43 protein-coding genes and 1 pseudogene are annotated in these 47738 nt (G+C 74.0%); 24 read left to right on the forward strand and 20 right to left on the reverse strand.

Features of this window, described 5'->3' with window-relative positions:
• Positions 1 to 318: pseudogene (locus NOCJ54_RS30040) on the forward strand (HNH endonuclease); the annotation flags it as partial.
• Positions 319 to 628: 310 nt separating this feature from the next.
• On the opposite strand, the gene NOCJ54_RS0117590 reads toward NOCJ54_RS30040, so the two are convergent.
• Positions 629 to 2569 (reverse strand): oxidoreductase, encoded by a 1941-nt coding sequence (locus tag NOCJ54_RS0117590; RefSeq protein WP_028656540.1) that lies wholly within the window; start codon positions 2567 to 2569, stop codon positions 629 to 631.
• A 47-nt stretch (positions 2570 to 2616) separates the two neighbouring features.
• Here NOCJ54_RS0117590 and NOCJ54_RS0117595 point away from each other — a divergent pair, with 47 nt between their 5' ends.
• Positions 2617 to 3498, forward strand: coding sequence for a TIGR03619 family F420-dependent LLM class oxidoreductase (locus NOCJ54_RS0117595; RefSeq protein ID WP_028656541.1), 882 nt, complete (start codon positions 2617 to 2619; stop codon positions 3496 to 3498).
• A gap of 13 nt (positions 3499 to 3511) precedes the next feature.
• Here the strand turns inward: NOCJ54_RS0117595 and NOCJ54_RS0117600 are convergent, their stop codons facing one another.
• Complete coding sequence (locus NOCJ54_RS0117600; RefSeq protein ID WP_028656542.1) at positions 3512 to 4138, reverse strand: TetR/AcrR family transcriptional regulator; 627 nt, start codon at positions 4136 to 4138, stop codon at positions 3512 to 3514.
• A 137-nt stretch (positions 4139 to 4275) separates the two neighbouring features.
• On the opposite strand from NOCJ54_RS0117600, the gene NOCJ54_RS0117605 reads away from it, so the two are divergent.
• Genes NOCJ54_RS0117605 through NOCJ54_RS26650 form a run of 3 tightly spaced genes read left to right on the forward strand, consistent with a single transcriptional unit; the run spans position 4276 to position 7345 of the window.
• Positions 4276 to 6498 (forward strand): HelD family protein, encoded by a 2223-nt coding sequence (locus tag NOCJ54_RS0117605; protein ID WP_028656543.1) that lies wholly within the window; start codon positions 4276 to 4278, stop codon positions 6496 to 6498.
• Between the two features lie 46 nt (positions 6499 to 6544).
• Positions 6545 to 7075: a hypothetical protein gene (locus tag NOCJ54_RS0117610; protein WP_028656544.1), complete on the forward strand. Its 531-nt coding sequence runs from the start codon at positions 6545 to 6547 to the stop codon at positions 7073 to 7075.
• Positions 7076 to 7093: 18 nt separating this feature from the next.
• A complete protein-coding gene (locus NOCJ54_RS26650; RefSeq protein WP_051486008.1) occupies positions 7094 to 7345 on the forward strand; it encodes a hypothetical protein in 252 nt (83 codons plus the stop codon).
• A gap of 21 nt (positions 7346 to 7366) precedes the next feature.
• Here NOCJ54_RS26650 and NOCJ54_RS26655 read toward each other — a convergent pair whose 3' ends face one another.
• Genes NOCJ54_RS26655 through NOCJ54_RS0117635 form a run of 4 tightly spaced genes read right to left on the reverse strand, consistent with a single transcriptional unit; the run spans position 7367 to position 10241 of the window.
• Entirely contained in the window at positions 7367 to 7951 is a 585-nt protein-coding gene (locus tag NOCJ54_RS26655; RefSeq protein ID WP_084255396.1) for a GNAT family N-acetyltransferase, read from the reverse strand.
• A 27-nt stretch (positions 7952 to 7978) separates the two neighbouring features.
• Complete coding sequence (locus NOCJ54_RS0117625; RefSeq protein WP_232221823.1) at positions 7979 to 8905, reverse strand: carbohydrate kinase family protein; 927 nt, start codon at positions 8903 to 8905, stop codon at positions 7979 to 7981.
• Positions 8902 to 9570: a class II aldolase/adducin family protein gene (locus NOCJ54_RS0117630; protein ID WP_028656546.1), complete on the reverse strand. Its 669-nt coding sequence runs from the start codon at positions 9568 to 9570 to the stop codon at positions 8902 to 8904. The genes NOCJ54_RS0117625 and NOCJ54_RS0117630 overlap by 4 nt, the downstream gene beginning before the upstream one ends.
• Entirely contained in the window at positions 9567 to 10241 is a 675-nt protein-coding gene (locus tag NOCJ54_RS0117635; RefSeq protein WP_028656547.1) for a TetR/AcrR family transcriptional regulator, read from the reverse strand. Before NOCJ54_RS0117635 ends, NOCJ54_RS0117630 begins: the two co-directional genes overlap by 4 nt.
• 69 nt (positions 10242 to 10310) lie before the next feature.
• On the opposite strand from NOCJ54_RS0117635, the gene NOCJ54_RS0117640 reads away from it, so the two are divergent.
• Both NOCJ54_RS0117640 and NOCJ54_RS0117645 read left to right on the forward strand, forming a co-directional pair.
• Positions 10311 to 11816: a flavin monoamine oxidase family protein gene (locus tag NOCJ54_RS0117640; protein WP_028656548.1), complete on the forward strand. Its 1506-nt coding sequence runs from the start codon at positions 10311 to 10313 to the stop codon at positions 11814 to 11816.
• Complete coding sequence (locus NOCJ54_RS0117645) at positions 11813 to 12865, forward strand: SMP-30/gluconolactonase/LRE family protein (RefSeq protein WP_028656549.1); 1053 nt, start codon at positions 11813 to 11815, stop codon at positions 12863 to 12865. The genes NOCJ54_RS0117640 and NOCJ54_RS0117645 overlap by 4 nt, the downstream gene beginning before the upstream one ends.
• A gap of 114 nt (positions 12866 to 12979) precedes the next feature.
• Here NOCJ54_RS0117645 and NOCJ54_RS26660 read toward each other — a convergent pair whose 3' ends face one another.
• Together NOCJ54_RS26660 and NOCJ54_RS28490 are read right to left on the reverse strand one after the other, a co-directional pair.
• On the reverse strand, positions 12980 to 13258 hold the full coding sequence (locus NOCJ54_RS26660) for a LuxR C-terminal-related transcriptional regulator (protein ID WP_051486018.1): 279 nt from the start codon (positions 13256 to 13258) through the stop codon (positions 12980 to 12982).
• An 11-nt stretch (positions 13259 to 13269) separates the two neighbouring features.
• Positions 13270 to 13656, reverse strand: coding sequence for a hypothetical protein (locus NOCJ54_RS28490; protein ID WP_028656550.1), 387 nt, complete (start codon positions 13654 to 13656; stop codon positions 13270 to 13272).
• Positions 13657 to 13818: 162 nt separating this feature from the next.
• On the opposite strand from NOCJ54_RS28490, the gene NOCJ54_RS26670 reads away from it, so the two are divergent.
• Both NOCJ54_RS26670 and NOCJ54_RS0117665 read left to right on the forward strand, forming a co-directional pair.
• Positions 13819 to 14409, forward strand: a complete 591-nt coding sequence (locus tag NOCJ54_RS26670; RefSeq protein ID WP_198020259.1) for an RNA polymerase sigma factor — start codon at positions 13819 to 13821, stop codon at positions 14407 to 14409.
• Entirely contained in the window at positions 14406 to 14900 is a 495-nt protein-coding gene (locus NOCJ54_RS0117665; RefSeq protein WP_036518491.1) for a hypothetical protein, read from the forward strand. The genes NOCJ54_RS26670 and NOCJ54_RS0117665 overlap by 4 nt, the downstream gene beginning before the upstream one ends.
• A gap of 21 nt (positions 14901 to 14921) precedes the next feature.
• Here the strand turns inward: NOCJ54_RS0117665 and NOCJ54_RS0117670 are convergent, their stop codons facing one another.
• Positions 14922 to 16325, reverse strand: a complete 1404-nt coding sequence (locus tag NOCJ54_RS0117670) for a S8 family peptidase (protein ID WP_028656552.1) — start codon at positions 16323 to 16325, stop codon at positions 14922 to 14924.
• An 88-nt stretch (positions 16326 to 16413) separates the two neighbouring features.
• Between NOCJ54_RS0117670 and NOCJ54_RS0117675 the strand changes: the two genes are divergently transcribed.
• The 8 genes from NOCJ54_RS0117675 (at position 16414) to NOCJ54_RS0117710 (ending at position 26516) form a co-directional block, all read left to right on the forward strand.
• Complete coding sequence (locus tag NOCJ54_RS0117675) at positions 16414 to 18924, forward strand: CHAT domain-containing protein (protein ID WP_028656553.1); 2511 nt, start codon at positions 16414 to 16416, stop codon at positions 18922 to 18924.
• A 202-nt stretch (positions 18925 to 19126) separates the two neighbouring features.
• A complete protein-coding gene (locus NOCJ54_RS29545) occupies positions 19127 to 19300 on the forward strand; it encodes a hypothetical protein (protein WP_157514948.1) in 174 nt (57 codons plus the stop codon).
• A 16-nt stretch (positions 19301 to 19316) separates the two neighbouring features.
• Positions 19317 to 20153: an SGNH/GDSL hydrolase family protein gene (locus NOCJ54_RS0117685; RefSeq protein ID WP_028656554.1), complete on the forward strand. Its 837-nt coding sequence runs from the start codon at positions 19317 to 19319 to the stop codon at positions 20151 to 20153.
• 160 nt (positions 20154 to 20313) lie between these two features.
• Positions 20314 to 21441, forward strand: coding sequence for an SGNH/GDSL hydrolase family protein (locus NOCJ54_RS0117690; RefSeq protein WP_028656555.1), 1128 nt, complete (start codon positions 20314 to 20316; stop codon positions 21439 to 21441).
• Positions 21442 to 21556: 115 nt separating this feature from the next.
• A complete protein-coding gene (locus tag NOCJ54_RS0117695; RefSeq protein WP_028656556.1) occupies positions 21557 to 22672 on the forward strand; it encodes an SGNH/GDSL hydrolase family protein in 1116 nt (371 codons plus the stop codon).
• Between the two features lie 59 nt (positions 22673 to 22731).
• The gene (locus NOCJ54_RS0117700) at positions 22732 to 24672 is read left to right on the forward strand and encodes an anthranilate synthase family protein (RefSeq protein ID WP_028656557.1); all 1941 of its coding nucleotides are present in this window, start codon (positions 22732 to 22734) and stop codon (positions 24670 to 24672) included.
• 4 nt (positions 24673 to 24676) lie between these two features.
• Positions 24677 to 25249 (forward strand): anthranilate synthase component II, encoded by a 573-nt coding sequence (locus tag NOCJ54_RS0117705; RefSeq protein ID WP_028656558.1) that lies wholly within the window; start codon positions 24677 to 24679, stop codon positions 25247 to 25249.
• A 7-nt stretch (positions 25250 to 25256) separates the two neighbouring features.
• Positions 25257 to 26516: an anthranilate synthase component I family protein gene (locus NOCJ54_RS0117710; RefSeq protein WP_028656559.1), complete on the forward strand. Its 1260-nt coding sequence runs from the start codon at positions 25257 to 25259 to the stop codon at positions 26514 to 26516.
• 19 nt (positions 26517 to 26535) lie between these two features.
• On the opposite strand, the gene NOCJ54_RS0117715 is transcribed toward NOCJ54_RS0117710, so the two are convergent.
• The 4 genes from NOCJ54_RS0117715 to NOCJ54_RS26675 are packed head-to-tail and all read right to left on the reverse strand — an operon-like array spanning position 26536 to position 30818.
• The gene (locus NOCJ54_RS0117715) at positions 26536 to 27150 is read right to left on the reverse strand and encodes a hypothetical protein (RefSeq protein ID WP_028656560.1); all 615 of its coding nucleotides are present in this window, start codon (positions 27148 to 27150) and stop codon (positions 26536 to 26538) included.
• Entirely contained in the window at positions 27150 to 28562 is a 1413-nt protein-coding gene (locus NOCJ54_RS0117720) for a sensor histidine kinase (protein ID WP_028656561.1), read from the reverse strand. The genes NOCJ54_RS0117715 and NOCJ54_RS0117720 overlap by 1 nt, the downstream gene beginning before the upstream one ends.
• Positions 28559 to 29269 (reverse strand): response regulator transcription factor, encoded by a 711-nt coding sequence (locus NOCJ54_RS0117725; RefSeq protein WP_028656562.1) that lies wholly within the window; start codon positions 29267 to 29269, stop codon positions 28559 to 28561. Before NOCJ54_RS0117725 ends, NOCJ54_RS0117720 begins: the two co-directional genes overlap by 4 nt.
• A gap of 7 nt (positions 29270 to 29276) precedes the next feature.
• Positions 29277 to 30818, reverse strand: a complete 1542-nt coding sequence (locus tag NOCJ54_RS26675; protein WP_051486009.1) for an MFS transporter — start codon at positions 30816 to 30818, stop codon at positions 29277 to 29279.
• 79 nt (positions 30819 to 30897) lie between these two features.
• On the opposite strand from NOCJ54_RS26675, the gene NOCJ54_RS0117735 reads away from it, so the two are divergent.
• Entirely contained in the window at positions 30898 to 31494 is a 597-nt protein-coding gene (locus NOCJ54_RS0117735; RefSeq protein WP_028656563.1) for a TetR/AcrR family transcriptional regulator, read from the forward strand.
• Between the two features lie 9 nt (positions 31495 to 31503).
• Here the strand turns inward: NOCJ54_RS0117735 and NOCJ54_RS0117740 are convergent, their stop codons facing one another.
• Positions 31504 to 32370 carry a fructosamine kinase family protein gene (locus tag NOCJ54_RS0117740; RefSeq protein ID WP_028656564.1) on the reverse strand — a complete coding sequence of 289 codons (867 nt, stop codon included), beginning with the start codon at positions 32368 to 32370 and terminating at the stop codon, positions 31504 to 31506.
• A 23-nt stretch (positions 32371 to 32393) separates the two neighbouring features.
• Positions 32394 to 32852: a phage holin family protein gene (locus NOCJ54_RS26680; RefSeq protein ID WP_051486010.1), complete on the reverse strand. Its 459-nt coding sequence runs from the start codon at positions 32850 to 32852 to the stop codon at positions 32394 to 32396.
• Between the two features lie 98 nt (positions 32853 to 32950).
• On the opposite strand from NOCJ54_RS26680, the gene nhaA reads away from it, so the two are divergent.
• A complete protein-coding gene (nhaA, locus tag NOCJ54_RS26685; protein WP_051486011.1) occupies positions 32951 to 34357 on the forward strand; it encodes a Na+/H+ antiporter NhaA in 1407 nt (468 codons plus the stop codon).
• Here nhaA and NOCJ54_RS0117755 read toward each other — a convergent pair.
• The 4 genes from NOCJ54_RS0117755 to NOCJ54_RS26690 all read right to left on the reverse strand — a co-directional run bounded on the left by NOCJ54_RS0117755 (position 34296) and on the right by NOCJ54_RS26690 (position 39014).
• Positions 34296 to 34733 (reverse strand): pyridoxamine 5'-phosphate oxidase family protein, encoded by a 438-nt coding sequence (locus tag NOCJ54_RS0117755; protein ID WP_051486012.1) that lies wholly within the window; start codon positions 34731 to 34733, stop codon positions 34296 to 34298. The two genes, nhaA and NOCJ54_RS0117755, sit on opposite strands and share 62 nt — an antisense overlap.
• Positions 34734 to 34856: 123 nt before the next feature.
• Complete coding sequence (acs, locus tag NOCJ54_RS0117760) at positions 34857 to 36857, reverse strand: acetate--CoA ligase (protein WP_028656566.1); 2001 nt, start codon at positions 36855 to 36857, stop codon at positions 34857 to 34859.
• Between the two features lie 148 nt (positions 36858 to 37005).
• Positions 37006 to 38646, reverse strand: a complete 1641-nt coding sequence (locus NOCJ54_RS0117765) for a solute symporter family protein (protein ID WP_028656567.1) — start codon at positions 38644 to 38646, stop codon at positions 37006 to 37008.
• Entirely contained in the window at positions 38646 to 39014 is a 369-nt protein-coding gene (locus NOCJ54_RS26690; protein WP_051486014.1) for a DUF485 domain-containing protein, read from the reverse strand. The genes NOCJ54_RS0117765 and NOCJ54_RS26690 overlap by 1 nt, the downstream gene beginning before the upstream one ends.
• A gap of 262 nt (positions 39015 to 39276) precedes the next feature.
• On the opposite strand from NOCJ54_RS26690, the gene NOCJ54_RS26695 reads away from it, so the two are divergent.
• Genes NOCJ54_RS26695 through NOCJ54_RS26705 form a run of 5 tightly spaced genes read left to right on the forward strand, consistent with a single transcriptional unit; the run spans position 39277 to position 46871 of the window.
• Complete coding sequence (locus tag NOCJ54_RS26695) at positions 39277 to 40755, forward strand: pyridoxal phosphate-dependent decarboxylase family protein (RefSeq protein ID WP_269634546.1); 1479 nt, start codon at positions 39277 to 39279, stop codon at positions 40753 to 40755.
• Complete coding sequence (locus NOCJ54_RS26700) at positions 40752 to 42068, forward strand: lysine N(6)-hydroxylase/L-ornithine N(5)-oxygenase family protein (protein ID WP_036518494.1); 1317 nt, start codon at positions 40752 to 40754, stop codon at positions 42066 to 42068. Before NOCJ54_RS26695 ends, NOCJ54_RS26700 begins: the two co-directional genes overlap by 4 nt.
• Positions 42065 to 44371, forward strand: coding sequence for a GNAT family N-acetyltransferase (locus tag NOCJ54_RS0117785; RefSeq protein ID WP_028656568.1), 2307 nt, complete (start codon positions 42065 to 42067; stop codon positions 44369 to 44371). Before NOCJ54_RS26700 ends, NOCJ54_RS0117785 begins: the two co-directional genes overlap by 4 nt.
• Complete coding sequence (locus tag NOCJ54_RS0117790; protein WP_028656569.1) at positions 44368 to 46341, forward strand: penicillin acylase family protein; 1974 nt, start codon at positions 44368 to 44370, stop codon at positions 46339 to 46341. Before NOCJ54_RS0117785 ends, NOCJ54_RS0117790 begins: the two co-directional genes overlap by 4 nt.
• On the forward strand, positions 46338 to 46871 hold the full coding sequence (locus tag NOCJ54_RS26705) for a GNAT family N-acetyltransferase (RefSeq protein ID WP_051486015.1): 534 nt from the start codon (positions 46338 to 46340) through the stop codon (positions 46869 to 46871). Before NOCJ54_RS0117790 ends, NOCJ54_RS26705 begins: the two co-directional genes overlap by 4 nt.
• Before the next feature lie 267 nt (positions 46872 to 47138).
• Here NOCJ54_RS26705 and NOCJ54_RS0117800 read toward each other — a convergent pair.
• Positions 47139 to 47738: HNH endonuclease signature motif containing protein (locus NOCJ54_RS0117800; RefSeq protein ID WP_028656570.1), on the reverse strand; the 600-nt coding region annotated here is incomplete at its 5' end.

Raw genomic sequence — 47738 nt, forward strand, 5'->3', positions numbered from 1 at the left:
GACTCCTACGAGATCCCCGACCGCCACCGGGTGCGCGTGCAGCTGCGCGACCACACCTGCCGCTTCCCCAGCTGCACCACCCCCGCCACCAGGTGCGACCTCGACCACGCGACCGAGCACAACAAGGGCGGCCCCACCTGCCCCTGCAACCTCGTCCCCCTCTGCCGCAGGCACCACCGCGCCAAGACCCACGGTGCGTGGTCGTACCGCGTCCTGCGACCCGGCCACTACCTGTGGACCAGCCCCAACGGCGCACGCTTCCTGGTCACCCCCGCAGGAACCGCCGCCGTCAGCACCCCCGAACCTGATCGACCTTGACCGTGCCCCGGACCCCGCCCACGGGCGGGGTCATCACCATGGCCGAGGCCCTTTCTCGCGGCCGTTGAGCCGCCAGGCGCCCAGCGCCCACCGCCCCGCCGGTGGTTGAGGTGCGAGGCGCCCCAGCGCCGAGCCTCGAAACCAGCGGCCCCGGTGCACCCGACTGTGCCCGACACAGTCCGCCGTCAAGGCCCGGAGGTTTCGAGGCTCGGCCGCGGGCGGCCTCGCACCTCAACCACCGGGAGACAGCCCCCCACGGCGTCGTACGGTGCGCGGCCGCCGACACCAGCCACGCCGGAGCACACCAGCCTCACCCCAGCGACGCGACCACCTCGGCGGCGTCGGCGGTGGCGCCGCGGATGAGGGCGAGGCCGCGGGCGTCGCCGACGACGCGGACGTCGAGGCCGGGGAGGGTGGTGGTGAGGGCGTCGGCGAGGGAGGTGTCGGGGAGGACGTCGCCGGCGAGGACGACGGCGTCGGCGGGGAGCTCGCGGGGCTTGCCGTGGGCGGGGGTCCAGGCGACGGCGGTGGGGGTGATGGCGGAGACGGTGCAGCCGACGTGGGCGGTGACGCCGAGGCGGTCGAGGCGGTCCATGTGCTCGGTGCGGCGCTTGGCGCCGAACTCCGGGGCGAGCTCGTCGCCGGTGTGCAGGAGGGAGACGAGGGCGCCCTCGGCGGCGAGGGTCTCGGCCAGCTCGACGGCGGCGAGCCGGCCGCCGACGACCGCGACCCGGCGGGCGCCGGTGAGGGGGGAGGCGGGCACGCCGTGGTGGACGTGGGGGAGGTCGGCGCCCGGGAGGTCGGGGAAGGAGGGGCGGCCGCCGGTGGCGACCACGACCAGGTCGGGGGAGAGGGAGCGGACGAGGCCGGGGTCGGCGGGGGTGCCGAGCCGGACGTCGACGTCGGCGACGGCGACCTCGTCGAGCAGCCAGTGCAGGTAGGGCCGGTTCTCCTCGTGAACGACGGACGCGTCGCGCAGGGTGCCGCCGAGCCGGTCCGACGCCTCGAGCAGGACGACGGCGTGGCCGGCGTCCGCGGCCCGCGCGGCGGTCTCGAGGCCGGCCGGGCCACCACCGACGACCACGACCCGGCGCCGGCGGGCGGGGCCGGCGACCAGCACGGCCCGGTCCAGCTCGTGGCCGGTCAGCGGGTTCACGGCGCACTCGGTGGCGAGCTTCTCCTCGAGGGTGTCGATGCAGCTCTCGCAGGAGATGCAGCGCCGCACCCGGGTCGCTCCGCCGCCCCAGCCGGCGAGCTTGCGGGGCAGGTCCGGGTCGGCGAGGAGCGGGCGCCCGAGGGCGACGAAGTCGGCGCGGCCGTCGGCGAGCACCTGCTCGGCCAGGGCGGGGTCGTGCAGCCGGCCGACGGCGATGACCGGGACGTCGACGGCCTCGCGCACGGCGGCGGCGCCGCCGACGTTGAGCCCGTCACCGTCATCGGCCGCGTTGACCATGCCGGTGACCAGGCGGTCGATGACACCACCGCTGACGTGGAAGGCGTCGACGCCGGCCTCGACGAGCAGGGGCGCCATCGCGGCGGTGTCCCAGACGGGCCGGCCGGCGGCGACCCGCTCGTAGCCGGAGACGCGCAGGGTGATCGGGAAGTCCTGGCCCACCTCGCTGCGGATCGCGGACAGCGCCTCGAGCACGACCCGGATCCGGCCCTCGAGCGAGGTGCCGCGGTAGCGGTCGCCCCGCCGGTTGCGCTGGGGCGCGAGGAAGGAGCCGAGGAACATGTAGCCGTGCGCGGCGTGCAGCTCCATGCCGTCGTACCCCGCCTCCCGCACGCGCGCGGCGGCCGCGCGGAACTGGTCGAGGACCCCCGCGACCTGCTCCTTCGTCGCCTCGGCAGACGGCCGTCCGGTGAGGTACGACGGGATGACGGACGGTCCGAGCGAGGTGGCGCCGAACATCTCCGGACCCAGCCCGTCCGGCCCGGCGTGCACGACCTGCGGCTGGATCCGTGCGCCCTGGGCGTGGACCGCCTCGACCAGCCGCCGGTGCGCGGCGACCGCGGCGTCCTCGCCGATCTGCAGGCCGCCCGGGGTCTCGGGGTGCTGGGGGTCGATGCCGGTCGCGCCGACCGTCACCAGCCCGACGCCACCCTCCGCCCGTCGCGCGAAGTGGGCGACGGTGCGCTCGGAGGGGTGTCCATCGGGCGTGCCGTACATCGTCTCCATCGGCGACATGACGATCCGGTTGCGCAGCTCCATCGCGCCGATCAGGCCGGGGGCGAGCAGGTGGGGGAACACGGGAGCGACCCTAGAACCTGTTCTAGTCCCTGACTAGGGTGAGCGTCGTGGACTTCGCGATGGTCACCGCCTACCAGCCGATCGACCAGCTGGTGCCGCTCGCCCGGGCCGCCGAGGAGGCCGGCTTCCGCGCGCTGAGCATCGCCGACCACGTCGTCGACCTCGAGACCGTGGCGACGCCCTACCCGTACACGTCGACGGGGGAGCGGCGCTGGGGCCCCGACGTCGACTGGCCGGACCCGTGGGTCACCGTCGGCGCGCTCGGCCAGGTGACCAGCCGGCTGCAGTTCTTCACCTCGATCTACGTCGCCGCGATGCGCAACCCGTTCGTCGTGGCCAAGGCGGTCGGCACGGCGGCCGCGCTGACCGGCGGGCGGGTCGCGCTCGGCGTCGGGGTCGGCTGGTGCCGCGAGGAGTTCGAGCTGCTCGAGCAGGAGTTCGGCACCCGCGGACGGCGCACCGACGAGGCGCTCGACCTGCTGAAGGAGCTGTGGGCGCCGGGCTGGACGGAGTTCGCCGGCGAGTTCTACAGCTGCGAGCGGCTGACCATGAAGCCGGAGCCGCCCGGTCCGGTGCCGGTGTGGGTCGGCGGGCTCAGCGACGTCGCGCTGCGCCGTGCCGCCCGGCACGACGGCTGGGTCGGTGACATGGCGACGACCGAGGACGCGGTCGCGACCGCGCAACGGCTGCGCACCTTCCGCGCCGAGGCCGGCCGCGACCTCGACGAGCCGTTCGACGTCGTACCGGCGCTGACCGACGCGATCACGCCCGAGGACTTCGTCCGGGCCGCCCGCGGCGGGGTGACCATGACGATGACCGTGCCGTGGATGTACTACGCCCCCGCCGACGCCCCGCTCGAGGACAAGGTCGCCGGCGTGCAGCGCTTCGGCGAGGAGGTCATCGCGCCGGTGCGCGAGCTCCTCGCCTGACCGACCGGTCGGGTCAGCCCTGGATGTACGTCGTCAGGGCGGCCACCAGGGTGGCCTGCGCCTTGTCGATGTCGACCGACGTGCCGAAGGCCTTGTCGAGGCGCAACCCGCGCATCGCGCTCGGCAGCACCGCCGCGACGTCGCGTGCCTTCTGCTCGTCCCAGTTGGGCGCGTCGAGGCCCTCGAAGAAACGGAGGAAGGCGACCTCGCCGAGCTGGTCGAGCTCGGTCAGCGACGCCGCCGTCTTCGGGTGGGTCTCCGCGAGCACCGCCCGCGGGCGCGGCAACCCGGCCTTGATCGTCTCGATGGCGACGCCGTGCGGCGACTCGAGCAGGCCGCGGTAGAGGTCGGCGACCTCCTTCAACCGGCCGGCGACGGTGTCGGAGGTCGGCTCGGCCCACAGGTCGGCGCCGGCGTCCTTCATCTGCTCGACGACCGCCGACCAGAACCCGTCGGAGTCCCCGAAGAGGTTCTGCACCGACCCCCAGCTCAGCCCCGCCTCCTTGGCGACGAGGTTGATCGAGACGGCCTCCGGCCGCCCGTCCCCGAGCAGGCGCAGCGCCGTGGCCAGCAGCTGCTCCCGTGCCGCGACCCCGCGGCGGTTCGGCTTGCGCGTGGATGCGCCTGGCGTCGATGTCATCTAACCCCCCCTGGCTGAGATGCCTGAGCACATTCAACCACCCCTCTCAGGGCCTGTAGAGTTGAATGCTTGCCGCCCCGGACTCGTGTCCTGGTGGCGGCTATCGAACTAGGTTGCGGACGGCAGGGGTCACGTCGGTGTCAGACGAGCTGGTGGAGCGCGAGGTCGCAGCAGAGCAGGCCTTCGTCGACCGGGTCTACCAGCAGCTGGGTGAGGCCGGGAAGGCCGCCCAGCAGCTGGCGAAGGAGGGTCACTCCCGCGGCCGCCTCGGCCACGAGGGCGGGCTGGTGGAGCGCGACGCGATGGTCTTCCAGGCCGCCAAGCGGATCGCGCAGCTCGACGCGGCGCAGGAGGGGCTGGTCTTCGGCCGGCTCGACCTCGATGCCGCGGTCGACCCCGCGCCGCGGTACGTCGGCCGGATCGGCCTGCGCGACGAGAACCGGGACTCTCTCCTCATCGACTGGCGCGCCCCCGCGGCCGCGGTGTTCTACCAGGCGACGGCGGCCGAGCCGCACTCCGTGATCCGGCGCCGCGTGCTGCGCAGCGCCGGCCAGAAGGTGGTCGGCGTCGAGGACGAGCTGCTCGACGCCGAGGCGCTCACCGCCGCCGAGGAGCAGGGCCGCGAGCTGCCGATCGTCGGGGAGGGGGCGCTGATGGCGCAGCTGTCCCGGGCCCGTGACCGGTCGATGCACTCCATCGTCGCGACCATCCAGGCCGAGCAGGACAAGGCGATCCGCGCCCCCTCGAAGGGCGTCGTCAGCATCAGCGGCGGACCCGGCACCGGCAAGACCGTGGTGGCGCTGCACCGCGCGGCGTACCTGCTCTACACCGACCGGCAGCGCTACGAGCGCGGCGGCGTGCTCGTCGTCGGCCCGTCCGGGGTCTTCATGCGCTACATCGAGCGGGTCCTGCCCAGCCTCGGCGAGACCGCCGTCGCGCTGCGCAGCCTCGGCGAGGTCGTCGACGACGTGCGGACCACCCGTCACGACGAGCCTGCGATCGCCGACATCAAGGGCTCGGCGCGGATGGCCGAGGTGATGCGTCGCACCGCCCGCCAGCAGGTCCCCGGGAGCCCGCGGGAGTACCGCGTGTTCTGGCGCGACGACCGGCTCGTGCTCGACCGCGGCAGGCTCGGCCAGATCCGCCGCCAGCTGATGTCGCAGGGCCTGCGCAACAAGCAGCTGCCGCGCGTGTCCAACGCGCTGCTCGACGCGCTCTGGCGCCAGGTCCGCGGCGAGCGCGGCCGCGAGCAGGGCCGGGAGAAGTTCAACGACGAGATGCTCTCGCGCCAGGACTTCCTCGACTTCGCCCACGCGTGGTGGCCGCCGCTCGACGCGCCGACGGTGCTGTGCTGGCTGCGCGACCCCGACTTCCTCGGCCGCGTCTCCGAGGGCGTGCTGACCGCCGAGGAGCAGCGTCTGCTCGCCAAGTCCTGGAGCCACCTCGACCCCGAGCGCCCGATCAGCGGCCAGATCTCCATCGAGGACGTGCCGCTGCTCGACGAGCTGCGCTACGCCCTCGGCGACGTCCCGCAGAAGGCCGACGACGAGCGCGACGACCCGCTGGCGATCATCGAGGGCGCGGTCAACGTGCAGGAGCTGATCACCGCCTCCGACCGCGAGTTCGCCAGCGGCCCGGCCTGGCGCCCGCCCACCAACAGCATCGAGGACGACGGCTACGCCCACGTCCTGGTCGACGAGGCCCAGGACCTCACGCCCATGCAGTGGCGGATGGTCGGCCGGCGCGGCCGTACGGCGTCGTGGACGATCGTCGGCGACCCCGCCCAGTCGTCGTGGCCGGAGCCGCGGGAGGCCGCCGCCGCGCGGGCCGAGGCGCTCGAGCGCAAGCAGGTGCACGAGTTCCACCTGTCGACGAACTACCGCAACTCCGCCGAGATCTACGCGCACGCCGCGGAGTACGCCCGGCGGGTCGGCCTCGACGCCGACCTCCCCGACGCGGTGCGCCGCACCGGCGAGGAGCCGAAGCGCGTCGACGTCCCCGAGGGCGGTGACCTCGAGGCGGCGACCCGCGAGGCGGTCCTCGAGGTCGCCGGGCGCGTGTCCGGCACGGTCGGCATCGTGGTGCCGGTCGCCCGCCGTTCCGAGGTCAACGCCTGGCTGGCGTCGTGGCCCGAGCTCGCCGACGACGCGCCGAGTGCCCGCGCCGCGGTCGACTCGGCGGTCGCGCCGTCGGGCGAGGACCGAGTGGTCGTGCTGACCGGCCTCGACACCAAGGGCCTGGAGTTCGACGGCATCGTCGTGGTCCGACCGCAGGAGATCGAGGACGAGTCCGCCACCGGGCGCGCGACGCTCTACGTCGTGCTCACCCGCGCGACGCAGCTGCTCACGACGGTCGGCTAGCAGCTCGGGGGTTTCGCCGGGTCGGTCGCGGGGGGACGATCCCCCCATGACCGACCAGGGCTCCGCGTACCCGCCCCCGCCGTACCAGTCCGCGCCTGCCGACCCCGGCGCGTCGGCGCGCCACCCGATGGTGGTGCGCCACCTGCTCGGCGCCGCGTTCGCGCTCGTCGCGACGCCGGTCGGCCTGTTCGTCCTCGACCACGGCGCGGGGGAGTACCTCCGCGAACGGGCGGTGCGCCTGGAGGACGCCACGGTGAGCGGCTACTCGCTGCTCATGCTCCTCGGCGCGGGCATCCTCGGCCTGGTCGCGGCGTCCGCACGGGTGTCCGGCCTCGGCCCGGTCCTGGCGGGCCTGCTGTGGGCCGCCGTGCCGCTGCTGTGGTTCATGGTCGACGTGAGCAGCTTCTACAGCGCGATGCGGGACCTGCCGGGCACGCACTACTGGTTCAGCGACCCGCCGATGCTCTTCGCGCCGACCGCCGCCCTCCTCGTGGGTGCCGGGCTCGCCGGCCGCTGGCGCGGCGCGCTGAGGGAAACCGGGACCCGCACCCCGGACGCCGCGTCCGGCTGGCAGTGAGCGACGTACGATCGTCGCGTGGACGAGCGCGAGGAGCAGGGCGTCGAGGAGGCTGCGCCGGGTGAGGTGCCCTGGCAGCACGACCCCGACCTGCCTGTCGACGCGCGCCGGATGGGCCTGAGCCCGCTGGTCCCCGACGGGGCGATGCTGCAGTTCGCCGGCTCGCTCAACAGCACGAAGACCTCGCACCGCGTGGTCGCGTGGGTGCTGCTCGCTGTCTTCCTCGTGCCGGTGCTGCTCACCGTGCTCCGGGTGCTCGGCGGGGCCTGACGCCCCGCGCCGGGCCTGCGGTCAGAGGCTCATCTCGACCTGGGCGAGCAGCGGGTCGCGCAGGCCGGTGGCGTCGTGCTCCCACCAGACGTCGCGGTAGACCACCCGACCCGTCATCCACGGCTCGTGCCCGGGCAGCGCGACCAGCTGGAACGCCGGCTCCGGGATCCGCGGCGAGGGCGCCTCGATGCCGTACGACGACGCGGGCTGCCAGCCGTGCCGCGAGTAGTAGCCGGGGTCGCCCTCGAGCACGACGACCGGGGCGCCCAACCGGCCGGCCTCCTTGACCGCCGCGGCGAGCAGGGCGGCACCGATGCCGGCCTTCTGCTGGTCGGGCGCGACCGACAGCGGGCTGAGCACGAGGATGTCGAGCAGCTCGGAGCGGGCGTCGAGCCAGGCGTGGCTCAGCCCGACGTGCCCGACGACCCGGTCGTCCTCGACGGCGACCAGCTCGGCCCGGACCAGGCCGCGCCCCACGACGTCCGACCACAACCGGGCGATCTTGCCACCCTCGTCGCCGAAGGCAGCGGTGATGACGGCGGCGACACCGTCCCGGTCGGCCTCGCTCGGGGGACGGACAGTCGCCGTGGTGGTCGCTGAGCTCATGGGCCCAGCATGCACGAGGCGGCCGGGTCAGCGGGAGGCGAGCCCGACGACCGTGGACAGGTCGTAGGTGCCGGCGTCGCTGCCGAGCCCGCCGGCGACCTGCGCCGCTGTCGCGCAGCCGAGCCGCGCCGCCTCGACCGGGCCGCGGCCCAGGGACAGCCCGCGCAGGTAGCCGGCCGAGAAGGCGTCTCCGCAGCCGGTCGTGTCGACGACGTCGACGGGGTAGGCCGGCACCTCGTCGACCCCGCCGGGAGTCGCGACCAGGGCGCCCCTGGCCCCCTGGGTCACCGCCACCGCCCCGACGCCGAGGCCGAGCAGCGCCGTCGCCCCCTCTGCCACCGTGCCCGCGCGGGTGAAGCCGAGCACCTGCTCGTCGTTGGGCAGCAGGTGGTCGACGTGCGGCAGCGCGGCGACGATCCAGTCCAGCATGTCCGGGTCGCCCGGGGCGAGCACGTCGACCGACGTGGTGACGCCGGCGGCACGGGCGCGCGCGAGCAGCTCGCCGGCGGCGTCGCCGCCGAGGAACTCCGGGCCGCCGAGGTGCAGGTGGCTGAGCCCGTCGAGCAGGTCGTCCGGCAGGTCGTCGAGGGTGAACGCCCCGTTGGCGCCGATGCAGTGCCACGCGGGCCGGTCGCCGTTCGGCCGCACCGGCAGGACCGAGGCCGAGGTCTGGGTCGCGTCCTTGCGCACCAGGCCGCTGGTGTCGACGCCCTCGCGACCGAGCAGCGCGAGCAGGGTGTCGCCGACCGCGTCGGTGCCGACGGCACCGTAGGAGCGCACGGTCGCGCCCAGCCGGGCGAGCACGACGGCGGTGCCTCCGGCGGTGCCGGCGGCCGACATCCGGATCGTCTCGACGAGCTGGCCGTCGGAGCGCTCCGGGATCGACTCGACGCCGAGCACGTGGGTGTCGAGGACGTGGACGCCGACGGCCGCGACCGTCATCGGAACGGTCATCGGACCTCCCTGGTGGTGCCGTAGTCGCGCTCGATCGCGACCCGGACGACGTCGGCCTGCTGCTCCACGGTGAGCACCCGCGGGGTGCCCAGGGCGCTGGCGCGATGGTGGAGCTGGCACAGCCACTCGAGCAGCAGCGCGTTCTCGACCGCCTTCTCGAGCGTCGCGCCCACGGTGACCGAGCCGTGGTTGGCGAGCAGGGCAGCGCTGCGGCCGGCGAGCGCCGCGCGGACGTGCCCGGCCAGGTCGTCCGTCCCGAAGGTCGCGTACGGCGCCACGCGGACCGCCCCGCCGAGCGCGAGCTGCTGGTAGTGGAGCACCGGCAGCTCGTCCAGCACGCAGGCGACGGCGGTCGCGAACGGGGCGTGGGTGTGCACGACCGCCCCGACCTGCGCGGCCGGGTGGTCGTCGTACACGCCGAGGTGGAGGGCGAGCTCGGACGTCGGCGCGAGCCGGCCCTCGACGACGTCGCCGGTCGTGGAGACGACCGTGACGTCCTCGGCCGTGCAGCCGGCGAGCACCACGCCGGTGCCGGTCACCGCGACCAGGTCGCCCGAACGGGCGCTGACGTTGCCGGCAGTGCCGACGAGCAGCCCGGCGTCGGCCAGCTGCCGGCAGGCGGCGGCGACACCGGCGCGCAGGGCGCCGGCCTCCTCGTGGGTCACCTGGTGATCCGGGCGAGGTAGGCGATGGCGAGCTCGATGGCCTGGTCGATGAGGAAGGCGTCGCCCCGCGGGTCGCGCTCGAAGGCGAGCTGGAACGCACGGTCGCCCACCTCGACGGCGAGCTCGGCGATCGCGGCGAGCTGCTCGGGCGTGAACCCGGCGGGGTCGACCAGCCCGGCGTCGGTCGCGAAGGCGAGCAGGTTCTCGGCGATCCGCTTGTTGTGGTGCCGGCCGTAGTCGTAGACCGCGGTGTTGGTCCGCCCGCGCATCCAGATCTGCATGAACGCCGGACGGCGCTCGTAGACCTTCACGAACGCGCGCATCGAGGTCTCGACGAGCGAGGCGACGGTGACCTCGGGGAGCGCCGCGAGGTCGGTGGCGACCTGGTCGTCCATCTCGGCCATGTCCCGCTCGCACAGTGCGAGCAGCACGGCCTCCTTGTCGGAGAAGTACTGGTAGAGCGAGGCGACGGGGAGGCCGGCGCGCTCCGCGATGGACCGCGTGGTCAGTCCCTCGACGCCGTCGGCGACCACGAGCTCGGCGGCGGCGTCGAGGATGCGCTCGACGCGCTCGCGTGAACGCGCCTGGGTGGGGAGCCGGCGGCGGCTCGGCCCGACCGCGGCACCGCTCGGCTCGCCGCTCGTTGGGCCGTCGACGGTGGCGGAGGACATGGCGGAAGTGTAGCCTCTGAACCGGAATCTGACACATATTCACTTTCGTTGCCGGGTGAAAGGCCTTCGATGCTCCTCACGGACGACCTGATGACCATGGGCCGGCGCGGCCTCGTCGTGGGCGGGGCCGCCACGCTCGGCGCGCTGGCGACCGAGGCGCTCGAGGCGGAGGTGAACGCCGCGACCCTGCGCGGGAGGCTGCCGCGCCGGGTCGACGTCGTGGTCGTCGGTGCCGGCATCGCCGGGCTGGTCGCCGCGGAGCGGGTCGCCCGCCGGGGCCGGTCGGTCCTCGTCGTCGAGGCCCGCACGCGGGTCGGCGGACGGGTGCTCCACCACGACCTGCGCACCGGCGGCCGGATCGAGGCCGGCGGGGCCTTCATCGGCCCGACCCAGGACCACATCCGCAAGCTGGCCGACGACCTCGGCGTGCGCACCTTCAAGGAGCACGTCGCCGGCAAGAACGTCTACGTCTCCTCGAACCCGCTGCTCGGACGCCAGGAGTTCACCGGCACCGTCCCGCCGGACCCGACGATCCTGCTCGACGCCGCGCTCGCGCTCATGCGGCTCAACGCGATGGCCGCCGAGGTGCCGGTCGACGCGCCCTGGGCGCACCCGAAGGCCGCGGAGTGGGACCGCACCACCCTCGGCGCGTGGTTCCGCAGCAACACCCTCAACAGCCGCGGCATCGACAACCTCATCAAGTCGTGGACCCACCCGGGCTTCGGCGCCGACCCCGACCAGCTCTCGCTGCTCTACGTCCTGCACTACATCGCCTGCTCCGGCAACGAGCGCACCACCGGCACCTTCGAGCGCAACTCCGACACCGTCGGCGGCGCGCAGGAGAGTCGCTTCGTCGGCGGCTCGCAGCGCATCCCGCTCGGCCTCGCCCGCCGCCTCGGCGACCGGGTCGCCCTCGGCGCCGCCGTCCGTCGCATCGAGCACCGCGGCGGCCGCGTCGTCGTGCACACCCGCCGCGGGCCCGTCTCCGCCCGCCGGGTGATCGTCGCCGCCGCGCCGAAGCAGGTGCTCGACATCAACTTCCACGGAGCCCTGCCCGCCGGCCGCCGCGCGCTGCTCGCGGGGATGCAGATGGGCCGGCTGATGAAGTGCGACGCCGTCTACGAGAAGCCCTTCTGGCGTGACGCCGGGCTCTCCGGCTTCGGCATCGCCGACACCGGGGCGGTCCGCGTCGCCTTCGACAACCACGTGACCAGCACGGGCCACGGCATCCTGCTCGCCTTCGTCGGCGGCTCCACCTGGCGCCAGTACGGCACGTTGTCGCGGGCCGAGCGCCGCCGCGCCGTCCTGGAGGGCTTCGCCAGCATGTTCGGGGATCAGGCACTGAGGCCGATCGAGTACACCGAGCACGACTGGACCCACGAGCGCTGGACCCGCGGGGGGCCGGTCGCGTTCTGCCCGCCCGGCGTCCTCGCCACCCACGGCCGCCACCTCCGGCGCCCGTCGGGCCGGATCCACTGGGCCGGCACCGAGACGTCGACGTACTGGACGGGCTACATGGACGGCGCGGTCCGCTCGGGCAAGCGTGCCGCCCTCGAGGTGCTGGAGAAGCTGTGACCAGCCAGGCCGTCCGCAGGTCCACCGTCCTGCTGCTCCTCGCCGTGCTGGCCACCGCCGGGCTGGTGCCCGCCGACGCGGCAGGCGGGCGCACCCCCGGCACCGCCCGGGTGTTCGCGAAGGTGCCGGCGCCGGGCTTCCCGGCGTACGTGCACGTCCACCCCAACGGGCGCGTGTACGCCGGCACCTACACCAACCCGACCGGCGACAAGATGCGCTCGCGAGTCATCGAGTACTCCGCCTCCGGCACGCTGCTGCGCTCGTGGACCGTGCCCGGCCAGGACCTGGCGAAGCCGCGCGGCGTCCAGGTCGCCGCGACCGACGCCCGGGGGAGGCTGGTGCTCCTGGAGAAGTCCCGCGCACGGGTGCTGACCCTCGACGTGCGCACCGGCAGGTTCACGGTGCAGGCGACGATCCCGGACCTGCCCGGTGGCGGGCACCCGATCCCCAACTACGCCACGTGGGGCCCGGGTGGCGCGCTCTACCTCACCGACTACGGCCAGGACGTGGTGTGGCGGATCCCCGCTCGCGGCGGCAAGCCGAGGGTGTGGTTCCGCTCCGCACGGCTGGCCGGCATCGCCGGCTTCGGCACCACCGGCATCGTCTACGAGCCGCGCACCCGGTCGTTCCTGATTAGCCAGCAGACCACCGGCGACGCGCTCGACCTGTTCCGCGGCCACCTCTACCGGCTGGGGGTGCGCGCGGACGGGCGACCCGGCGCGCTCACCGCGCTCTGGTCGGCGGGCGGCCCGCTCGACCTGCCCGACGGCTTCGGCGTCGCCCGCTCCGGCAACATCTACCTCGCCCTGCTCGGGGCCAACCGGGTGCTCAAGCTGAGCCCCACCGGCACGGTGCTCGCCCGCTGGTCGGCAACCGGCTCGGCGGTGCCCTTCGACAGCCCCTCCAACGCCACCTTCCACGGCACCCGCGTCCTGGTCGCCAACCAGTCCGCGGTCCTCGGCGACGCCAGCCACCACGTGATCCTCGACCTCGAGGTCGGCGAGCGCGGCGCGCCGGTGGTCGTGCCGAAGCGGTCGCGGCTGCGCTGACCCCGCCCGGGCAGGCAGGGCGAGGGGTGGCCCGCCCCGGAACGGACCACCCCTCGCGGGAGTGCGTCGACGGACCCCCCACAAGGCCCGAGGACGCCGGCCGGTGCGGCGGCCTCAGCCCGCCTCGGCCCGGGCCACGTCGCGCGCGACGTCGCGGGCCTGGCGCAGGGTGAGGACGGCCAGCACCCGACGACCGAGGTGCACCGAGGGGACCAGGCCGAGCTTGTCGAAGACCCGCCGGGTGACGGCCTCCGCCTCCTCGGGCGTGAGGCCGAGCTGGCGTGCGATCGCGGAGCCGGACTGGCCGTGCGCGACCAGCTGCAGCACCTGGCGCTCCCGGGGGCCGAGCCGGTCCAGCCGGCTGGTGGCCGCCACGTAGGTGAGCTCGAGCATCGTCGTACCCATCACGCGGGCAGCACCGGGCGGCCGTGGAGGTGGAACCGCCGACGGGCCCGCCGGGGGGAGGGAGCGGGGCGCGGGCCCGTCAGCGGGAGGACCGCCGGGTCCCCGGCGGTGGCGTCGGTGCGCTGCAGGATCGCCAGCACCGCGGCCTGCGTGCGGCGCAGCCGGATGCAGGCGTCGTCGAACTGGTCCTCGCCGTCCTGCACGTCCAGCTGTGCCTCGCACATGTGCTGCCAGCGCGACCGGAGCGCGGCGACCAGGCCTCGCGGGCCGTGGAAGTACTGGTTCCACTCGTCCCGCCAGGGCAGCGCCCCGGTCATGTCCGTGGCGGCTGCGGCCTCGACCTCGCGGATGATGCGGGTCCGGGCGTGGGTCTCGTTCCAGGTCATCTCGTCGTTCCTTCCGGGAGCTCGCGGCGGGGGAGCCACCGCTGAGGGCTTCTGGAGGGAGGAGCGCCGGGTGACCGGACCTGATACGACGAACTTCGTCCGCGTTTCCGAGGTGTATCAGCGGCACTGGCTCGCGGGTCCGAGATGCGGGACGATCAACCCGTGACGCAACCGCTGTCCACGCTCGTCCCCGCGGCGCGGGAAGGAGACCAGCATGCGTGGGACACGATCGTCGATCGTTTCCTGCCCCTGGTGGGCGCGATCGTGCGCGGCCACCGGCTCTCGGAGGCGGACGGGGACGACGTCAGCCAGACGGTGTGGCTGCGGCTCGTGGAGCACCTGGGCGACCTGCGGGAGCCGGACGCGCTCCCCGGGTGGATCCGGACGACGACCCGGAACGAGTGCCTGCGGCTGCTCGCCGCGCGCGGCCGGACCCGGCCCGTCGACCCGCAGGACGACGTCGCCGGCGGTGGCCTCGACGCGGTCGAGGACGACCGGGCCGAGGTCGACCTGCTCGCCGCGGAGCGCCGGCAGCTGCTGCGCGAGGCCCTCGAGGAGCTGCCCGCCGCTCGCCGCGAGCTGCTCCTGCTGCTGCTGGAGGACCCGCCGGTCGGCTACGAGGAGATCAGCCGGCGGCTCGGGATACCCATCGGCAGCATCGGCCCCACGCGGGCCCGGGCACTGGACCAGCTGCGACGCACCCGGGCCCTGCGCGGCCTGGGTCCCGACCTCGTGGGAGGGGAGAGGTCATGACTGACGCATTCCAGGGGTGGGACGACCTCACGGACGACGAGCTGATGGCGGCACTCGACGAGGCGGTCGCCGAGGCGGACGCGGTGCCGGACCGGCGCCGCGAGGCCGCCCGCGCCGCCTTCACCTGGCGCTCCGTCGACGCGGAGCTCGCCGAGCTGCTGCACGACTCCGCCCTCGACGCCGGCGCCGCCGTGCGCTCCGCCGGGGCCGCCGCGACCGGGCCGCGCTCGCTCGCCTTCGGCCGCAGCGGGCTCACCCTGGAGGTCGAGGTGGACGGTGACCAGCTGCTCGGCGAGGTGGTCGCCACCGGCGACGCCGCCACCGCCGAGGGCCCGGTGACCGTCGCCCTCCAGCGCCCCGACACCCCCGACCTCGCCACCACGGTGGACGCGGCCGGCTTCTTCCGGTTCGCCGGCGTCGGGACGGGAGCCGTACGCTTCGTCGTCACCCGGGGCGGCTGGTCGCTGACCACACCGTGGGTGACCCTCTGACAGGGCGTCGCCCGGGAAGCCTCAGGTCAGCGGACCGACGACCTTGATCTGCCCGCCGCGGGGGTCGATGGCGTCGGTCGCGCCGGACAGGACGCTCGCCCACGCCTGGTGCGCGGTCTCGCCCGTCTCCCGCATCCGGGCGGCGACCAGGCCGGCGACGATCGGGGTCGAGAACGACGTCCCGCTCCACTGGGCCAGGCCGTCGAAGGTGCGCACCTGCCCGACGTTCGGTGGCTCGTAGCAGCGGTAGGTGCCCCGGGGGAAGGCGTTGACCACGTCGCGACCGCGGGCGTAGACGTCGACCCACGTCTCGCCGACGTTGGAGAAGTCGGACACCGATCCGTCCGGGTCGACCGAGCCGACGCCGACGACCCAGTCGAACGCGGCCGGCCAGAACGGCCGGTCGCTGGCGTCGTTTCCGGCCGCGGCGACGATCAGCACGTCGTCGCGGTCGCCCAGCTTGTTGGCCCGGCCCAGCACCTCGAACGCGACGGACCGGAAGTCGCCGCGGGTGTGGGTCCCGGCCGAGATGCTGATGACCTGCGGGTCGTCGCAGTCGTTGATGGCCTCGTGGAGCTGCTCCACGATCTCGGTCTCGAACACGGCACCGCCGTGCGTCAGCACCCCCTCCACCTCGACCCTCGTGCCGGGCGCGATGCAGCGGATGACGCCCGCAGCGAAGGTTCCGTGCCCGGCATAGGGGTGGATGTCGTCCGGGTCCACGACCTCGACGTCGCTCGGATCGGCCACCACGCCGCTCAGCCACGGGGTGACCGGACTGGTGACGGCGTCGGTCCACAGTCCGGTGTCCACCACTGCGACCCGCACCGGGTCGACCTTCCCCCGGTGCTCGTCCTTCGCGGGCGGTGGCCAGACCCCGCCGCGCCGGACCGCCGGGATCTCGGGCTCGCTGGCCGGGCAGAGGTAACCCCGTGGCGTCACGTACACGACGTGGTCCGGGCCGACGGCTCCGCGCTCGACGACCTCCCCCCGCTCGAGCTCCTCGATCGTGGCGAGCACGTCGTCGCGCCCGTCCAGCCGCTGCGGCAGCTGGGCCAGGACCAGGCCCGGTACGCGGGTCGTCCTGCCCTTGACGCCACCCCGGAAGCGCCGGACGTTGTCCACCCGCCCGAAGTACTCGCGCAGGCGGGGAAGGTCCTCCTCGCGCACCACGGCGTGGCCGGGGCGGTAGAGGAAGTGGATGTCGGCGTCGTCACGGCACGGCTCGGCACCCTCGACCGGCGCGCCGAGCACGAGCAGGCCCTTCTCCCGGAAGGCCCGACGGATGACCGCGACCTGGGCGCGCAGGCGCTCGGCCTCGACGTCCTTCCCGGGGCGGAGCCGCTCGGGCAGCTGTTCGCGCACCCGGCGCAGCACGTCGCGCAGCGCGTCGAGGCGGAAGAGGGGCCGGGGGGATTCGTTCATGACCGCTCCTGGGGCCGTGGGCCGGCGGCAGGGTCCGTCGCCGACGCTAACGTAGTGCTGCCGCGTGGTGCGCGTAAAGGAGCGTCAGGTGGACGACCTGCTCGACCTCGCCTTCGAGGACCCGGCCGCCGCGCGCGTGCTCGCCGAGGGTGTCCTGGCCCGCGAGGCGACCCCGGTCGAGCACTCCTACGCCCACCAGTGCCTGGGGATCATCCACCGGGAGGCCGGCCGGACGGACCTCGCGCTCGTCGCCCTGCGGACGGCACTCGCGCTCGCGCGGAAGGCCGGTGCCGCTGACCGCGAGCGCGACGTCCGTGCGACCTACGGGGGGACGCTCGCCTTCGCCGGCCGGACCGCGGCCGGCCTGAAGGAGCTCGACCGTGCACTGGCCAGCGCGTCGGGTCACACGGCGGCCCGCATCCGCATGCGCAAGGCCGGCGTGCTGGCCATGGTCGGCGACCACGCCGCGGCCGCGCCACTGATGCGGCGCGCCCTCACCGAGCTGGGCGACGACCCGGTGTGGGAGGGACGCACGCGCACCTGGCTCGGGCACGTCGAGCTCGCCCTGGGCCAGACCGATGCGGCGGAGCGAGAGCAACGGCACGCGGAGGCGCTCCTGCGTGCAGCCGGAGCCCAGTTCGAGGCGACGGCCGCCGTCGAGAGCCTCGCCGAGGTCGCGGTCGCGCGCGGGGACCTGCCGCGCGGCATGAGGCTGTACCGGGAGGCGCTGGACGCCTACCGGGCCGAGGACCGCGAGCCCCGGTTCCTCGCCGTCGCGTCGGCCGCGTCCACCTATCTCGCTGCGGGTCTCCCGGGGGATGCCCTGGCGCTGCTCGAGGAGGTCTCCACGCTCGCTCCGGTGGAGGAGGCCGAACGCCAGCTGCTCGAGGCGCAGGTGCTGCTGGCCGCGGGACGGCAGGCCGAGGCGGCTCCGCTGGCCCGGCGCGCAGCCGCGATGTTCCGCACCCAGCGACGTGACTGGTTCGCCGTGCGGGCCCGCCTCCTCGTCGTCCTGTGCGGAGGGGGGTCGTCGAAGGACGCAAGGGCGGTGGCGAGGGTGCTGCACGAGCAGCGCGCCCAGGAGGCGCCGCTGGCCCTCGTGCTCGCCGGGCGGCGCAGCCGGGGCGCCGAGCGGGCCTCGCTCTGGCACCGCGCGGCGTCGTACCGCACCCACCCGAACGCGCTCGTCCGCGCGGCGGCGTGGCACGCGCGGTCGCTGGTGCAGGAGGAGCGGGGCAGTCGCGGCGGCGTGCTGCGGGCGGCGTCGGCCGGCCTGGACGCGATCGACGAGCACCGGCGGCTCATCGGGTCCTCCGAGCTGCGGGCGCTGGCGACCGCGCACGGCCGGGAGCTGACGGCCGTCGCGCTGCGGCACGCCGCGTCCGACCCGCGCACCCTGCTGCGGTGGAGCGAGCGCACCCGGGCCACCGCGCTGGCCCAGCCACCCGCGACCTCGGACGCCCCGACCATCCCGGCGTCCCTCGCCGCACTGCGCGACAACGGGCGCCGCCTCGCCCGGGCCCGGCAGGAGGGGGAGCCGACCGAGGCGCTGGAGCGGGAGCGGTTGCGGCTGGAGCGGGCGGTGCGGGCGGAGAGCCACACCCTGTCCGCCGCCACGGCCGAGCAGCAGCGTCCGCCGGCCGTCGAGGAGCTCGTGGCCGCGGTCGGCGACGGTTGCCTCGTCGAGCTGGTCGACGTCGACGGCACGTTGCACGTGCTGGTCCTCCACGCCGGCCGGGTACGACGACGGGTGGCCGGCACGACCACGCAGGTCGCCGCGCTCCTCGGTCCCGCGCAGATGCTGCTGCGCCGCGCATCCCGCGGCCGGCCGGTCGACACCGCCGCTCTGGGCCGCCAGCTGCAAGACGAGATCCTCGGCGACGCGGTGCGCCTCGTGCCCGACGGGCCCGTGGTGCTCGCCCCGACCGCCCGCCTGCACGGGCTCGCCTGGCCGCTGCTGCCGGTGCTGGCCGACCGGCCGTTCACGGTGGTGCCCTCGGCCGGCCAGTGGTTGCGGGCCCGGACGACCGGCCGGCCACGGCCGGCGGAGCGCCGAACGGTGCTCGTCAGCGGTCCCGGGCTCGCCAGCGGCGGGGCCGAGGTGCCGGTGCTGGCCGGCAGCCACCCGGACGCCACCCTGCTCGCCGGTCCCGACGCCACGCTGGAGCGCGTCCTCGCCGAGGTCGACGGCGCGGACCTCGTGCACCTCGCGGCCCACGGCCACTTCCGCGCCGACAGCCCGCTCTTCTCGGCGCTCGACCTGGCCGACGGCCCGCTGACGGTGCACGACCTCGAGCGACTGCGGCGCGCGCCGTACCGCGTCGTGCTCTCCGCCTGCGAGTCCGGCGTCCTCGCGCCCGTCGGCGCCGAGGAGCTGCTCGGCCTCGCCGCGGCCCTCTTCTCGCTCGGGACCGCCGGGCTGGTCAGCAGCGTCGCCGAGGTCAACGACGACGCGACCGCGGCCTTGATGGTCGACCTGCACGCAGCCCTCGCCACCGGCGTCGACCCAGCCGCTGCGCTGCTCGACGTCCGCCGGCGGGCGGTGGGTGACCCCGTCGCCGCCGGGACGGCCGCCGCCTTCCTCGCCCTCGGCACCTGAGGAGGACCGCACGCCGTCCGCACCGGTGTGACGTCGCCGACGCTCGCGCCGTTCCGCGCACCTTCCGGGCCGCGCGCGGCTACGGTCGCCCGCGGCGACGAGCCACCAGGGAGCAGCAGGGACCGGGCCGGACGGCCTCGGGTGGGGAGAGGTGAACGTGGCGGCACAGCCGCGCCTTCGGCGCGCCGGTGGACGGTCGACCGTGCGCACGGCGCTCGTGGGGCTGCTCGCCCTCCTGGTGGTGGGCCTACCGGTGCTGCCGCACGGAGCCACGGGGGCGCCGGCCGACACACCCCTGCGGGTGATGATCGTCGGGGACTCCATCTCGCAGGGCGCTGCCGGCGACGCGACGTGGCGGTACTGGGTTCTGGCGTGAGCTCCGCCGCCAGCGCGTGCGGGTCGACCTCGTCGGGCCGGAGCGCCTCCCCAAGGGGCGGCAGCCGCGCTACGAGGCGCGTCGCCTGCGCTTCGACCGCGACCACGCCGCGCGGAGCGGGACGACCGTGGACTACCACCTGAAGCGGATCACGGAGCGGATGAGGACCTACAGGCCCCGGGTGGTGGTCGTCGAGGTCGGCATCAACGACATCTTCCGCGGCGACAGCGCAGCGCGGGTCGCCGACGACCTCCGGCGCCTGCTCAACCGGATCTGGGCGAGGTCCCGGTCGACGCGCGTGGTGCTCGCCGAGCTGCCACCGGTCCAGGGCAACCCCCGGGCCCACCGGGTGTCCGCCCGGGCGAACGCCCTCCTCGAGGACCGCTACGCCGACCACCCGCGGGTGGTGATGGTGCGCAACCGCACCGAGACGCGGCAGCCGTGGATCCCCCGGGAGCACACCACCGACGGCCTCCACCCCAACGCGACCGGGCAGACCCTGCTCGCCCAGCGGTTCGCCGAGGCCTTCCACCGCGCCGGCCTCCTCCCGGAGCACCCGCGGGCCTACCGGGTGCGGGCCTGGCGGCCGGCGATCGTCCCGCACGTGCGCCGGTCCGGACGTCGCGTCACCATCGACTGGTCGCGGGCGTGGCGGGAGGTCCGGATGACCGACGTCCGGGTGCTGCTCAGCCGCCCCGACGGCCGGCAGGTCCGCGACCAGGGCGAGCACGCCGCACGACGCAAGCGGGTGACCCGCACCCTGCCGCGCGGGACCTACCGGGTGCAGCTGGTGCCGCGCCGCAACGCCATGGTCGGGCTGCCGGGCCCGGCCGTCACCGTGCGCGTCCCCTGAGCGCGCTGCTCGAGCGGTGCCTGCCGCTGCCGTCGGTGTGACCTCGCTGACCCCGGCGGGGTTCGATGTGCCTGCGCGCGCCCGGCCCGCTAGCGTCCTCCCCGGCGGGGAGCCATGGAGAAGCGGGGCCGAGCGGCCCGAGGCGGGGGAGACGGACGACGTGGCAGGACTGCCGAGCCTTCGACGCGCGCACGGTCGCAGCACCCGGCGCGCCGGCCTGGCCGCCGCGCTGACCCTCGCGGTCGCCACGGCACTGGTCAGCGCCCTCGCCCTCGCCGGCCCCGTCGTCCCGGCCGGCACCGCCAGCCAGCCGGCCCCCGCCGGGACCCTCAGCAGCCAGCCGGCGCCCTTCGAGACCCTGCGCGTGATGGTCGTCGGTGACTCCGTGTCGCAGGGCTTCGGCGGTGACGCGCCGTGGCGGTACTGGTTCTGGCGCGAGTTCCGTCGTCAGGGCGTCCCGATCGACCTCGTCGGGCCCCACCGGCAGCCCACCGGCAAGGGTGCGCGCTACGAGTCGCGGCGCCTGCGCTTCGACCGGGACCACGCCGCCCGCGCCGGCTCGACCGTGGACTACCACCGCAAGCGCATCGACCGGCTGATGGCGACGTACACCCCGCACGTCGTCGTCGTCGAGCTCGGCATCAACGACGCCATCCACGGCGACAGCGCCGCGCAGGTCGCCGACGACCTCCGCCGGCTCCTCGAGAGGGTCTGGGCCGCCTCGCCCCAGACCCGGGTGGTGCTCGCCGAGCTCCCGGTCTACCCCCGCGACCGGGCGGTCGACCGGGTGGCCGCCGCCGCCAACGCCCGCCTGGACGCCCGCTACGGCGACGACCCGCGGGTGCTCATGGTGCGCAACCGCACCGACAGCCGACACCGCTGGGACCCGGTCAAGGTCACCTTCGACGGCCTGCACCTGAACTCGACCGGGCAGACCCTGCTGGCCCAGCGCATCGCCGAGGCGTTCCGCCGCGGCGGCATGCTGCCGGCCGCGCCGAGGATCTACCACGCCCGCCCGTGGCGCCCGGGCGTCGTGCCGCGCGTGCACCGCAAGGGCCGCCGGGTCACGATCGACTGGTCCGCCGCCGTCGGCCCGGTCAAGATGGCGTCGGTCCAGGTGGTCATCCGGCGCAGCAACGGTCGCCTCGTCCGTGGCCACCAGCGCTTCGCCGCCGATGCCGGCTCGGTCACCCGCCGCCTCCCCCGCGGCACCTACCGCGTCCTGCTCAGCCCGCGTCGCGGCACGATGACGGGCAAGCCGGTGCCCGTGACGTTCCGGGTGCCCTGAGCCCACTCCCGGGAGCCCTCTTCCGGAGCCCTTTCCCGGCATTCCGGCCCCACGGACCCGCCGCCGCGTCTAACGTCGGCGAGCGACGGGCCGATGGTCACGGGGACGCCCGGAGGTGGAGAAGGTGGACGTACGACGCCGTGCGCGGCGTGGTCGGCCGGCGCGAGCCCTGCTCGCCGCCGTCCTGGCGGCGCTGGTGGTCCTCGCCGCCGGACTGGCGGTCCTGCCCGGCCGGTCGGTCGCGAGCGCAGCCCCGGACGCCGTGGTCCCTGACCCCGGCGGTCCGCTGCGGGTGCTGGTGCTCGGTGACTCGCTGTCGCAGGGCTTCGCGGGCGACGCGACCTGGCGCTACTGGTTCTGGCGCGAGGCCCGGCGCCAGGGGGTCGACGTCGACCTCGTCGGCCCGCACTCCCGTCCGTACCTCCTGCTGCCGTCCCGGGTGGTGTCCGACCAGGCGCGCTACGAGCGGCCCGCTCTCGCGTTCGACACCGACCACTCGGCGTGGGCCGGCTCGACGATCGACATGCACCTCGCCCAGGTCGACTCCCTGATGACCGTCTACGCCCCCGACGTCGTGGTGGTCGAGCTCGGCATCAACGACGCGCGCCACGGCCAGGACGGGGCGTCCATCGCCGCCGAGCTCGACGATCTGCTCGCCCGGGTCTGGCGCCGGGCCCCGCGGGTGAGCGTGGTGCTGGGGCAGCTGCCCGTCCACGGCACGGACCCGGCGGTCGACGCAGCCGCGGTCGCCGCGAACGAGGTCCTCGTCGCCGCCCACGCCGACGACCCGCGGGTGTCCATCGCCTACCTCCGCAACGGCTGGGACCACCGGAAGCACTCCCACGACGGCCTCCACGCCAACGCGACCGGCCAGACCCTGCTGGCGCACCGGTTCGCCCACGCGTTCCACCGCGCCGGCCTGCTCCCGGGGAAGCCCCGGGTCTTCCGCCAGCGCCAGTGGCGGCCCCGCGTCGCACCCCGGGTGCGCGTCGTCGGCCGCAAGGTGACCGTCGACTGGTCCGCCGCGCGGCGCCAGGTGAAGATCAGTGCCGTCCGGGTCTTCATCACCCGCAGCGACGGCCAGCAGAAGGTGCGCCAGCGCTGGATCCCGGCAGACCGCAACCAGCTCAGCCGCAGGCTGGCGCCCGGCACCTACCGGGTCCGGCTGGTCCCGCGCCGTGGTTCGATGGTCGGCGCGCCGGCACTGGCGCGGACCGTGCGGCTGCGCTGAGCTGGCCGCAGGGCGGAATCCCGCGCCGGGGCACCGGCCGCCCCGCATAGGCTTCACCCATGCCTGAGCAGCCCAGCAGCACCCTCACCGCCCGGGAAGCCATCGCGGCCGTCCAGGGGCACGAGGCCTGGGCGATCATCCGGCGTTCCACCCGCGCGGGCGACCGCGACACCGTCGGCGTCCTCGGCGGCACCCGCAGCGTGGTCGAGTCGATCATGGACATCCCGCTCGAGACCGGCGTGCCCGAGCCGGGCCACATCTGCGACCGGCTGGTCGCCGTACCGTTCCGGCAGGTCAGCGAGCGCGGGTTCGAGGCGCACGACGACGGCACCCCGCTCGTCGTCGTCGACGTCACCGAGGAGCACGAGTTCTCCGTCGCCGACGTCGTCGACGCCATCGACCCGGTCGAGGTCGGCTTCACCGACCGCGGCGGCTTCGAGACCGACGACGAGGACTACGGCAAGCTCGTCTCGCAGATCATCGGCGAGGAGATCGGCCAGGGCGAGGGCGCCAACCTCGTCATCGGGCGCAACTACCGCGCCGTCGTCGCCGACTTCGGCCCCGAGGTCGCGCTCACCGTCTACCGCCGCCTGCTCGAGCGCGAGCGCGGCGCGTACTGGACGTTCGTCTTCTTCACCGGCGACCGCTACCTCATCGGCGCCAGCCCGGAGCGGCACGTGTCCGTGCACGGCGGCGACGTGCGGATGAACCCGATCTCCGGCACCTTCCACCTCCGCCCGCCCGCGGGCGAGTCGCGCAGCACCGACGCGCGGCTGCGCGAGTTCCTCCGCGACGAGAAGGAGATCTACGAGCTCTTCATGGTCGTGGACGAGGAGCTCAAGATGATGTGCGACATCTGCACCGAGGGCGGCCAGGTGCTCGGCCCGTTCCTCAAGCCGATGACCCACCTGATCCACACCGAGTACCTCCTCGCCGGCCGCACCAGCCGCGACGTGCGCGAGGTCCTGCGCGACACGATGTACGCCGCCACCGTGACCGGGTCCCCGGTCGAGAACGCCTGCCGGCTGATCAGGCAGTACGAGCCCGAGGGCCGCGGCTACTACGCCTCTGCGCTGGCCATCTTCGGCCGTGACGAGGCCGGCGAGCCGGTGCTCGACAGCCCGATCGTGCTCCGCACCGCGGACGTCTCGCCGACCGGCGAGCTCAAGGTGACCGCGGGGGCGACCCTCGTGCGCGACTCCGACCCGGCGTACGAGGTCGCCGAGACCCACGCCAAGGCCGGCGGCATCCTGTCCGCCTTCGGCCTGGCCTCGCAGGCGCCGAGCACCGCCCCGCCGGTCGACCTCGACGCGCTCGCCTCCCTCGTCGCCGACGAGGAGGTGCTGATCGCGCTCAACAGCCGCAACAGCCGGCTCTCCAGCTTCTGGCTCGCCGACCAGGCCGGCACCCCGGTCGACCCGCGCCTGATCGGCCGCTCCGTCGTCATCCTCGACGGCGAGGACGACTTCGTGAACATGCTGCGCCACATGCTCACCCGGATGGGCGTCACCAGCTCGGTCGTCCGCCACGAGGACTACGTCGACGGCGTCCTCGACGGCCACGACCTGGTGATCGTCGGTCCGGGCCCGGGCGACCCGCGCGACGGCGACGACCCCAAGATCGCGCGCCTGCGCTCGGCGGTGCGGTGGCTGCTCGACCACGAGAAGCCGTTCCTCGCCATCTGCCTGGGCCACCAGACCCTGTGCCACACGCTCGGGATCCCGCTCGCCTACAAGGACATCGTCTTCCAGGGCACGCAGGCCACGGTGCTGCTCGACGGCCGTCCGCAGAAGGTCGGCTTCTACAACACCTTCGTCGGCCGGGTCGGCCCGGACACCCCGCTGCCGGAGGGCGTCGAGGTGGACGCCGACGCGGGGACCGGTGACGTCAACGCCGTCCGCGGCCCGCACTTCCGCGGCGTGCAGTTCCACGCCGAGTCGATCCTCACCGAGCGGGGCTTCGAGATCGTCCACGACCTGGTGTCCGACGTCCTCCTGTGACGCGATGAGCGCGCCGGACGTGGTGGTCGTCGACCACCACGACTCGTACACGTGGAACCTCGTCCACCTGGTCGCGGGCGTGACCGGGGTGCTGCCGTCGGTGGTGCAGCACGACGAGGTGGGGGCGGCCGAGGTGCTGGCCCACCAGTTCGTCGTGCTGTCGCCCGGGCCGGGGAACCCCGCCGTGGAGCGGGACTTCGCCGTCGGCCGCGAGGTGCTGCTCGCGGGGACCCGGCCGGTGCTCGGGGTGTGCCTGGGGATGCAGGGCATCGTCACGGCGTACGGCGGCCGGGTGGACCGCGTCCCGCCGGGGCACGGCGTGCTCGCGTCCGTCGAGCACGACGGGACGGGGCTCTTCGCGGGCGTCCCGTCACCCTTCGACGCGGTCCGCTACCACTCGCTCGCGGCCGTCGAGCTGCCCGCGGAGCTGCGTGCGACCGCCGCCGACGCGCGCACCGGGTTGACCATGGCGGTCGAGCACGTGACGCTGCCCGTCATGGGCGTGCAGTTCCACCCGGAGTCGGTGCTCACCGACCACGGCGCCCGTCTCGTCGCCAACTTCCTCGGCCTGGCGTGAGCCGGCGATGGTGACCCGGACCGACCCCGTCGAGGCGTTCAGGAGGCTGCAGGCGCAGCACCCGCGCTGCGTGTGGCTCGACGGCGGCGGGGCGCGGGACTGGTCCCGACGGCGCTCGATCCTCGGCTGGCTCGACGAGGACGACGTCTCCCTGAGCTACGACGCCCGCAACCGCGAGGTCACCCGCCACGCCGGCGGCCGCGCGGTCGTCGTCGGCGACGACCCGTTCGTGGTGCTCGAGCAGGAGCTCGCTGCGGGGCGTCCCAGCGACCAGTGGTTCGGCTACTTCGGCTACGCCGCCCGCGCGGACCTGCCGGCCGAGCCCGACCCGGACCTGCCCGACGCCGTGTGGTTGCGGCCCTCGCACCTGCGGGAGTACGAGCACCCGGTGCTCACCCCCACGGCCACCGGCACCGTCGGCGGCCCGCCCGTCGGGGACGTCCCGCCGGGCTACGCCGCCGCCTTCGCGCGGGTCCAGGAGCACCTGCACGCCGGCAACTCCTACGAGGTCAACCTGACCTACCGCACCCGCACGCGCAGCCCGCTCGACCCCGCCGCGGCCTACCTGCGGCTGCGGGCGGCCAACCCGGCGCCGTACGCCGGCTTCCTGCAGCACGACGTCCCCGGCGCCGAGGCGTGGCTGCTCAGCTCCTCGCCCGAGCGCTACGCGCTGGTGACGGCCGACCGGGTGCTGGAGACCAAGCCGATCAAGGGCACCACCCCGCGCGGTGCGACGCCGGCCGAGGACGAGGCGGCGCGGGCGCACCTGGCGGCGGACCCGAAGTTCCGCTCCGAGAACCTGATGATCGTCGACCTGCTCCGCAACGACCTCGCGATGGTCTGCGAGGTCGGTTCCGTGGAGGTGCCGGTGCTGATGGACGTGGAGTCCTACGCCTCGGTGCACCAGCTGGTGTCGACGGTGCGCGGACGGTTGCGCGACGACGTCACGACCGTGGCCGCGCTGCGGGCGCTCTTCCCCGCCGGCTCGATGACCGGGGCACCGAAGCTGCGCACGATGGAGGTCATCGGCGAGGTCGAGGAGGCGCCCCGCGGCGTCTACAGCGGTGCGTTCGGGTGGGTCTCCGGCGACGGCCGGGCCGACCTCGGCGTCGTCATCCGGACGCTGGTCAGTGCCGGCGACGACTACGTCCTCGGCACGGGCGGCGGGATCACCGTCGCCAGCGACCTCCACGAGGAGTGGGCCGAGACCGGGTGGAAGGCCGCGCGCCTGCTCGCGGCGCTGGACCCGGGCGCGCCGGTCACCTGAGCCTGCCGACCCGCGCTCCTCAGGACGAGGGGCTGGGCGCGGTCGACGCCGGCTCGCCGGCGCCGTTCTCGTCGGCGTGCCGGGTGAGCGCCTCGAGGGCGGCCCGCATGCCGCGCACGGCGCGCTCCTCGTCGTACGGCGCGGGGTCGACGAGGTTGACGACCTCGAACAGCATGCCGTTCTGCACGAACCCGGTGACGTAGAGCTGGTCCTCCTCGGCGGCGACGACGATCCGCGCCGCGTCGGCGCCCGGGACGGCCGGCTGGCGGACGTCGGCGTCCTCGCCCTGGCCCATCTGCTCCCAGAACTCGTCGAGCGAGCCGCCGAAGAGCTGGTAGTTGGCGTCGAGCACCGGGTCGCCGGAGCCCTCCTCGGGCACGAACCGGCAGTCCGGCGCGGTCGGCGTGCCGTCCTCCTTGGTGGTCCGGGCGCCGAACTGCTCCTCGACGAAGGCGGTGTCGAGCGCGTCGCAGGGGTTCCACAGCGCGGGTGGCTCGGTCGGCAGGTCGGGCTTCGTGCCGACGTCGCCGTCGTCACCGCAGGCCGCGGCGAGCAGGCCGACGGCGACGAGCGCGGCCGCTCCGGCCCACCGGCGGGTCCGTCGCTGGTGTCGCGGACGCATCGGGTCGGTCATCAGGGGTTGTTCTCCCGTCCGGGCAGGCGCAGCACGAGGCGTGCGCCGCCGCTGGCGTTCTCGGTGGCGTGCACGGAGCCGGAGTGCCGGTCCGCGACCTGGCGCACGATGGCCAGGCCCAGCCCGGACCCGGGCATGGTGCGGGCGTCGGGGGAGCGCCAGAACCGGTCGAAGATGCGGTGCCGGTCGGCCTCGGCGATGCCGGGGCCCTGGTCGTCGACGGTCAGCACGCCGTCGCTGAGCCGCACCGTCACCTGGCCTCCCTCCGGGCTCCACTTCGCCGCGTTGTCGAGCAGGTTGGTCACCGCCCGCTCCAGCTCAGCATCCTCGCCGATCACCCACCACGGTCGGGTGAAGACCTCGAACGTGAGACCGGGGGCGCGGCGGCGCACCCGCTGCACGGCGTGGTCGACGACGTCGGCGAGGTCCACCGGCTCGACCTGCACCTGGATCGGCTCGTCGCGGGCGAGCGCGGTGAGGTCGCCGATCAGGGTGGTCAGCTCCTCGATCTGGGCCTGCACGTCGTCGAGCAGCTCGTCGCGGGCCTCGACCGGGAGGCTGGCCGTGCCGTTGCCCCGCACGCTCATCGACAGCAGCTCGACGTTGGTGCGCAGCGCGGTCAGCGGCGTGCGCAGCTCGTGGCTGGCGTCGGCGACCAGCTGCCGCTGCCGGATCCGGCTGGCGTCGAGCGCGAGCAGCATGTGGTTGAACGCCGTCGCCAGGCGGGCGATCTCGTCGTCGCCCTCGACGGGCAGGGGGGTGAAGTCCTCGGTGCGGGCGATCTCCTCCACCGACGCCGTGAGCTTGCGGACCGGTCGCAGGCCGTTGCTCGCCACCGCCCACCCGGCGAGACCTGCGACGAGGACGCCGAAGATGCCGAAGGCGACGGTCACCCAGCCGAGCCGGGCCAGCGTGCGGTCCTGGTCCTCCAGCGGTTGCGCGATGACCAGCGCGATCCCGTTCTTCTGCGTGGGTACGGCGACCACGCGGTAGCGCTCGCCCTCGAAGACGATCGTGCGCACGCTGCGGTCGGCGTCGCCGCGGGCGACCTCCACCTCGGGCTTGCCGAAGTCGATGACCGGGCCGCGGTCGAGGATCGCGGGCGTGCCCTCGTAGTCGAGGAACGCGATCCGCACGTCGCCGGCGCCCAGCGCCCACGACGGGATGCCGGCCGACCCGGCCCGCAGCAGGCTGTCCGAGGCGGCGGCCTTGCCGGCCCGGTCGAGGAGCGCGTCGTCGAGGGTGTGCTGCATCTGCACGCGGGCGGTCAGGTAGGCGCCGACCGCGACCAGGGCGACGGACATGCCCACCGCCATGGTGGTCAGCCAGATGACCCGGCTGGCCAGCGAGCGCCGGTAGTGCCAGCGGCCGTCGGTCCCCTGCCCCAGTGCCGGGCCCCGCGCCTCGCTCACGCCTCGGGGGCCCGCAGGACGTACCCGATGCCGCGCACCGTGTGGATCAGGCGCGGCTCGCCCTCCGCCTCGGTCTTGCGGCGCAGGTAGCCGACGTAGACCTCGAGCGAGTTGGCGGTCGTCGGGAAGTCGTAGCCCCAGACCTCCTCGAGGATGAAGCTGCGGTCGAGCACGCGCCGGGGACGGCGCAGGAACATCTCGAGCAGCGTGAACTCGGTGCGGGTCAGCTCGATGTGCCGGCTGCCGCGGGTCACCTCGCGGGTGGTGACGTTCATGGTCAGGTCGGCGAAGGAGAGGACCTCCTCCTCGCCGTCGTCGGCCGCCGGGGTGACCCGGCGCAGCAGCGCGCGCAGCCGGGCCAGCAGCTCCTCGAGCGCGAACGGCTTGGTGAGGTAGTCGTCCGCGCCGGCGTCGAGGCCTTCGACCCGGTCGCCGACGGCGTCACGGGCGGTGAGCACGATGACCGGGACGTCGTTGCCGGCCGCCCGCAACGCCCGGGTCGCCTCGAGGCCGTCGAGCTTCGGCATCATCACGTCCATCACGACGACGTCCGGCTTGACGGCACCGATGCCCGCGAGGGCCTCGGCACCGTCGGCAGCCAGGTGGACGTCGTACCCGTTGAAGGCGAGGGAGCGCCGCAGCGACTCGCGGACCGCGCGGTCGTCGTCGACGACGAGGACGCGGGCAGGCGCTGCAGTACCGGGCACGCCCCCATCATGGCCGATGGGCCTGAGCGGCGGCTGAGAGCTCGGGCCGGGCGCTGCGCGAGGCGCGGTGGAGCAGGCCGACCACGACGACCCCGGCGCCGGCCACGCTGGCGGCGGCGAGGAGGAGGGCGTCCTGCTGGCCGGCCACGAAGGCGGTGCGGGCCGCCGCGGCCGCCTCCGGCCCCAGCTGCAGGGCACCGGCGACCGACTCCTGCGCCCGCGCGGCCACCTCGTGGGGCAGGCCGGCGCCGGCGACGGCCGAGCGGTAACCGTCGTTGAGCAGGCTGCCGAGCACGGCGATGCCGATCGCGCCCCCGAGCTCGCGGGCCAGGTCGTTGACTGCCGACGCCACCCCCTGCTGCTCGCGCGGCAGGGCGTCGGTGATCGCTGTCGTCGCGGGGGTCATCGCCAGGCCCATGCCCAGCCCGCCGAGCCAGATCGAGACCGCGAGCACGCCGTACGACGTGGTCAGGTCCGCCCGCCACAGGAGCGCCAGGCCGCCGGTGAGCAGCAGCAGGCCCAGCCCGCTGACCCGGACCCGGCCGACGTGGGCGGCGACCCGCGGCGCGACGCGCGACCCGGGCATGATGCCGAGCGCGAGCGGGACCATGCCCAGCGCGGCCTCCAGCGGGGACCAGCCGCGGACGAGCTGGAGGTACTGCAGGAAGACGAAGACGAACCCGAAGAACGCGGTGAACTGCACCAGCACGGACAGCGTGCCGGCGGCGAACGCGGGGCGGGCGAACAGCCGCGGGTCGAGCAGCGGGTGGGCGGTGTGCGCCTCCCAGAGCAGGAAGAGCACGAGGAGCGCGAGCCCGCCGCCGAGGCAGCCGAGGGTGGCGGCCGAGGCCCAGCCCTGGTGCGGGGCCTCGATGAGGCCGTAGACGACCGCGGCGAAGGCGCCGACGGAGAGCAGCGAGCCGACGGGGTCGAGGCCGACGTGGCCGTCGTGGCGCGACTCGGGCACGACGCGGAGGGTGCCGGCGAGGGCGACCAGCGCCATGCCGACGTTCAGCCCGAACACCGACTGCCACGACCACGCCTCCAGCAGCAGGCCGGAGGCGAGCAGGCCGAGCACGGCACTCGCGCCAGCGACGCCCGTCCACACCGCGACCCCCTTGAGGCGCTCGTCGTCGGGGAAGGTCGCGGTGATCGTCGACAGCGTGGCCGGCATGACCAGCGCCGCCCCGGCACCGAGCAGGCCGCGCAGCGCGACCAGCGCCTCTGGCGAGGAGGTCGTCATCGCCATCGCCGCCGCGGCCGCGAACACGACCAGGCCCGCGACGAGTGTCCGCCGGCGCCCCAGCCGGTCGCCGAGGGCGCCGAAGGGCAGCAACAAGGCTGCGAAGGTGAGCGCGTAGGCGTCGATGATCCACGACAGCTGGGTCTGCGGCGCGGCGGTCTCGCGCGCGATCGAGGGGATTGCGACGTTGAGTGCCGAGACCGCGGAGACGACGGTCGCGAGGCCCAGGCAGACCACCGCGAGGACGGCACGGTGGCCGGGTCCGGAGGCGGGTGGCCGGCCGGACGTCGTACGGGTGCGGGACATGGGGTCCTCCTCTCGGACCGGCCCCGGGTGGGCCGGGCCCGTTGACCGTCGCCCGCGCGCCGCCTAGTTTGCAACGTTGATGAATAAACCGCGCGGCCGGCGACCCGGCAGTCCTGACACCCGCTCCGCGATCCTCGACGCAGCGCGGGTTGCGTTCGTCGAGCACGGCTACCAGGGCGCGACCCTGCGCCGGATCGCCGCCGACGCCGGCGTCGACATCCGGCTCATCGCCCACCACTTCGGCTCGAAGAAGGGCCTGTTCGCCGCGGCGATGACGCTGCCGGTCAGCCCCAGCGAGGTGCTGGACCGCGCGCTCTCCGGTCCGCCGGAGACCTGGGCGACGACGTTGCTCTCCGCCGCGCTGCGGGTCTGGGACGCCCCGGAGACCGGGCAGCCGTTGCTCCGGCTGCTGCAGACCGCCCTCGACGACCCCGACCAGCGCCCCGCCCTCACCGGCTTCGTGGAGCGCGAGATCGTCAGCCGGATCGAGGACCGGCTCGAGGGTCCGTACGCACGGCGCCGGGCGACCGCCGCCGCCACCCTCGTCGCCGGGATGATCGTCAGCCGCTACGTCCTCGAGGTCGAGCCGTTGCACGGCATGCGCGAGCGCGACGTCGTCGCGACCTTGCGCCCCCTGCTCCAGTCCGCGCTCGCGCCACCAGCCCGGCGTCGATGAATTCGGGGGTCAGACGTACTTCGCGGCGACCCGGGCCGCGCGGGCGCCGTACTGCCCGCCGAAGAGGCAGGCGTGGACGAGCAACGGGAAGAGCTGGTGGAAGCCGGCCCGGTCCTCCCAGCCGTCGGCGAGGGGGGTGACCTCCTGGTAGGCCGCCATCACCTGCGGCAGCTGGGGGAGGCCGAAGAGGGCGAGCATGGCGAGGTCGACCTCGCGGTGGCCGCCGTACGCCGCCGGGTCGATCACGACGACGCGGTCCTCGGAGGTCCACAGCACGTTGCCGTTCCACAGGTCGCCGTGCAGGCGGGCGGGCGGCTCGTCGGGCACGATCTCGGCGCCCCTGGCCACGGCGGCCTCGATCGTCGCGGCGTCGTCGGCGGACACGATGGCCTTGTCGCGCAGCACCTTCAGGTAGGGCGCGATCCGGCGCTCGGCCCAGAACTCCGCCCACGTCGGCAAGGTGCGGTTGAGCAGGGGGAGGCGGCCGATGTAGCCGTCCTCGGGACCGCCGAAGGCGTCGGCCCCCGCGCGGTGGGTCGCGGCCAGCGCCCGGCCGAAGGCGCCGGCAGCCTCGGCGCCCGGACGCACCGACTCCACCCACCCGAGGATCAGCACGTCGTCGTCGACGGCGAGCACCTCGGGGGTGGCGACGCCGCCGTCGGTGCTGGCCTCCGCCAGCCAGCGCAGCCCCGCCGCCTCGCGCTCGAAGAAGTGCGGCGGCGCCCCGGTCAGCGTCTTGAGGAAGGCGGTGCGGCCGTTGGAGAGGCGCAGCTTCACCGCGGTCGCGATGTCACCGCCCGCGACCGGCGCGGTCGCGACGACGGCGGAGCCGAGCAGCTGCTCCGCCCGCCCGGCGACCGTGGGCTGCCTCGCCATCGACTACCTCCGGGCAGGTCCGGTCAGGCCCGGTCGAGGGTCTTCGCGCCGGCGGCGACGCTGTCCTGGTGGGCGCCCTGGCCCTTGAGGGCGCGGGGGATCTCCTTGCCCTGCTCGATGGCGCGCTCGGGCGCCTTGACCCGCTTGAAGCTGCGCAGCGCCAGCAGCAGCAGGAGCACCGCCAGCAGGACGTAGCCGCCGAAGACGATCAGGAACGCCCAGTGCAGGTCGAGGCCCGAGCCGTTCCAGTGGATCAGGTAGGCGATGGCCACGGACAGCATGATCACGGCGAGGAGCAGCAGGAACAGCGCCGCGGCGACCAGCGCCGCGCCGACACCACCCGCGGTGACGCTGACCTTCAGCTCGGCCTTGGCGAGCTGGATCTCCTTGCGCAGGATGGTGGAGAAGTCGGTCTGCGCGTCCTTGATGAGGCGCCCGATCGTCGGCTCTTCCCCATGGACGGTGCGCGATTGGATGGCCATGCGGTCGACCTTACCGATACCGATAGTCTCTCCGTAGGTGAGCCGGGAAGTCTGGTCGGCGCGTGCTGCCCCCTGCCCGACGATCGAGAGAGCCCCTTGTGACCCCACCGCCCAGTGCCCCTGACGAGCTCTGGCGCCGCGGGCCGGTCCTGACCCAGAGCGACCGACCGCTGGCGCGCTACGTCGCCCGGCCGATCCGCGAGTTCCTCCACGTCGAGTCCTCCGGCTCGGTGCTCCTGCTCGCCGCGACCGTCGTCGCCCTGCTGTGGGTGAACCTCCCGGTCGACGGCTGGGCGTCCGGATACGACCACTTCTGGCACACGCCGATCGCGCTGGAGATCGGTGACTGGAGGCTCGAGGAGTCGCTCCAGCACTGGGTCAACGACGGCCTGATGACGATCTTCTTCTTCGTCGTCGGCCTCGAGATCAAGTACGAGCTGGTCCACGGCGACCTGCGCGACCCGCGCACCGCCGCCCTGCCGATCGTCGCCGCGGTCGGCGGGATGCTCGTCCCCGCGCTCATCTACGCCGTCATCGTCCGGGGTGGCCCCGACGCGGCGTCGGCGGGCTGGGGCATCCCGATGGCAACCGACATCGCGTTCGCCGTCGGCGTGCTCGGCATCCTCGGCCGCCGGGTGCCGTCCGCCGCGCGCCTGTTCCTGCTGACGCTGGCGATCGTCGACGACATCGGCGCGATCCTGGTGATCGCGGTCTTCTACACCGACGACCTCTCGCTGGCCTGGCTCGGCGCGGCGCTCGCCCTGCTCGCGGTCATGGCGCTGCTGCGGAGCTTCCGGGTGTGGGCGTTCTGGATCTACGTGCTGCTGGGCATCGCGACCTGGTTCACCCTGCTCCAGTCCGGCGTGCACGCCACGCTCGCCGGCGTCGCGATCGGCCTGCTCACCCCCGCCGTCGCGCTGCTGCGCAGCGAGGTGGCCACCGAGTTCGCCGCCGACGCCCTGCGCGACAACGACCTGGACGCGGACGAGCTCTACCGGCTGCGCTTCCTGGTCGCCGAGTCGGTGCCCGTCGTCGAGCGGCTCCAGGCGCGGCTGCACCCGCTGTCGTCGTACGTCGTGCTGCCGGTCTTCGCGCTGGCCAACGCCGGTGTCTCCCTCGACGGCATCGGGGACGCGGTCACCTCGGCGGTCGGCCTCGGCATCGGCGCCGGCCTGGTGATCGGCAAGCCGGTGGGCATCACCCTGGCCTGCTTCCTCGCGATCCGCCTCGGTGTCGGCCGGATGCCGACCGGGACGTCGTGGCCGCAGATCATCGGCGTCGGGATGGTGGCCGGCATCGGCTTCACGGTCTCGCTCTTCATCGCCGGGCTGTCCTTCCCGGGCGAGGCGCTGCTGACCGACGAGGCGAAGGTCGGGATCCTGATGGCCTCGCTCGTCGCCGCGGTCCTCGGTGTCCTCATGCTCCTGGCTGCGACCGGCCGGACTACGCCCGAGGGCGAGGAACCAGCCGAGGAAGCACCTGCGACGAGCCGAGGAAGCGACTGACGGTGATCCGCAGCGCGACCCGGGTCGGGTTCGGCCGCGGCTGCCGGTAGCGGGAGGCGTAGCGCTCGCACGCGCGGGCGACCGACTCCGCGTCGTCGAGCACCTCGGCGGTGCCGACGATCGTGGACCAGCGGGCGCCGTCGACCTGGCTCACCGCGAGCCGCGGGTCGCGGCGCAGGTTGGCGGCCTTCTGCGAGCCGCCGTCGGTGATCACCCACGCGCACTGCTGCTCGGGGTCGAGCACCGCGCCGACCGCGACCGCGTGCGGGGCGCCGTGCCGGTCGAGGGTGCTCAGCGTGCACAGGTGCCGCTCGGTCCAGAACTGCTCGAGCTCGGGCGGCAGGGCGGACCAGGTGACGGGTTGCCAGGTGGGCATGGGGCCACCCTAGGCGGGCCTGCGCGCCGGACTGTGGCGGGCACAGTCCGGCGCACAGAGGCCGGTGGTTTCGAGGCTCGGCGCTGGGGCGCCTCGCACCTCAACCACCGACCGCGGTGGAGGTCAGTCCTCGGTCGAGGAGGCCTGGCCGGCGGAGATGAGGTCCATGATCGAGGCGTCGGCGAGGGTGGTGGTGTCACCGACGTTGCGGCCCTCGGCGACGTCGCGGAGCAGGCGGCGCATGATCTTGCCGGAGCGGGTCTTGGGCAGCTCGGGGACGATCATGATCTGCCGCGGCTTGGCGATCGGGCCGATCTCCTTGCGGACGTGGTCGGAGAGCTCCTTGACGATCTCCGGTCCGCCGTCCCCGGCCTCGTTGCGCAGGATGACGTACGCGACGACCGCCTGGCCGGTGTCGGGGTCCGAGGCGCCGACGACGGCGGACTCGGCGACCTTCGGGTGCGACACGAGGGCCGACTCGATCTCGGTGGTCGACAGCCGGTGGCCGGAGACGTTCATGACGTCGTCGACGCGGCCGAGGACCCAGATGTCGCCGTCGTCGTCCTTCTTGGCGCCGTCGCCGGCGAAGTAGTAGGCCCCGCGGTCGTTGGTTGCCTTGAAGCGGGACCAGTAGGTGTCGACGTAGCGCTGGTCGTCGCCCCAGATGGTGCGCAGCATGGAGGGCCACGGCGAGGTGACGACGAGGTAGCCGCCGGAGCCGTTCGGGACCGGCGTGCCCTCGTCGTCGACGACCTCGGCCTCGATGCCGGGGATCGCGGTCATCGCCGAGCCGGGCTTGCCGGCGGTGACGCCGGGCAGCGGGGAGATCATGATCGCGCCGGTCTCGGTCTGCCACCACGTGTCGACGACCGGGGTGCGGTCGCCGCCGATGACGTGGCGGTACCAGACGTAGGCCTCGGGGTTGATCGGCTCGCCCACCGAGCCGAGGATGCGCAGGCTGGAGAGGTCGAACTGGTCGGGGACCTCGTGGCCCTGCTTCATGAAGGAGCGGATCGCGGTGGGCGCGGTGTAGAAGATCGTGACCTTGTGGTCCTGGATGATCTTCCACCAGCGGCCCGGCTCGGGGGAGTCCGGCGTGCCCTCGTAGAGGACCTGGGTGGCGCCGTTGGCCAGCGGGCCGTAGACGATGTAGGAGTGGCCGGTGACCCAGCCGATGTCGGCGGTGCACCAGTAGACGTCGGTGTCGGCCTTGAGGTCGAAGACCGCGTGGTGGGTGTAGGCCGCACCGACGAGGTAGCCGCCGGTGGTGTGCAGGATGCCCTTGGGCTTGCCGGTGGTGCCGGAGGTGTACATGACGTAGAGCGGGTGCTCGGCGTCGAAGGCCTCGGGGGTGTGCTCGGTCGAGGCCGAGCCCACCACGTCGTGCCACCAGACGTCGACGCTGTCGTCCCACGCGACCTCCTGGCCGGTACGACGGACCACGACGACCTTCTCGATCTTGTCGGTCTTCGTGCGGGCCTCGTCGACGGCAGGCTTGAGCGCGGAGGGCGCGCCGCGGCGGTAGCCGCCGTCGGCGGTGATGACGACCCTGGCCTCGCAGTCGTCGACGCGGGAGGCGAGGGCGTCGGCGGAGAAGCCGCCGAAGACCACGGTGTGCGGGGCACCGATGCGCGCGCAGGCGAGCATCGCGACGATCGCCTCGGGGATCATCGGCATGTAGATCGCGACCCGGTCACCCGTGCCGACCCCGAGGGCGGTGAGCGCGTTCGCGGCCTGGGACACCTCGTCCTTGAGCTGGGCGTAGGTGATGTCGCGGCTGTCGTCGACGGGCTCGCCGACCCAGTGGATGGCCACCTTGTCGCCGCGGCCGGCCTCGACGTGGCGGTCCACGCAGTTGTAGGCGGCGTTGAGGGTGCCCCCGGTGAACCACTTGGCGAAGGGGGCGTCGGACCAGTCGAGGACCTGGTCCCACGTGCTGGCCCAGGTCAGACGTTCGGCCTGGGTGGCCCAGAAGCCCTCACGGTCGGCCTTCGCAGCGTCGTACGCCTTTGCGGTGAGGTTCGCGTTCGCGGCGAGCTCGGCGGGCGGCTCGAAGCGGCGGTCCTCCTTCAACAGGTTGGCGAGGGTCTGCTCCGTGGAGGAAGGGGCTGTCTGGTCGCTCACGGTTGTCTCCTGCTCGATCGGGGTGCCACTGGTCACATTAGGACCCACGGGAAGTGTGGTCACCAGGGGTTGCGTCCTGGTTGCGGCGGGGGAGCGGGCGGGAGGCCGGGGCGGGCGCGACGCCCACCCCGGCCTCCCTGGTCCCCCGTCAGTGCTGGACGGCCTGCTCGGCGCCCGCGCCGGTCAGCGCGCGGACCTCGAGCTCGGTGAACCGCTCCTCGGCGGCCGGCTCCTTCGACGTGACCGTCCCGAGCCAGCCGAAGAAGAAGCCCAGCGGGATCGACAGCAGGCCCGGGTTCTCCAGCGGGAACCAGTGGAAGTCGACCCCCAGCGGGAAGAGCGCCTTGCTGATGGTCTCGCCCTCGGCGTTGACGCCCGTCTTGCCCGACACGACGGGCGAGAAGAACACGAGCGTGATGGCCGAGAGCAGGCCGCCGTAGATGCTCCAGGTGGCGCCGCGGGTGTTGAAGCGCCGCCAGAACATGTTGTAGACGATCGACGGCAGGTTCGCCGACGCCGCGACCGCGAAGGCCAGCGCCACCAGGAACGCGATGTTGAGGTTGCGGGCCGGGATGGCCAGCAGGATCGCGACGATGCCCAGGCCGGCGGCGGCGTACCGCGTCACCCGGATCTCCTCCGCCTCGGTCGCCTGGCCCTTGCGGATGACGGAGTTGTAGATGTCGTGCGCCACCGACGTCGACGACGTCAGGGTGAGCCCGGCGACCACGGCGAGGATGGTCGCGAACGCGACCGCGGAGATCAGTGCGAGCAGGATCGCGCCCCCGGTCGACCCGGCGCCGCCACCGACCGCCTCCGCGAGGAGCGGGGAGGCGAGGTTGCCGTCGCTGGTGGCGACGTCGCTGCCGGCGCCCGTGTTCAGCAGGGCCGCGGCACCGAAGCCGAGGACCAGGGTGAACAGGTAGAAGACGCCGATCAGGCCGATCGCCCACAGCACCGACTTCCGCGCGTCGCGCGAGGTCGGCACCGTGTAGAAGCGGACCAGGATGTGCGGCAGCCCCGCGGTGCCGAGCACCAGGGCGATGCCGAGGCTGACGAAGTCGAGCTTGCTCGTGAGGTCGGCCCCGTACTTGAGGCCGGGCTCGAGGAAGCCCTCCTTGCCCGACGTCGACTGTGCCGCACCGAGCAGCTCGGAGAGGTTGAAGTCGAACTTCGCGAGGACCAGGACGACGATGAGCGCCGAGCCGGTCATCAGCAGGACCGCCTTGACGATCTGCACCCAGGTCGTGCCCTTCATGCCGCCGACCGTGACGTAGATGATCATCAGCGCGCCGACACCGGCGATGACCGCGCTGATGGCGAGGGTGTTGGACTTGTCGATGCCGAGCAGCAGCACCACGAGGCTGCCCGCGCCGACCATCTGGGCCAGCAGGTAGAAGATCGACACGACGACGGTGGACGTCGCGGCCGCCGTACGGACCGGGCGCTGCCGCATCCGGTAGGCCAGCTGGTCGGCCATCGTGAACTTGCCGGAGTTGCGCAGCATCTCGGCGACGAGCAGCAGCGCGACCAGCCACGCGACCAGGAAGCCGATCGAGTAGAGGAAGCCGTCGTAGCCGGCCAGCGCGATGGCGCCGGAGATGCCGAGGAAGGACGCGGCCGACATGTAGTCACCGCCGATGGCGAGGCCGTTCTGGAAGCCGGAGAAGGACCGGCCGCCGGCGTAGAAGTCCGTGGCGCCGCTGGTGTTGCGGCTCGCGCGGATGGTGACGAAGAGGGTGAGTGCGACGACCGCGAGGAAGAGCCCCGCGGTGAGGACCTGGTCGTTCATCAGTGACTGCTCCTGCCCTGGTTCGGCTTGCCGGCGAGGGAGATGAACCGCTCGTCGAGCTCGCGGGCCAGCGGGTCGAGGCGCTTGGTCGAGTAGCCGCTGTAGAGCCACGCGATGAGGAAGGTCGTCGCGAACTGCAGCAGGCCGAGGACCAGCGCGACGTTGATGTTGCCGATGACCTGGCCGCTCATGAAGTCGCCGGCCCACATCGACAGCACGACGTAGGTCAGGTACCAGACCAGGAAGGCGACGGTCGCCGGGATGGCGAAGCCGCGGTAACGGCGCTTCAGCTCGGCGAACTCCTGCGAGGCGTGCAGCTCGTCGTACACGGGATCGTGGCGGGCGGCCACGTCGGGCTCGGATGACACGGGTTCCTCCTGGGTCGTGCGGTGTGACCGCGGTCACGGCCGTCCTCGACGCTAGGAGCGGGGGCCGCCGGCACGGCAGGGGTGCGGTCCGGTGCTGCGGCGAGTGGGGACGGCTTGTCGGTGAACGGTCGGTCCGGCGCGACGAACGGCGCGGGAGCGGGCCTGGCCCGGCCCCGGCTGTGACCCGAGGCACACGCCGGCGGGGTGACAAGGCGAGAGCCATCTGTTTAGGTAAGGCTTACCTATCTCGGAGGTAACTGCCTTGCGTGTCCCACCGCTCCCGCTGCACCACGTCTTCCACCCCGACAACGCCGACCACTATGCCGACGTCATCGGCAGCGGCCTCGACCACCTGCTCCGCCACCTCAAGGGCGTGGCCGGCCCGGCGACCGGGCGCCAGCCCGACGAGGCCGCAGCCCGCGTCGCTGCGGTCGACCTCGACCGGCCGCTCGACGGCATCGATGCCGTCCTCGGCGAGGTGTCCGAGCTCTGGCTCGACGACGCCGTCTGGTTCCACGAGAAGCGGTACGCCGCCCACCTGAACTGCCCGGTCGTCGTCCCGGCCCTGCTCGCGGAGCTCTTCGTCGCCTCGGTCAACAGCTCGCTCGACACCTTCGACCAGAGCGTCGGCGGCACCTTCATCGAGCGCCGGCTGGTCGAGTGGACGGCCGGGCGGATCGGCTTCGGTCCCGAGGCCGACGGCGTCTTCACCAGCGGCGGCAGCCAGTCCAACCTGCAGGGCCTGCTGCTGGCCCGTGGCCGGCATGAACGCGTGCCCGCCGAGCGGCTGCGCATCCTGGCCTCGGCCGAGAGCCACTTCTCGGTGCAGAAGTCCGCCCGCCTGCTCGGCCTGGGCGAGGAGTCCGTCGTCAGCGTGCCGACCGACGCGCGGCACCGAATGGACCCCGCGGCGCTCGAGCGCTCCCTCGCGGCCTGCACGGACCTCGGCCTCCGGCCGATGGCGGTCGTCGCGACGGCCGGCACCACCGACTTCGGTGCGATCGACCCGCTGCCGGAGGTCGCCGACCTCGCCCGTGCCTACGACGCCTGGCTGCACGTCGACGCGGCGTACGGCGGCGGCCTGCTGGTCTCGCCGACCCGGCGCGACCGGCTCGACGGCATCGACCGCGCCGACTCGGTGACGGTCGACTTCCACAAGACCTTCTTCCAGCCGGTGTCCTCCAGCGCCATCATCGTGCGCGACCGCGCCACCCTGCGCCCGGCCACCTGGCACGCCGACTACCTCAACCCGCGCGAGGCCACGACCCCCAACCAGGTCGACAAGAGCCTGCAGACCACCCGTCGGTTCGACGCCCTCAAGCTCTGGCTGACCCTGCGCACGATGGGTCCCGAGCTGGTGGGTCGGTACGTCGACGCGGTCATCGACCTCGCCACCGAGGTGCACCGCCGGGTCGTGGACCTGCCGGACCTCGAGTGCGCCGCCGCGCCGGAGCTGAGCACCCTGGTCCTCCGCTACCGGCCGGCGGGGCGCGAGCTCGACGACGCTGCGCTCGGCCGGCTCAACACCGCGATCCGCGCGGAGCTCTACGCCAGCGGCACCGCGATGGTCGCGGCGACGAAGGTCGACGGTGTTCAGTTCCTCAAGCTCACCCTGCTCAACCCGATGGCCACCGCCGACGACGTCGTGGGGATCATCGACACCGTCCGCGAGGTCGGGGAACGGCTCGCCGGCGAGCTCGACCCGCCGGCGGTCGTGCCGGTGGCGGAGGTGGTCCGGTGAGGGCGCACGACTTCGTCGCGGTCGGCCTCGGCCCGTTCAACCTCGGCCTCGCCGCGCTCTCCGAGCCGCTGCGCTCCGGCGGCGAGCTGGACGGCGTCTTCCTCGAGGCCCGCGACCGCTTCGCCTGGCACCCCGGCATGCTGCTCGACGACGCGACGCTGCAGGTGCCCTTCCTCGCCGACCTGGTGACGATGGCGGATCCGACCTCGCGCTGGTCCTTCCTCAGCTACCTCAAGCAGCACGGCCACCTCTACCCGTTCTACATCCGCGAGAGCTTCTACCCGCTGCGCCGCGAGTACGACGACTACTGCCGGTGGGCCGCCGAGTCGCTGCCCGGCATCCGCTTCGGCGAGCAGGTCACCGACGTCGAGCACGACGGCACGGCGTACCTCGTGCACAGCGCGACCGGCGAGACCTTCCGTGCCCGGCGCCTGGTGCTGGGCGTCGGGACGTCGCCACGGGTGCCGGCCGCGCTGCAGGGCGTGCTCGACGCGGAGGGACCGGCGGTCGTGACCCACTCCGCCGACTACCTCGCGCACCGCGAGGCGCTGCAGCGGCAGGAGCGGATCACCGTCGTCGGCAGCGGGCAGAGCGCCGCGGAGGTCTACCACGACCTGCTGTCCGCGGCCCCGGACCACGGCTACGAGCTGGTGTGGCTGACGCGCAGCCCGCGCTTCTTCCCGATGGAGTACACCAAGCTCACCCTCGAGATGACCTCGCCCGAGTACGGCGCCTACCACCGCGCGCTGCCGATGGAGGTCCGCGACCGGCTGGCTCGCGAGCAGCGCCACCTCTTCAAGGGGATCAGTGGCGACCTGGTCGACGCCATCTCCGACCTGCACTACCAGCAGCGGGTGACCGGTGACGGTCCGCGCACGACGCTGCTCACCCACACCGAGGTGCGGGGCGCCCGGGTGCTGCCAGACGAGGGCGGGGTCGGGCTGGACCTCCTGCACGCCGAGACCGGCGAGGAATTCGCCCTCTGCACCGGGGGTCTGGTGCTCGCCACCGGCTACGGCCCGACCGAGCCGGCGTTCCTGCAGGGCGTCGAGGACCGGGTCCGGCGCGACGCGCGCGGACGGTACGACGTCGCCGAGGACTACTCGGTCGACGTGGCCGGCGGCGAGATCTTCGTGCAGAACGCCGAGGAGCACACCCACTCGCTGCTCGCGCCGGACCTCGGCATGGGGCCCTTCCGCAACTCCGTGATCCTCGCGTCGATGCTGGGCCGCGAGGCCTACCCCGTCGAGAAGCGGATCGCCGTGCAGACCTTCGGGGTGCCCGACCACCTGAGGACGGAGGCCGCCCGATGAGCCGCTCCCTGCTCGCCCGGACCACCATCGAGCCGCTCGATGTCGATCGTGACGCCGCGCTGCTGCACGCGTGGGTCACCCACCCGCGCTCGGCCTTCTGGATGATGCAGGACGCGTCGCTGGACGAGGTGCGTGCGGAGTACGCCGCCATCGCCGCGAACCCGCACCACCACGCGTTCCTGGGCCGGGTCGACGGCCGGCCGGTGTTCCTGGCCGAGACCTACGACCCGCGCCACGCCCCCGGCATGGCCGACCTGCCCGAGCTCGAGGACGGCGACCTGGGCATGCACGTGCTCGTCGCGCCGCCCGAGGAGCCGGTCCCCGGACTCACCACCGCGGTCTTCGACGCCGTGATGTCCTTCTGCTTCGCCGACCCCGCCGTGCGCCGCGTGGTCGTCGAGCCCGACGTCCGCAACCAGCCGATCCGCGCCAAGAACCTCGCCGCCGGCTTCACCGAGCTGCGCGAGGTCGCCCTGCCCGGCAAGACCGCCATGCTCTCCGTCTGCCGCCGCGCGGACTGGCAGGCGCCCGACCGCGCCGACGACGCGGACCACCTCGCGCCCGACCTGATGGGGCGGGCGCAGCGCCACCTCGTCGCCAAGGCGCTCGCCGAGTTCAGCCACGAGCGGATGATCGCGCCGGTGCGGGTGCCGGCCGCCGACGGCACTGTGGGGGAGCGGTGGCGGGTCGCGACCGACCGGTCGTCGTACACCTTCACGGCGCGGGTGAAGAAGCTCGAGCACTGGGTCGTCGACCCCGCGTCGATCGAGCGACGGGTGGACGGCGTCGTGGTCGACCCGGACGCGCAGGACCTCGTCGCCGAGCTGGCGCCCGACCTCGGCATCCCGGACGCGCTGCTGCCGACCTACCTCGAGGAGGTCGCCTCCACCCTTGCCTCGACCGCGTGGAAGCTGCGCCACCGGGCGGTCCCGGTCGCAGAGCTGGTGGACGCGGGCTACCAGGAGATCGAGTCCGCGATGACCGAGGGCCACCCGGCGTTCGTCGCCAACAACGGGCGCATCGGCTTCGGCCTCGACGACTACACGGCCTACGCGCCCGAGACCGGCGCACCCGTGCGGCTGCACTGGGTCGCCGCCCGGCGCTCCCTCACCCACCTGTCGCTGGGGGAGGGGCAGGCCGAGCAGGAGCTGTACGACGGCGAGCTGGTCCCGCCCGTGCGCGAGCGCTTCCGGCGGCGGCTGCGCGACCTGGGCCTGGTGCCGGAGGACTACCTCCTCCTGCCGGTGCACCCGTGGCAGTGGCGCAACAAGCTGGCGGTCACCTTCGCCCCCGACGTCGCGCGCCGCGACCTCGTGCACCTCGGCGAGGGCGAGGACGACCACCGCCCCCAGCAGTCGATCCGCACCTTCTTCAACGCCAGCCGTCCCGAGCGGCACTACGTGAAGACCGCGCTCGCGATCCAGAACATGGGCTTCGTGCGCGGCCTCTCGCCGCGCTACATGGAGGCGACGCCGGCGATCAACGACTGGGTCGCGTCCGTGGTGCACGGCGACGCCGAGCTGCGGGACTGCGGCTTCGAGGTGCTGCGTGAGCTGGCGGCGATCGGCTACACCGGAGACGCCTTCCACCGGCTGGCCGAGCCGTCGCCGTACCGGAAGATGATCGCGGCGCTGTGGCGCGAGAGCCCCGTCCCGCGCACGCCGGAGGGCGAGCAGCTGACGACGATGGCCGCGCTGCTGCACCGCGACGCCGACGGTGACGCGCTGGTGACCGCGTGGATCAAGGCCTCCCCGGTCGACGCACAGTCGTGGGTGCGGTCGTACCTGCGGGCCTACCTGCGCCCGCTCGTGCACTGCCTCCTCGCCTACGACCTCGCGTTCATGCCGCACGGGGAGAACCTGCTGCTGCGGCTGCGCGACCACGTCCCGGTCGGTGCGTTCATGAAGGACATCGGCGAGGAGGTCGCGGTGATGGGCGACCTGCCGCTGCCGCCCGAGGTGGAGCGGGTCCGCGGCGACTTCCCCGACGACGTCAAGGCGCTCGCGGTGCACACCGACGTCTTCGACGGCGTGCTGCGCCACGTGGCGGCGGTCCTCGACGAGGACGGGGTGCTGCCCGAGGACGAGTTCTGGGCGATCGCCCGGGCCACCATCGAGGAGCACGCCGCCGACCACCCCGAGCTCGCGGAGGCGGCGGCCCGCTACGACCTGCTGCGCCCGCGGTTCCGGCACAGCTGCCTCAACCGGCTGCAGCTGCGCAACACGCTGCAGATGGTGGACCTCGCCGACCAGGCGGAGTCGCTGATCTTCGCCGGGACGCTGGCCAACCCCGTGGCACCGTGATCACCCGCGACGCGTGGGGGATCCCGCACGTCACCGGAGGCTCGGTGCTCGAGGTCGCCCACGAGCAGGGCCGGGCGACGGCGCAGGACCGGGCCTGGCAGCTCGAGGTCGAGCGCCGGCGGTCCGAGGGGACCTGCGCCGAGGTCTTCGGGACCACGGCGCTGGAGTGGGACCTGCTGGCTCGCCGGGTCCAGCTCGTCGACCTCGCCCGCCGCGCGTACGACGCGCTCGAGCCGGCCAGCCGGGCGTTCGTGGACGCGTACGTCGATGGTGCGAACGACGTCCTCGACCGACCGTGGCGCCCGTGGACGCCGCTCGGTGTCTTCGCCGTGCAGCACCTGCTCTTCTCCCGCTTCCCGAGCAAGCTCTGGCAGCACCACGTGGCGAGCGTCCTCGGCGACCGTGCCGCGGAGGCGCTCGAGCTGCTGCGCACCGAGGGCCTGCCCGGTGGCAGCAACGCGGTCGCCGCCGACGGCGCACTGACCGCGTCCGGCCTGCCGATCGTCGCCGGCGACCCGCACCGGGTCATCGAGGCTCCCGGTTGCTACGCCCAGGTGCGGCTCACCTGCACCGACCCCGACGACGCGTTCGACGTCGCCGGACTGACCTTCGCCGGCGTCCCGGGCGTGCAGCACTTCGGCCACGCCGGCGACGTCGCGTGGGGCGTCACGAACGCCGTCGCCGACGACGAGGACATCTGTGCCGAGGAGCTCCAGCGGCACCGCGGTGCCGTCGTCGCGCGCGGACGCGGGGGCTGGGAGCCGGTGGTGCGACGGGTCGAGCTGGTGCGCGTGCGCACCGGCGACGACACCTGGGACGCCCAGCCGGTCGAGGTGCTGGTGACCTCGCGCGGCCCGGTCGTCACCGGCGGGCCCGGCCAGCCGGACACGTTCAGCCTGCGCACACCGGCCGGCGTGCTAGACGACCTCGGGTTCGACGCCCTGCTGCCCCTGCTGCGGTCGAGGAGCGCTGCGGACGTGACCACCGCCTTCGACCGCTGGGTGAGCCCGGTCGACAACCTGCTGGTCGCGGACACCTCGGGCCACGTCGAGCACCGCGTCGTGGGCAGGGTGCCGCTGCGCGCCGACGGTGGCTGGACCGGGTGGGTCGAGGACCAGCCGCGCCGGACCGGCCCGCTACTGGTGAGCGCCAACGACCGCGCCACGGCCGGGTTCTCCCGGATCGGCGACGACTTCGCCGCCCCGCACCGCGCCCACCGACTGGCAGAGGTGGTCGCGGACCTGGCGGCGTCCGCTCCGCTGACGCCGGAAGCGCTGGGTGCTGCGCTGGCCGACGACCGGCAGGTCGCGGGCGAGGCACTGCTGTCCCTCGCGGCCCGCCTGGCCGACCTGTCGCCCGCCGCCACGGCGCTGCGCGACCGGTTGCTCGCCTGGGACCGGCGGATGGCGACGGACAGCGTGGAGGCCGCCCTCTTCGCCTCCGTGCGGGCCGGTGTGGTGGAGGCGTTCGCGACCGCGCCGGCGCTGGCCGGCGTCGACTCGTCGCCCTTCGGCGAGCTCTACGCACCGTGGTTCGACCTGCGCGGCCGGCTGCGGATCGCGCTGCCGGCGTTGCTGGCTGCGGAGAAGCCGTTCGGCGTCGACCCGCTGCAGGCGCTCGCCGCCGCGCTGGAGGAGGTCGCGGTCCAGCCGGACCCCGCGCCGTGGGGTGACGCGCACGTCGTCGTACCGCTGACGCCGGAGCAGCAGCTCGGCCTTCCCGCCCCCGACGGCCACGCACCACCCTGGCCGGCGGTCGCGGGCGACGACGACTGCGTGCTGGCGACCCGCGCCCTCGGCGGCACCGGCGCCTGCGTGCACGGCCCGGTCGCCCGCTGGGTCTGGGACCTCGCCGGCGACTCTCGCTGGGTGGTCCCGCTCGGCGCCTCCGGCGACCCCGCCTCCCCGCACCACCACGACCAGCAGGCGGCCTGGGCCGCCGGCCGCACGATCCCCCTGGAGGACCGATGACCGTCACCATCCGCCCCGTCGACCCGGCCACCGACGCCGACCTGCTCACCTCGTGGGTGACCGCCGACCGCGCGTCGTTCTGGGGCATGCAGGGGATGGACCGGGACGAGGTGGCCGAGGTCTACGGCTACATCGCGGAGCAGGAGCACCTCGCGGCGTACCTCCTCGTCCTCGACGACACCCCCGTCGGCGTCCTGCAGACCTACGACCCCGCGGTCGACGAGATCGGCGCCTTCTACGACCGTCGCCCCGGCGACGTCGGCGTCCACCTCTTCCTCGCCGACGACGAGCACCGCGCCGGCCGTACCGGCGAGGTCATCGCCGCCGGCCTCGACCTCGTCGCCCACCTCCCCGGCTGCACCCGTCTCGTCTTCGAGCCCGACGCCCGCAACGCCCCGTCCGTCGCCCTGCTGGAGCGCCTGGGTGCCGAGTGCGGCCCGCTCGTCGAGCTCAGGACGAGCATCAGCGAGAAGCCGGCGCAGTTCTTCTTCCTCGACCGGGACCGGGCGCTCGCGATCGCGCGGGGGTGAGGGGTTTCCTCCGGTGGGTGGGGTCCGTCTGGCGGCAAGCCGTGGGTTCGCTTCGCCTGGGTCTGCGAGGTGGGCCGTGGTGGGCACAGTCCGGTGCGCAGGGCCACTGGTTTCGAGGCTCGGCGCCGGGGCGCCTCGCACCTCAACCAGCGGCGGTGCGGTTGGGGCTGGGGCGCCTCGCACCTCAACCAGCGGCGGTGCGGTTGGGGCTGGGGCGCCTCGCACCTCAACCAGCGGCGGATGGCTGGGTCAGGCGGCTCGGGCGGGTCAGGCGGCGGGGTGGTAGTTGGCGCGGCGTTGGAGGGATTGGAGGGTGAGGCGTGGGGGTGGGGTCCACACGGGGCGTCTGGTGTCGGGGTCGATCGCGACGGTCCAGGGGGTGTGGTGGATCAGGGTGTGGTGGTGGCGGCAGAGCATGACGAGGTTGTCGAGGCTGGTGACCCCGCCGTCGGCCCAGTGCTGGATGTGGTGGGCGTCGCAGGCCAGGGGGAGTCGGGTGCAGCCGGGGAAGGCGCAGTGGTGGTCGCGGGCGATGAGGGCGACCCAGATCGCTGCGGTGACCAGCCTCTGGGCGCGGCCGACGTCGAGGACCTGACTCTGGCTGCCGAGCACGGTGGGGATCAGCTCGGCGTCACACGCGAGGCGGCGTACGGCGGTGGCGGACAGTCGGGCTCCGGTGGTGGTCTCACCCTCGACAGCGACCCCGGTGTCGATGACCTTCTGAACGAGTGACTTGTGGTCGATGGTGACGATGATCCGCGGCACGGCCCCGTGGTCACGGGGAAGGGTCTCGGTGGCGCGGAGCCGGTCGCAGGCATCGACCAGGGCGTCCCAGAGTCGTTTGCCGTGGTCGCGGGGATCGCGGCC

Source organism: Nocardioides sp. J54 (genome assembly GCF_000519005.1).
GTDB lineage: Bacteria > Actinomycetota > Actinomycetes > Propionibacteriales > Nocardioidaceae > Nocardioides.

What these genes read in the sequence shown, in the direction of transcription:
- NOCJ54_RS0117600 (WP_028656542.1), bottom strand. Translation starts at nt 4,138, where the DNA reads ATGACATCGACGCCAGGCGCATCCACGCGCAAGCCGAACCGCCGCGGG.
- NOCJ54_RS0117610 (WP_028656544.1), top strand. Translation starts at nt 6,545, where the DNA reads ATGACCGACCAGGGCTCCGCGTACCCGCCCCCGCCGTACCAGTCCGCG.
- NOCJ54_RS26655 (WP_084255396.1), bottom strand. Translation starts at nt 7,951, where the DNA reads ATGAGCTCAGCGACCACCACGGCGACTGTCCGTCCCCCGAGCGAGGCC.
- NOCJ54_RS0117625 (WP_232221823.1), bottom strand. Translation starts at nt 8,905, where the DNA reads ATGACCGTTCCGATGACGGTCGCGGCCGTCGGCGTCCACGTCCTCGAC.
- NOCJ54_RS0117635 (WP_028656547.1), bottom strand. Translation starts at nt 10,241, where the DNA reads ATGTCCTCCGCCACCGTCGACGGCCCAACGAGCGGCGAGCCGAGCGGT.
- NOCJ54_RS0117640 (WP_028656548.1), top strand. Translation starts at nt 10,311, where the DNA reads ATGCTCCTCACGGACGACCTGATGACCATGGGCCGGCGCGGCCTCGTC.
- NOCJ54_RS26660 (WP_051486018.1), bottom strand. Translation starts at nt 13,258, where the DNA reads ATGCTCGAGCTCACCTACGTGGCGGCCACCAGCCGGCTGGACCGGCTC.
- NOCJ54_RS28490 (WP_028656550.1), bottom strand. Translation starts at nt 13,656, where the DNA reads ATGACCTGGAACGAGACCCACGCCCGGACCCGCATCATCCGCGAGGTC.
- NOCJ54_RS0117665 (WP_036518491.1), top strand. Translation starts at nt 14,406, where the DNA reads ATGACTGACGCATTCCAGGGGTGGGACGACCTCACGGACGACGAGCTG.
- NOCJ54_RS0117670 (WP_028656552.1), bottom strand. Translation starts at nt 16,325, where the DNA reads ATGAACGAATCCCCCCGGCCCCTCTTCCGCCTCGACGCGCTGCGCGAC.
- NOCJ54_RS0117700 (WP_028656557.1), top strand. Translation starts at nt 22,732, where the DNA reads ATGCCTGAGCAGCCCAGCAGCACCCTCACCGCCCGGGAAGCCATCGCG.
- NOCJ54_RS0117705 (WP_028656558.1), top strand. Translation starts at nt 24,677, where the DNA reads ATGAGCGCGCCGGACGTGGTGGTCGTCGACCACCACGACTCGTACACG.
- NOCJ54_RS0117710 (WP_028656559.1), top strand. Translation starts at nt 25,257, where the DNA reads ATGGTGACCCGGACCGACCCCGTCGAGGCGTTCAGGAGGCTGCAGGCG.
- NOCJ54_RS0117715 (WP_028656560.1), bottom strand. Translation starts at nt 27,150, where the DNA reads ATGACCGACCCGATGCGTCCGCGACACCAGCGACGGACCCGCCGGTGG.
- NOCJ54_RS26675 (WP_051486009.1), bottom strand. Translation starts at nt 30,818, where the DNA reads ATGTCCCGCACCCGTACGACGTCCGGCCGGCCACCCGCCTCCGGACCC.
- NOCJ54_RS0117735 (WP_028656563.1), top strand. Translation starts at nt 30,898, where the DNA reads ATGAATAAACCGCGCGGCCGGCGACCCGGCAGTCCTGACACCCGCTCC.
- NOCJ54_RS0117740 (WP_028656564.1), bottom strand. Translation starts at nt 32,370, where the DNA reads ATGGCGAGGCAGCCCACGGTCGCCGGGCGGGCGGAGCAGCTGCTCGGC.
- NOCJ54_RS26680 (WP_051486010.1), bottom strand. Translation starts at nt 32,852, where the DNA reads ATGGCCATCCAATCGCGCACCGTCCATGGGGAAGAGCCGACGATCGGG.
- NOCJ54_RS0117755 (WP_051486012.1), bottom strand. Translation starts at nt 34,733, where the DNA reads ATGCCCACCTGGCAACCCGTCACCTGGTCCGCCCTGCCGCCCGAGCTC.
- NOCJ54_RS0117765 (WP_028656567.1), bottom strand. Translation starts at nt 38,646, where the DNA reads ATGAACGACCAGGTCCTCACCGCGGGGCTCTTCCTCGCGGTCGTCGCA.
- NOCJ54_RS0117785 (WP_028656568.1), top strand. Translation starts at nt 42,065, where the DNA reads ATGAGCCGCTCCCTGCTCGCCCGGACCACCATCGAGCCGCTCGATGTC.
- NOCJ54_RS26705 (WP_051486015.1), top strand. Translation starts at nt 46,338, where the DNA reads ATGACCGTCACCATCCGCCCCGTCGACCCGGCCACCGACGCCGACCTG.